Below are 57,671 nucleotides of genomic sequence, written 5' to 3'. Positions count from 1 at the left end.
CTGGTGAATGCCGAGTCGAAACCAAGGGCAACCACACCAACTGGCGGCCCTATCTGGTGCTGCGCGCTGGTAGAACCCGCCGCCGCATGCGCCCGAGCGTCGGTGAGCAGGTGATCCTGTTCAGCCTTGGCGGTGACCTGAGCAACGCCTTTGTCTTGGCTGGCATCTACCAGGACAAGCACCAAGAACCGCTGGCCGCCGATGACAACGGCGATCTAGACCGCATCGAATACCCCGACGGCGCGGTCATCGAATACAACCCGAGCACCGGTGAACTCACCGCAGCAGGCATCAAGAAAGCCATCATCAGCGCCGCAGAATCAGTGAAGGCAAACACTCCTGTGGTCGAGTGCTCAAACCTGCTCAAAGCCAAGCGCGCAATCTTCGAAACAGCCAATGTCGGCGGCATAGAAGTCACCACCCACGGCCACAAAGACGTGCAGCGCGGCAGCGATAAATCAGGGGGCCCCGTATGAACTGGCTGGGCATGAATGCAGCCAATGGCCGCACCATCAGCGAGACCGCCCACATCCTGCAATCGGTGCGGGATATTCTCACCACCCCCATAGGCACCCGCGTCATGCGCCGCGACTACGGAAGCGAGATATTCAGCCTCATCGACCAACCCCAGCACGGCGCCACCCGCCTGCGCCTAATGGCCGCCACCGTTCACGCGCTCACCCTCTGGGAACCGCGCATCCGCATCACCAAAGTCGAGATCGGAGCCCCTGAACTGGGCGGCGGCTGCGCCGTCACCATCACATGGCGCCGCGCCGACAACGGACTGCTCGAATCCGGCACCGTCCAGTTACCGACCGGAGCAACATCATGAACATCATCGACCTCTCCAAACTGCCGGCACCGGATGCCGTCGAACTGCTCGACTACGAGGCAATCCTTGCCGAGCGCAAGACAGCCCTGATCGCTCTCTATCCGGCAGACCAGCAGGCCGCTATCACCGCCACGCTGGCGCTAGAATCGGAACCCATCACCAAGCACCTGCAAGAGAACGCCTACCGCGAGCTGATCCTGCGCGCCCGCATCAACAGCGCGTCAGTGTCCAATATGCTGGCATGGGCAGAAGGGGCAGACCTCGATAATCTGGTGGCAAACTGGAATGTCGAGCGGCTGGTCGTGCAGAAGGGGGACGACACCTCCACCCCGCCGATCCCAACAATCATGGAAAGCGACGAAGCCCTGCGCGAACGCGCACTGATGGCGTGGGATGCCATGAGCACAGCGGGCCCAAGAGGATCATACGAATACTTTGCGCGTTCGGCAGATGGCCGCATCATCGACGCCAAAGCCATAAGCCCAAGCGGTGCTGTGGCCGTGGTATCCATCATCAGCAGCGAGGGAGACGGCACCGCCAGCGCTGAACTGATCGCCAAAGCCGATGCGGAATGCCGAGACGAAGACCGCATACCGGTTGCCGACCGCCTCACCACCCAGAGCGCGGGGATCCTGCACTACACCATCACCGCCAAACTGCACATGGAACTCACCGGCGCAGAAAAAGAGATGGCATTGAAAGCCGCACGCGATGCCTTGGCCGCATGGGTAAACCCGCGCAAACGGATCGGCGTGCGAATCGCTGACTCCGCCATCAAGGCCGTGCTGCATGTGCCGGGCGTGACATGGGTCGAGCTGGTCGGCTGGACTGACATCATCCCGACCGATACCCAAGCTGCCTACTGCACCAAGTACACCGTAGAGGCCGCAACATGACCGATCAACCGCATCGCGATCTGCTGCCACCCAATGCCACCCCAACCGAGCGCAGGCTGGCCACCGTCAACGCCAAAGCCTGCGAACTGCCGGTTGATGTGCTGCGCACCCTCTGGAACCCACACACCTGCCCGGTCTGGCGCCTGCCCAGCCTGGCCGCAGAGCGGTCAGTCGATCGCTGGGATGAAAACTGGACAGAGGCAACCAAGCGCAAAGTCATCGCCAACGCGCCGTTCGTGCATCGCCACAAGGGCACCGTCGGCGCCATCCGTCGCGCCGTCGCCCCGCTCGGCTACCTGATCCGGGTGCTGCACTGGTATCAGCAAACCCCGAACGCAGCACCGGGCACCTTCAAGCTCGATGTTGGCGTGCTCGACACCGGCATCACCGCCGAGATGTACGCCGAGCTGGAGCGGCTCATTGACGACGCTAAACCGCTGACTCGCCACATGACAGGGCTCGCCATCAGTCTGGAAAGTAGAGGCAAAGCCTATCTTGGCGCCGCCTGCTATCTGGGGGAGGAACTGACCGTTTACCCATACCAGCCGGGTCCCATCGTGGTCTCTGGCCATAGCTGGCACGGCGGCATCACCCACACCATAGACACCATCACCATCAACCCACTTACCAACAACACGAGGACAGCATGAGCAACTTTGGAGCCATCCTGACCACTGCCGGAGCGGCCAAACTCGCCAACGCCATTGCGCTGGGGGTACCGCTCAAGCTCACCCAGATGGCGGTGGGCGATGGCAACGGCCAACCGGTAGCACCCGATCCGGCAATGACAGCCATCCCGGGCGAAAAACGCCGCGCCGCCATCAACACCCTGTTCGCCGACCCGCTCGCCGCATCCCAACTGGTTGCAGAGCAGATCATCCCGGAAGACGTGGGCGGATGGTGGATACGCTGCGTCGGCCTGTACGATGACAGCAATACCCTGATCGCCATCGCCAATGTGCCGGATACCTACAAGCCGCTGCTCACCAGTGGCGCGGGCCGCACCCAAATCATCCGCATGGTGCTGATCGTCAGTGACACCAGCGCCGTCGAACTAAAGATTGACCCGTCAGTGGTGCTGGCAACCCGCAAATATGTCGATGATGTGATGAAGGCTCATAAGGAAAGCAGAGACCACCCGGACGCCAGCGAAACAGCAAAAGGCTTCACCCGCTACGCGACCCAGGCAGAAGTGAATGAAAACACTGCTGCCAATCAGAAAGCGGATGCGGTAGTCACGGTCAAAACCTTGTGGGGATGGGTCAAGCAAGCAACTGAGACTGTGATCGGGATGTTGAGAGTGGCGACGCAGTTGCAGACTGATGAAGGTAACGATGACACTGTCGCGGTAACGCCAAAAAAACTGAGATATGGGTTTTCATTCAATATCGGCCAGAATGGTTATCTTGCTCTTCCATCGTGGCTGGGCGGTTTTATTTTTCAGTGGTGCGATGTATCAGCTACTCAGGGATGGATTCAAAGTACGGCCACAGGAGCTTCGACACCTGTATGGCAAGGCCAAGTGTCCGCGACACTACCTATTTCGTTTATCGAAAAAAACATTATTACCATTCCGATAACGACAACGTCAGGTCAGACGCTGACATGGGGAGCGGCGAATGCGTTCGTTCACACTCTGACAAAAACTGGGTTTTCCATGTCAGTCATGTCAATGTTCAACCCATCAGGCTCAATATCATTCAGAATGTTTAGCATAGGTAAATAAAAATGATCTTTTATTGCAAAAAAAGTAACGGATTTTATTTATCTAAGTTGCATCGTGATGCGATACCTGATGGAGCTGTTGAGATAACGGAAAAAGAATATGAAGACCTGAAGAAAGGGCAGGCATCTGGTCAGCTAATAACGTCAAACGATGCAGGGTGGCCAATATTGACCGACCAACCACCGCTGAGCAAAGAGCTGGTAGAGAGTAGCGCTCGTGCCGCTCGTGATGAAGCCATCGCCTCGTCAATGTGGATCGCTGAACGCCATCGCAGTGAAGTGTCTATCGGTGCTGACTCTACGATAACAGAGCAACAATATATCCAGCTGCTGACTTATCACCAATCTCTCAGAGACTGGCCAGCCCAGCCAGGATGGCCTGACATAGATATGCCGCCAGAACCTGACTGGCTGGCAGAACTGAAAAAGTAACCAACACCCCGCCATGTGCGGGGCGTTTTCTTTCTGCCTGCCGTCACTCTGCCGCTGTTGTAAAGCGGCCATTTACAACGGCACCAGCTCGCCCGCCGTGCGCCGCCACTGCATCCTGACCGTGCTCATATTGACCACCTCCGTCCGGACACAGGAGAACAGCCACCATGGCACTCGACAGTTACCACCACGGCGTGCGCGTCGTCGAAGTAAACGAAGGCACCCGCACCATCCGCACCATTGCCACCGCCGTGATCGGCCTGCTGGGCCATGCGGAAGATGCCGACGCCACCGTATTCCCGCTCAACAAGCCGGTAATCATTACCGACGTGCAAAAAGCCGTTGGCAAAGCCGGCACCCAGGGCACCCTGGCCAAAGCACTGCAAGCGATCGCCGACACCGTTAACACCATCACCATCGTCGTGCGCGTTGCCAAAGGCGCCACCGACGAAGAGACCACCTCCAACGTCATCGGAAAGACGCTGCCGGATGGCAGCTTCACCGGCCTCAAGGCACTGCAACGGGCCAGCTCTGCCGTCGGCATCACCCCGCGCATCATCGGCGCGCCGGGGCTCGACACCCTGCCGGTCGCCACTGAACTGGCCGCCGTGGCGGTCAAGCTGCGCGCCTTCACCTACGTCTCAACCCACGGCTGCAACACCCCAACCGAGGCGCTGGCCTATCGCCAGAACTTCGGCCAGCGTGAGGTCATGCTGGTGCATGGCGACTTCACCAAATGGGACACAGCTGCCAACGCAGAGGCGCCGGTATGGGCCACCGCCAAAGCCTTGGCCATGCGCGCCAAGATTGACAAAGAGGTTGGCTGGCACAAAACCATCTCTAACATCGCCGTCACGGGTGTGCAGGGGCTGACCAAGCAAGTGTTCTGGAGCCTGCAAGACCCAGACACCGACGCGGGCCTGCTCAATGCCAACGATGTCACCTGCCTGATCCAGTCCAATGGGTTCCTATTCTGGGGCTCCCGCACCTGCTCGGATGATCCCCTGTTCCAGTTCGAGAACTACACCCGCACCGCCCAGATCCTCGCCGACACCATCGCCGAGGCCCACATGTGGGCGGTTGACAAGCCGATGACCCCCACCCTGGTAAAAGACATCATCGAAGGCATCAAGGCCAAGGGCCGCGAGCTGGTCAGCCTCGGTTACCTCATCGGTTTCAACTGCTGGTACAACGAGGAGGTCAACGACAAAGACACCCTCAAGGCGGGCAAGCTCTACATCGACTACGACTACACCCCCGTGCCGCCGCTTGAAAACCTCATGTTCCAGCAGCGCATCACCGACCGCTATCTGGTCGACTTCGCCGCCCGCGTGGCCGCAGCATAAGGAGCATCAACAATGGCACTACCTCGCAAACTCAAACACCTCAACCAGTTTCTCGACGGCGAAAACTGGATCGGTGTCGCCGAAGAGTACACCCCGGCCAAACTGGCTATGAAGCTCGAAGCCTACCGCGGCGGTGGTATGCCGGGGGCGGCCCATATCAACATGGGCCTCGATGATGGCGCCCTCGATACCGAGTTCACCTTCGGCGGATACGAAGCAGCCCTGTTCAAAAAGCAGCATCAGGCCAAGATTGACGGCGTCATGCTCCGCTTTGCGGGCTCCTTCCAGCGTGACGACACCGCCAAGGTCTCTTCGGTCGAAATCGTCCAGCGTGGCCGCATCAAAGAGCTGGATGGCGGCACCCTCAAAACCGGCGACAACACCCAGCAAAAGGCCAGCATGGCCAACACCTACTACAAGGTGACCGTCGACGGTGAAGAACTGGTCGAGATCGACCTCATCAACATGATCTGGAAAGTCGGCGGCGTCGACATGATGGAAGAGCACCGCAAGGCCATCGGCCTATAACCAACTCAACAACCACCGGGCGGCATGGCCGCCCGTTACTACATAGCGAACAGGAAAGACACCATGAAAAAGCCCCCCGTAACCCTCGACTCCCCCATCCAGCGCGGCGAAACCACCATCACCGAGATCAACGTGCGCAAACCGCAATCCGGCGAACTGCGCGGCCTCAACCTGACCGACATCCTGCAGATGGATGTCAACGCCCTCACCAAGCTGCTGCCGCGCATTACCACCCCGGCACTGACAGAAGCAGAAGCCAGCACCCTCGATCCGGCTGACCTGATGCAGCTGGGACAGGAGGTGGCCGCTTTTTTGGTACCCAAGAAAATGGCCTACCTCACTGCGTAGACGACTTGATGGCCGACTTGGCCATCATCGCCCACTGGCCGCCGTCTGAAATGGCGGCCATGGAGCTCGACGAGCTGATGGGCTGGCACCAACGCCTTGTTGAGCGATACAACCACATCAACGGGGCAGAAGAATCATGAGCACCCTAAAACTACAAATCCTCCTAGAGGCGGTGCAACGGGTCACCGCCCCCCTCAAGGCAGTCAGCGGCCAAAGCCGCATTACCGCAAAAGACCTCGCCGACACCAAAGCCAAAATGCGTGATCTAGAAAAGCAGAGCGGCCAGATTGACGGCTATCGCACCCTCGGCAAACAGATCGGAGCCACCAGGGCAGAACTGGCCAGCGCCCAGCAAACCGCCCAGCGCATGGCCCGCGAACTCAGCGCCACCGCCAACCCGACCAAAGCCATGACCCGGGATCTGGAACGGGCAAAGGCCGCAGTCCGCGACCTGACCAGCAAAGAGCAGGAAATGGTCAGCCGTCATGGCGCCATGAAAACAGCCATGCTGCAGGCGGGCATCAACACCAAGCAACTGAGCCAGCACCAGCGCCAGCTTAAAACCGATCTGGCCGCCACCACCGCCCAACTGGAACAACAGCGCAGCAAGCTGACCCAGGTTGCCAACCAGCAAAAGCGCCTCGCCCAGGTCAAAGCCAACTACCGCCAGACCCAAGAGCTACGCGGCCAAATCGCAGGCCATGGCGCCGCTGCATTGGCCACAGGTACGGCAATGGGCATGACAACCCTCAAGCCGGTGATTGAGTTCGCCAAGGCTGAAACATCCGTTGTTGACCTCAAGGTGTCGATGATGGGCAAAGGGGGGCAACTCAGAAAAGAGTTTCAAGCCATCAGCACCCTTGCCACCCAGCTCGGCAACAAACTGCCGGGCACCACGGCAGACTTTCAGAACATGATGAGCACCCTGATCCAGCAAGGGATGAGTGCCAAAGCCATCTTGGGCGGTCTGGGGCAGGCAACCGCCTATCTCGGGGTACAGCTCAAAATGCCATATGACCAAGCAGCACTGTTCGCCGCCAAGCTGCAAGACGCCACCGGCACCGCAGAAAAGGACATGATGGGACTGATGGACGTGATCCAGCGCTCCTACTATCTGGGCGTCGATAGCGGAAACATGCTCGGGGCATTCAGCAAGCTGACGCCTGCGCTCGGTGTTCTGAAAAAAAGCGGGCTTGATGCAGCAGCAACGCTGGCCCCACTCATCGTCATGGCTGATCAGGCTGCAATGAGTGGCGAAGCAGCAGGTAACGCCTATCGCAAAGTGTTTCAGCTAAGCATGAACACCAAGAAGATCAGCAAAGCGACCAAGGGAACAGGGCTTAATCTCAACTTCACAGACGGGAAAGGAGAGTTTGCCGGGCTTGAGAACATGTACGCCCAGCTGGCCAAGCTGAAAACACTGAATACAGAGCGACGACTACAGGTACTTAAAGACATTTTTGGTGATGATGCAGAAACCCTGCAGGCACTTGAGCTCATGATAAATAAGGGACTCGATGGTTACAGAGAAACCCAGAAAAAGATGGCAGCTCAAGCCGCCCTGCAAGAGCGGGTAAATGCCCAGCTGGGAACGCTTGGTAACCTGTGGGATGCGGCAACCGGTACCTTCACCAACGCCATGGTCAACTTCGGGGAGGCCATCAGCCCGGAGCTTAAATCCATCACCGAATGGATAGCTGACATATCAGAACGCCTCGGTGACTGGTCAAAGCGCAATCCTGAACTGTCAAATACCTTGATGCGGGTTGCCGGTTTAACATCCGTAGCCGCTATAGCCTTCGGTGGTCTGTCGCTGGCCGTTGCCGCAATTTTAGGGCCGATGGCCATCATGAAACTGACCTTCGGGGTGCTGGGGATCCAGGGAACCCTGCTGGGCAAGGTGATTACCGGATTGCTTGCACCGCTCAAGTGGCTCGCCATGGGATTTTTAAGGCTGGGGCTAGCCATCCTCACCACCCCCATCGGCTGGATTATCGCGGGCATTGCCGCCATCGCTGCCGGAGCTTACCTCATCTACAAGAATTGGGATCAGCTCGGGCCGTGGTTCAAATCCACCTGGGAGCAGTGCAAAGCGGCTACCGGTGAATTTTGGGACTACCTGACCACCCTGCCATCCCGGGCGCTCAACACAGGCAAGGCCATCATCGACGGCCTGATCGGCGGCATATCGGCCAAATGGGAAGAACTCAAGGCCAAGGTGAAATCCATCACCGACATCCTGCCGGACTGGATGAAAGGGGATTCATCAACAAAAGTAGCCGTACAGCACTCATCAACAGCACCTACTGTACAGGCTAGAAAAGAGGGTGGGTTTGCCGGTTTTTATGACAAAGGCGGCCTGATCCAGGCTGGTAAATGGGGCATCGCAGGGGAACATGGGCCAGAAGTGGTGAAAGGCCCAGCCAGCATCATCAGCCGTCGTCAAACCGCAGCCATGGCATCAGTGGCCATGCTGGCCAGCATGCCACTGGCAGCCATGCAACCGCATCAGGATACAACCCGCACCATCCGCGAACAGGTCATGCCAGCCGAGCTACGCCAGCCAGCTGACACAATCCGCACCATCCGCGAACAGGTTATGCCAGCCGAGCTACGCCAGCCAGCTGACATAACCCGCGCCATCCGCGAGCAAGTCATGCCTGCCGAGCTACGCCAATCGTCGGGGATAGCAAGGTCTGGGCCTAGCATCGTAGAAACACCAAAGCTGGCACCGGCAAGAGGGGGCGGAATTATTCATATCAACGCCCCGATCCACATTGCGCAACAACCAGGGCAATCCGCCATTGATGTGGCGCAAGAGGTAAGCCGCGAACTGGATCGCCGCCAACGTCAGGCATCAGCGCGCACCCGCGCCAGCCTGCGCGACACCAACTAAGGAGACCAAGCCATGATGATGACTTTGGGCTGGTTCGTGTTCCAGCGCTCCACCTTCGCCCCCCAGTCACAACAGGATGATCGCGCATGGCGCCACCCGGGAAACCCTCGGGTCGGCGCCCGTCCGGCCTACCAGTTCACAGGGCCGGATGATGAAACCACCGTGCTATCTGGCACCCTATACCCTGAACTGACTGGCGGGCCGGTCACCCTTGACCTGCTCCACGAAATGGCCGCCACCGGCCAAGCCTTCCCCCTGATCCAGGGGGACGGCGTGATGCGGGGCTATTTCGTCATCGAGCGCACCAGCGTCACCAGCAGCGAGTTTTTCCAAGATGGCGCCGCCCGCAAGATTGAATTCACCATGAACCTCAAGCGCGTGGACGACGACGAAACCACCTTTGGCAGCAAGCTGCAGGGCCGTGCCATCGGTGGCATCGCCAGCCGACTGGGCATCAGCAACATCGTCGGCACCATCGGCAACAAGATCGGGGGCCTGCTGTGAGCCTGTACGAAAACGTCAAAGAGGAGGTAAGCACTAACCTGACCAGCCAGCTGGGGCAATTCAGCATTGAGGGGGCCGATCACAAGGCCCCGGCTTATCAGCTGCTGATCGACGGCAAGGACGTATCAGACAAGATGCGGCCCCGCCTGATGAGCATCAACATCAACGACAATCGCGGGTTTGAAGCCGACACAATCGACATCGAGCTGGACGACAGCGACGGCAAGCTGGCAATGCCGCGCCGTGGTGCCAGAATGCGTGCCAGCATCGGCTGGCAGGGGCAGCCGCTGGTTGATAAGGGGGAATTCACAATCGACGAGGTAGAGCACACTGGCACCCCGGACAAGCTCACCATCCGGGGCAAATCTGCCGATCTGCGCGGCAACCTAAACAAGCTGCGCCAGACCAGCTATCACCAGCAGACCGTCGGCAGCATTGTCGATGCCATTGCCCAGCGCCATGGCCTCACCCCTGCATGTGCCGAACGCTTCAAGGGCATGCAGATTGACCACATCGACCAGCAGAACGAAAGCGATCCCGCCTTCCTCACCCGCTTGGCCGGTCAATGTGGTGCCATTACCACCATCAAATCGGGTCGGCTGCTCTTTATCGGCCAGGGCAAGGGGCTCACCGCCAGCGGCAAACCGCTACCATCCGTCACCATCACCCGCCAGGACGGCGATCAGCACCGCTTCTCCGTCGCAGACCGCGACGCTTACACAGGCGTCGTGGCCAACTGGCACGACCCGAAGAAGGCCACCACCGAAGGCTCGACCGTCAAGCGCAAACGCAAGAAGAAGCCAAAGCCGGAACAGGAGCTACCGAGTGACACCACCGTCGACAAAGAGGGCCGCGAGCTGCTGATCGGCGACAGCGAGAACGTCAAGGTGCTGCGCCACATCTACGCCAACCAGACCAACGCCATGCGCGCCGCCCGCGCAGAATGGGATCGGCTGCAACGTGGCGTTGCAGAGTTCGAGATCACCTTAGCTACTGGTAGGCCAGAGCTATACCCGGAACAACCGACCACCGTCAGGGGATTCAAACCGCAGATCGACGAGGCCAGCTGGGTACTGACCAAGGTCAGCCACAGCCTGACCAACAGCGGCTACACCAACACCATCAACCTCGAAGTGGCCATCGACGACCTGCCGGATGTAGAGTAGTAACAACAGAAATGCTGAATGAAGGGAAAAGATATGGGGGGATTTGAGCGGATCGTCGGAACTACGTACAGGGTTGGAAATCAAAACGGATTCAATGCAGCCCTCTACGATGCTATCGGGTGCGTGGAGAACGGCACTGACAACAGTTACACCAAGCAGGAGCTGCGGGAGGCAGTTCAAGACTTCCCCAAGAGATACCCTGCCACAGTTCAGTTCGATGACAAGATGCTGGAATGCTACCGAGTCTATGTAGCGATCTCTTACCCTGAGTAGACACTGAAACGAATGGACATCAACGAGAAAACAAAAAGGCGGCAGAGCCAACGCTCTGCCGCCTTTCTCGATCATCAAATCTCTCTGCCGCCATTTTGCCGCCACCACCGCATCACATGAAAATAACGACAATCACAAAATGCTGATAAATAACGACTTTTTAGCCAATAAAAATCAAATACTAAAGAGCATAAAACTTTTTCGGCATATTATCGATCTCGAATAGTTGTACAAAAACAATCACTTAAAATAATGGCATCCGAAAGTATCCCCTCGAATGCCAATAAATGGCGGCTCTTGTCCGGCTGAATTCAGATTGCACTTGTTCTGCCTGAGGGATGACCTCGGCAGCAAATCTGATAGCAGTGGAAGCAAGATGGACATATCCGGCGCTTGGGTCGATAAGAGTGCCAAAACCGCGGACAGGCTGTTGGGCCGATATGATAGCACCCTTTGCAGAGAAAATGCCTGGCAAACGTATGCCAAATTCAGGAAAAATTGGCCTCTTCACCTTCAAATGACCCAGCCAGAGAGTCGAATGGCCAATCTTGTTCCCCTTTCGTCAGCGACAATTGGCGCTCTTCGGCAAACGACAGATAAAAAAATAGCAGGGGGAGGATTTACCTCGCGCACCTGCTGCTTTGTCGTCTGCACCCAATCGGGTGACTTGCCCCTCAGGACAAGCTCGTCTTAGCGACGGCTGACGAAGGGGTTAGGGTAGCTGAAACCCTGGGTATAGAGAGATGGGGCGAACCAATAGGTAGAGTTGCTGCCTGGCATCTTGAATCTCCTGATTGCTTAACAAGTTACGTACCTTTATGCGGGCTCAAATCCTTGAACGAACACTCGGTTCCATGGAGGCGCACTTGCTTTGCTTCGGTTCCCTGGAGGCTTTCATCGTCATCCTGACGGGTGGCGAACCACGGGAGCTAATTTACCAGCCGGCACCGTAAATTCAATCTTTTTTGTGAGGCTCGTCACATAAATTTCATTTCTGCCAAACAGTGTCACCCGAGCCTGACAATTACACTGCCCCGGTGGCCACCGACAGCACAACCGCCCTGCGATTTGCGCTAACCGCTCACATTTTTCTGCGATTGACTGTATTATCGTTATCCACTTTCCAGGCCCACTGACGGGGCCTCTTTCATTCCGTGCTGGTAAGGAGTCCTGACGTGGCACAACTAAGTTCCTTGTCCCCCCAACTGATTTGGCATTTCTTCGAACAGATCTGCTCCATCCCCCACCCTTCCAAGCATGAAGCCAAGCTGAGCGCCTGGATCGTCCAATGGGCGCAAGGGGAAGGTCTGGCGGTCAAACAGGATAACGTCGGCAACATCATCATCAAAAAACCGGCTACCCCGGGGATGGAAAACCGCAAGGGCGTGGTGCTGCAGGCCCACATCGACATGGTGCCGCAGGCCAACGCCGACACTAAACACGACTTCGCGACCGATCCCATCGATGCCTATGTCGATGGCGAATGGGTCACTGCCCGTGGCACCACCCTGGGTGCCGACAACGGCATCGGTATGGCCGGTTGCCTGGCCGTGCTGGCGGACAAGACCATCAAGCACGGCCCGCTGGAAGTGCTGCTGACCACTGACGAAGAGACCGGCATGACCGGCGCCTTTGGTCTGGAAGCGGGCTGGCTGGAAGGCGAGATCCTGCTCAACACCGACTCCGAAGAGGATGGCGAGGTCTATATGGGCTGCGCCGGTGGGGTGGATGCCAATATCCGTTTCCCGCTTGAGCTGGTTGATGCTGCGGAAGGCGAAGCCCTCGAGCTGGCCGTCAAAGGGCTGCGTGGCGGTCACTCCGGTTGCGACATCCATCGCGGTCGTGGCAACGCCAACAAGCTGCTGGTGCGCCTGCTCAAAGCAGCCGAGCCGCTCGGTATCCGTCTGGCCGAGATCCACGGCGGCACCCTGCGCAACGCCATCCCGCGCGAAGCCCGTGCCACCCTGCTGGTACCCGCTGCCAGCGTAAACGAGTTCAAGGCGCTGGTTGACCGCTATACCGGTATCTACCAGACCGAGCTGGCCGCCACCGAGCCGAACCTGACTCTGCTGGTCAACAGCGCCGCCAAACCGGCCAAGCTGATGAGCGTCTCCCTGCAGCAGCGTCTGCTGGATGCCCTGATGGCCTGCCCGAACGGCGTGATGCGCATGAGCGATGCCATGCCCGGCGTAACCGAAACCTCTACCAACCTGGGGGTCATCAAGACTCAGGATGGCGAAGTGTACGTCCAGTGCCTGATCCGCTCCCTGATCGACTCCGGTCGCGAGAGCATCGAGCAGATGACCCGCTCCCTGTTCACCCTGGCGGGTGCCAGCTGCGAATTCACCGGAGCCTATCCGGGTTGGGCGCCGAACGTGGACTCCCCCGTCATGGCGCTGGTGCGCAACAGCTACCAGACCCTGTTCGGCACCATGCCCAACGTGATGGTGATCCACGCCGGTCTCGAGTGCGGCCTGTTCAAGAGCGCCTATCCGGAGTGGGACATGGTCTCCTTCGGCCCGACCATCCGCGGTGCCCACTCCCCTGACGAGAAGGTACACATCCCGGCAGTCGAGCGTTTCTGGCAGCTGCTGGTGCACGTACTGGAAGCCATTCCGGCCAAGTAAGACAGCCCAACGGCAAAACAAAAGCCCCGCACTGCTGCGGGGCTTTTTATTGTCTGTTCCAGCCTGACTTTGGAGCTTAACGGATACCGCGGGCCTCGCGGATCCACTCCCAGGCTTGCTGGATCTCCTGGGTTTTCTCCTTGGCCATCTCCATCATCTCCGGCGGCAACCCCTTGGCGGCCAGCTTGTCCGGGTGATGCTTGCTCATCTCCTTGCGGTAGGCGCGCTTGATATCCTGATCGCTGTCGCTCTCGCTTACCCCCAGCAGCTGGTAGGCATTCTTGAGGCGATCCGCCGAGGGAGGCGCCTGCCGATACTGCTGGCCACCCGCACCGCCCCCCTGATACTGGCCATGGGCCTGATTGAAGAAGTTCATCTGCGCCTCGGCCATCGCCAGAATACGGGCCAGCTCGATGCGGCTGAAGCCCAGCTCGTCAGCAATGGTGTGCAGGATGGCGCGTTCACCATCCTCTAACCGACCATCGGCAAAGGCGGCCTGCAGCTGCACTTCCAGAAAGAAGCGCAGGATATCGCGCTGGCCCTGGCTGGCCCGACGAAACTCGGCCAGGGTCTCGCGCAGCGGGAAACCGGCCTCCTTGCCCTGCCGGAACGAATCCTGCGCGCGGCTGCGCAGCTCGCCGGAGAGACGCATCCGATCCATCAGATTGGAGGCGACCCGGATCTCCTGCTCGGTCACCTGGCCGCTCGATTTGGCGATATGGCCCATCACCGAGAAGGTGGCATGGAAGAAGACAGCCTGTTGCTCCTGAGTCGGGGTACGGCGAAACGCCCCCTGCAGCCCCATGCCGCGATCGAAACGGTGGCCAATCCAGAGGCCAATCAGGGCACCGATGATGTTGCCGAGCAGAAAACCGAAGAAGGCGCCCAGCACCTTACCCCAAATACGCATGGTTCAAGACCTCTTGAAGTTAATGAGCGCGGCGCTGAAGCTGTTCGTCCAGCTCGCGCAGACGGTCGACAGTGCCGATATCGCGCCACTCGCCAACCAGCAGGCTGCCACCTACCAGACCTTGCGCCATCCACTCCCGCAGCAGGGGAGCCAGCTTGCGGGCTCCGGCAGGCAGACCGGCAAAGGCTGTGGGCTGATAGAGGCCGACGCCGCTGAACGTGAAGGCGGGGGTGTCTACGACCTTGCCAGCTTGCAAGGCAAAGTCCCCGGCCGGATGCTGGGGAGGATTGGGCGCCAGCCAGAGGTGGGCCAGATTCTCACCCAGGGGCAGCTCAACCAGAGAGCGATAGTCGAGATCGAGCCAGGTATCGCCGTTGATCACCAGAAATGGCTCATCCCCCAGCAGTGGCAGCGCCTGAATGATGCCGCCGGCCGTCTCCAACGCACTCTCCTCGGCTGACCAGTGGATGGTCACGCCAAGCGCACTGCCATCACCCAGGCTCTCGACCAGCTTGTGGCCGAGCCAGGCGTGGTTGATGACCAGCTCGGTGACTCCGGCTGCTTTGAGCTTTTCGATATGGTGGACAATGAGCGGCTTGCCCCCGGCAGCCAACAACGGCTTGGGCAGCAGGTCAGTCAGCGGGCGCATCCGCTCGCCACGGCCAGCGGCCAGGATCATCGCCTTCATGGTTTCACCCCGGCGTTGGCGATCCCCGGCAACACCACCTGCTCGAGCCACTGGCCAAAACGGCCCAGCACCGGATAAGCGCTACCGTGGCTGCGACAGACATCCACCACGTAGCCGAGAGTACGGGGAATGTCCTTGAGATAGCCGGACTTGCCGTCGCGATGATAGAGGCGGGTGAAAATCCCTGCCGCTTTCAGATGGCGCTGCATGCCGGTCAGGTCGGCATCGCGGCGGAAACTGGCGTAGTCGCGCTCGCCAAGCAGACCCGCCTGCTGCAGAGTGGCAAAGCCATGCTGCATCCCCTGCTCGATCACCGCGTCCGGCCAGCGCACATAGCAATCTTTCAGCAGGGAAACCAGGTCATAGGTGAGCGGCCCGATGACCATATCCTGAAAATCGATGATGGCGAGTTCGCTGGTATCAGGAGTGTCTCCGCCGCACACCATCAGGTTGCGACTGTGAAAGTCACGGTGCATCACCCCTTGCGGCTGAGCCAGATTGCAAGCGGTGAGGCAGGCAAAGGTCTCATCGAGCAATTGCTGCTCTTCGTCGCTCAGAGTCAGTTGCAGATGATGGCCAAGCAGCCACTCGGGGAAAATGCTGTTCTCCCGCGCCATAAAGGCGGCATCGAAGGGCTCAAGCGCCAGATCCACCGACCCCAGAGTTGGCAACAGCTCGATCGCCTTGGTATACCAGGCCAGCACATTTTGCTCGCTCAGGCAGCTGATCAGCTGGGTATCGCCCAGGTCGCTGACCGCCAGCAAACCTTGTTCATAATCAACAACCTTGACCTCTGGCGCCAGGAGCTGACGTGCACGCAAGGCAGCTGCATTACGAACAAACTCATGATTTTTTTCGGTTTTCGGATTGGCATCTACCCATACCAGCCCGGCACCACGGTAGTAGCGGCGGAAACTGGCATCACCGGAAATGAGGGTCAACTGAAGGGTGGCATCGCCTGAAATCTGGCGTGCCCACTGCAATAGCAGGGAATCGCGATCGTGCATAAGTCGGGGACCAAGGTGGAAAGCAGCACTTGGCTGTTAGCCCTGGCCGCAATAATGCTTTATCATTGCCGGCTAACATAAAGCAATGACATGCAATGTCAACTCGATGAAACCTGTCGTAAAATGCATGCCTTGGATCAACCGTATCTATCACGGATTGCACGAGTCTTTCACATGACAAAATGGACACTGGGATACCGTTATCCCATCGCCCTGACTATCAGCCTGGCACCGGCCCTGACATCCATGATGGTTCAGGCTGCCCCTTTTGAGACGCCGCCAGCCACAGGGATCCTCGACAGCCTCTGTTACGACTATGTCCCCAAGGTCGAAAAGCCAGCCTCTGCCGAGGAGGCCAATGCGCTGCCGGTGGAGGTGGATGCTGACCGCCTCGAAGCCAAGCAGGGTGGCACCGCCGTCTATGAAGGGGATGTCAAGGTTCGTCAGGGGGTTCGCAAGTTCGACTCCGACTATGCCCAGCTCGACCAGAAGAGCCGGGATGTCATCGCCATCGGCAACATCTATTACAACGACGGTCAGGTGACCGTCACCAGCGACAAGACCCTCAAATCCAACCTGGATACCAAGAACTCGGAGCTGGAAGAGGGCAAATATCAGGTTCATGGCTCACCGGTGCGCGGCTTTGCCAAGCGGGTCACCATGACCAACAACAACCAGAACATCACCATGGAGGGGGCCCAGTACACCACCTGCCCCCCCGGTCAGGAGGTGTGGACCCTCAAAGCGGGCAGCATCGACATCGACCAGAAAGAGGTGTTCGGCGAGGCGTGGAACGCCAGCCTCTGGCTCTACGACTATCCGGTGTTCTACTTTCCCTATATCAACTTCCCCATCAAGGATGAGCGGAAGACGGGCTTGCTCTACCCCGGCTATACCCAGAGCTCCAGCAACGGCATGGATATCACCCAGCCCTTCTACTGGAACATTGCCCCCAACTACGATGCCACCATCACCTCCCGTTTTATGGACAAACGCGGCCTGATGGAGCAGGTGGAGTTCCGCTATATGCCGGATCCCGCCCACACTGGCACCCTCTACTTTGAAAACCTGGCGGACGACAAGCAGTATGATGCCGGCAACCCCAGCTTCATCAACCCGTCGACCGGCACCCCTTACCTGTCCGATGGCCACCGCTATCTGATGAACGTGCGTCACGGCTCAAGCCTGATGGATGGCTCCCTGCGCTTTGGTGTCGATTACACCCAGGTGCGCGACAAGGATTACAACTACTTCAACGACTTCAGTCCGACGGTGGGCACCCAGGTCGATAGTCAGTTGCAACAATCCTTTACTGCCGGTTACTACCAGCAGAACTGGAACCTCACCTCAGAGGTGCGCCGCTATCAGATCCTGAGCCCTTACGCACAGCTGCCCCACGAGATGCTGCCGCGTATCGACTACAACTACTACCAGCAAGGCAAGTGGTTTGATCTGGCCTGGAACAGCGAACTGACCAAGTTTGGTTATGACAGCGGCAGTGCAAGCGTTCAGCAAGCCGGTGAACGTTACACCACCACCCGTTTGCACCTGGCTCCGACCCTGACCGTGCCTCTCATCGATGCCCCAGGCTACTACCTCACCAGCCAGTACAAGCTGATGTTTACCTCTTATAACCAAGAGGTCCCCAAGAAACTGACCCAAGCGGATATCAATAACTTTGATCCGACAAGGAAACAGGGGGAAAACGGTAGCCAAAAAAATGTAGTGCTCAAAGATGGCACAATTACCCGAACCCTCCCCTCCTTCCGCCTCAAGGGGGGACTCAACTTCGATCGCCCGGTTGACTGGTATGATGGCAAGGGTACCCAGACGCTGGAACCGGAGTTCCAGTATCTCTATGTCCCCTATCGGGATCAGGACGATATCGGGATCTACGACTCCACCACCACCCGTCAGGATTACTACAGCCTGTTCAGCGATCGTCGGTATGCCGGTCTCGACCGCATCAGCGACGCCAACCGGGTCACTGCCGGTCTCACCAGCCGGATCTACGACAACGTAGGTGACGAGCGGCTGCGTTTGGCAGTAGCCCAGGCGTTCGAGATTACGCCACCCAAGGTTCGCCTCTATCCTTCGGATCCCGAGAGCACCAACTCTCGCTCCCTGCTCTCCTTTGAGGGGGATGCCCGGGTCACGGAGCAGTGGTTTGCTCACGCTGGCACTCAATACGATACAGAGAAAAGTCAGTTCAGTGCGGCAAATGGCGCGGTGGAATACCGCAACGAGAAGTTCATCAGCCAGGTCAACTACCGCTTTATCAAGGATGGCAATAAGAGCTACTACAACAGTGCGGTGGCCGAAGACTTGAGCCAGGCAGGTTTGGTGATGATGGCGCCGATCGCCGATCAGTGGCAGATGTATGGTGGCTACTACCGTGACATCCAGCAAAACGTCAATATTGACCGCAAAATAGGCGTCAAATATGACTCCTGCTGCTGGAGCATCAACCTGAGTCTGGAGTGGCACAACCAGCCAGACAACATCACTCTGAAGCCCACCTCCGAGAAATCGATCGGTCTTCAATTCGAGATGAAGGGACTTGGCAGTGTCGGTACCGGTGGCCGCAGCGTCACGCTGGATACCGAGCTGTTGCCCTATGTTCGCCCGTTTAATCTGAAAGACCAGCAATGATGCTGGTCCAGCCTTGAGAGATGGATATGAAAAAGACCCTGATTGCCCTGCTGACCGCGGGTATGTTTGGCGCCATGAGTCAGGCCGCACTGGCGGCCCCCGAGCTGATGGACAAGGTGCTGGCCGTGGTCAACAAGGACGTGGTGCTTGCCAGTCAACAGGATGCACTGGTCAACAAGGTAAAGCTCTCCGCCCAGGAGAGCGGCCAGTCCCTGCCCGATGACGCCACCCTGCGCAAGCAGGCACTGGATCGCCTGATCCAGGAGAGTCTGCAGCTGCAACTGGCTGATCGCCAGGGCCTCAAGATCAGCGATACCCAGCTGGAGCAAGCTATCCAGGGGATCGCCGCCGACAACAAGATGACCATGGATCAGCTGCGTGCCCAGCTCGCCCGTGAAGGGATGAGTTATGCCCAGTATCGGGAAGAGGTGCGCCGCGAGATCCTGATGAACGAGGTACGCCGCAATCAGGTACGCCGTCGCATCAACATCTCCGATCAGGAGGTGAAGCAGGTGGTCGAGATCCTGAAGAAACAGGGTCAGCAACAGAACGAATACCACGTCGGCCATATCCAGATCTCCCTGCCGGATAACCCCACCGCTGCCCAGCTGGATGCCGCCAAGAGCAAGATCGAGCGCATCCTGGCTGCCCTCAAGCAGGGTGCCGACTTCCGCAAACTGGCCATTGCCGAGAGTAACGGCCCCAAGGCGCTGGAAGGTGGTGACTGGGGCTGGATGAGCCCGCAAGAGATGCCGACCCTGATGGCGGAAGCGGTACAGGGCGCCAAGAAGGGCGACATCGTCGGCCCGCTGCGCTCTGGTGCCGGTCTGCACATCATCAAGGTGTTCGACACCAAGGGCCAGCAGCAGGTGATGCTGACCGAGGTGAAGGCTCGCCACATTCTGATCAAACCCTCCATCATCCTGAGCGATGAGAAGGCCAAGGGGATGCTGGATGGCATTCTGCACGACATCAAGAGCGGCAAGGCAAGCTTCGCCAGCATGGCAGAGAAGTACTCCGAAGATCCGGGCTCTGCAGTACAGGGCGGCGAACTGGGCTGGTCTGATCCCAACGTCTATGTGCCCGAGTTCCGCGATATGGTCAACCGCCTGCAGCTGGGCCAAATCAGTGCCCCGTTCCGTACCAGCCATGGCTGGCACATCGTGCAGGTGGAAGATCGCCGTAGCCAGGACGCCACCGACAAAGCACAGGAGCAACGCGCCTACCAGCTCATTTACAACCGTCGCTTCGTGGAAGAGTCCCAGGCGTGGCTGGACGAGCTGCGTGACGAGGCCTACATCCGCATCGAAGGCGCCGGTAGCTGATGAACTGCCGTCGTCTTGCCGTCACCCCGGGCGAACCGGCCGGGATTGGGCCTGATCTGGTGCTGCAGATTGCCCAGCAGGATTGGCCGCACCAGTTGGTGGTCATTGCCGATCCGGTATTGCTGCACGAGCGGGCGGCCCTGCTGGGGCTGCCCATCGAGCTTGAGCCCTATGATGCCAGTCAACCTGCTCAACCGCAGCGAGCCGGCACCCTGACGGTATGTTCTGTCTCTCTTGGTACCTCTGTGGTACCGGGCGAGCTGAACGAAGGCAACGGCGCCTATGTGCTGGCGACCCTGCAGCGCGCCTGCGATGGCAACATGAGCGGCGAATTTGCCGCCGTGGTGACCGGGCCGGTACACAAGGGGATCATCAATCAGGCCGGAGTCTCGTTTAGCGGTCATACCGAGTTCTTCGCCCAGCAGTCAGGCACCGCCGACGTGGTGATGATGCTGGCAACCGAGGGACTGCGGGTTGCGCTGGCGACCACCCATATCCCCCTTGCCTATGTGGCGATGGCTATCACGGAAGATCGCCTCGGCAAGGTGATCCGCATCCTCAATGCGGATCTCGCCTCCAAGTTTGGTATCGCCAAACCCCGAATTTACGTCTGCGGCCTCAATCCCCACGCCGGGGAAGGCGGCCACCTCGGGCGTGAAGAGATTGACGTGATCGAACCCGCTCTGGCCACGCTGCGCCAGCAGGGGATCGATCTGGTCGGCCCGTTGCCGGCCGACACCCTGTTCCAGGAGAAATACCTCAAGGATGCGGATGCGGTACTCGCCATGTACCACGACCAGGGGCTGCCCGTGCTCAAATACAAGGGCTTTGGCAGTTCGGTCAATATCACTCTGGGGCTTCCCTTCATCCGCACTTCGGTGGATCACGGCACCGCGCTGGATCTGGCAGGCAAGGGCCTGGCAGATTCGGGTAGCCTTGTCACCGCGATTAACCACGCCATCAAGATGGTAGAGAAAAAAAGATATGAGCAGTAAGGTGCACATGGGCCACACGGCCCGTAAGCGTTTCGGTCAGAACTTCTTGCACGATCGCTACGTGATCGACCAGATCGTGGCCGCCATCAATCCGCAGCCGGGCCAAAACCTGGTGGAGATCGGCCCGGGTCTGGCCGCGCTGACCGAGCCGGTTGCCGCCCAGATGGACAAGATGACCGTGGTCGAGCTGGACCGGGATCTGGCGGCGCGCCTGCGCGAGCACCCGACCCTGAAGGAGAAGCTCACCGTCATCGAAGCCGATGCCATGCGCTTCGACTTCAGCACCCTGATGGGTGAAGGCAAGGGGCCGCTGCGTATCTTCGGCAACCTGCCCTACAACATCTCCACCCCGCTCATCTTCCACCTGTGCGAGTTCGCCGATCGGGTCGAAGACATGCACTTCATGCTGCAAAAGGAAGTGGCCCTGCGTCTGGCCGCCGGCCCTGGCAGCAAAGCCTATGGCCGTCTGAGCGTGATGACCCAGTACTACTGCCAGGTGATCCCGGTACTGGAAGTAGGCCCGGGCGCCTTCAAGCCGGCGCCGAAGGTGGACTCTGCCGTGGTTCGTCTGGTGCCGCACAAGAACCCGACCATAGTCGCTAAAGACATTCGCTGCCTGAATCGCGTCTGCACCGAGGGCTTCGGCCAGCGTCGCAAGACCATTCGCAACAGCTTCTCCAACTTCATCACCGACGCCCAGCTGACCGAGCTTGGTATCGATGGCAATCTGCGTCCGGAGAATCTCTCTCTCGAGCAGTTTGTCATGATCGCCAACTGGCTGGCGGATCAGCCAAAGGCCTGATCCGGTGGCGCACCCGCACATCGTTGTCCGCCCATACCCCTCGTATGTGGCGGATAGCAAAGACCCCTACCAGTTTCACTATCTGATCGAGATTGAGAATCTGGGGCCCGGCCCGGCGCAACTGCTGCACCGGCGCTGGCTCATCACCGATGCCAATGGCAAGATGCAGGAAGTCTCGGGCCCCGGCGTGGTCGGGGAGCAACCCCTTATTGCCGAGGGAGAGACCTACCGCTACCAGAGCGGCGTGCCGCTGGCGACACCGCTCGGAGTGATGGAGGGGAGTTACACCCTGCAAGATGGCTCTGGCCAGCAGTTTGAGGCGCCCGTCGCCCCCTTCACGCTGGCCATCCCCAACATTATCAACTGAGGTTTCATGGCGAACTGTTTTGTCGGTGACATCCAGGGCTGTTACGACGACTTGCGCCGTCTGCTGGATCTTGCCAAGTTCGATCCCGAAAATGACGTGCTCTGGCTCTGCGGCGATCTGGTCGCCCGCGGCCCGGACTCGCTCAACACTTTGCGATTCGTCAAGGATCTGGGCAACCGTGCCGTTACCGTGCTCGGTAACCACGACCTGCACCTGTTGGCGGTGGCCAACGGCGTTGCACCGCTCAAGAAGAAAGACAAGCTGCAGAGCCTGATGGATGCGCCGGATCGGGACGAACTGCTGGAGTGGCTGCGCCACCGCCCGCTGCTGGCCGAACACCCCGACCTGCCCATCATGATGGTGCATGCCGGTATCTCCCCGGCGTGGGATGCCCGCACCGCCCGCAACTGCGCCCGCGAGGTAGAGAGCCTGCTGCGTGGCGATCAGTACCTGTGGTTGCTGCACAACATGTATGGCGATCAGCCGGATGGCTGGAAAGATGATCTGGTCGGCATCGACCGCTACCGCTACATCATCAACACCTTCACCCGAATGCGCTTCTGCTACTTCGATGGCCGGCTCGACTTCAAATGCAAGAAGGGCCCCAAGGAGTCGACCCCGGGCCTGCGTCCCTGGTTCGAGCAGCGCGAGCATCACGTGGATGACCCCATTCTGGTGTTCGGCCACTGGGCGGCCCTGATGGGCAACACCGGCAAGAGCGATATCAAGGCGCTCGATACCGGCTGTGTCTGGGGCAACAGCCTCACTCTGTGGCGCTATGAGGATGATGCCCTCTTTGCCACCCCCTGCCCCACTCACGCCAGCTAGGGCTGTGGTTGCAAAGACCTGAACCAATAAGAGAGCCCGGCAACTTGCCGGGCTCTCTTTTTCCACAACCGCTCTGGTTACAACTTGCGCCCCAACCGTTTCTCGATCTGGCGTCGCTCCCACTCCGGGCCAAACAGTTTGAAAGGCTCGAATATCCGAATGGCATGGGACGCCAACCCCAATCCCCACCCCAGCGCCGGCCACCAGGCCCAGATATAACCCGGGTTGCTCAGGTAGTTGATAACAAACAACCCGCCAATGACCAGCAGATAGCTGGCGACATGGTGATAGAAGCCCTTGAGCCCCTCCACATACTTCATTGCAGCTCGCTCTTCAGCCGATACCTGCAATCCATCCTGCTCCATCGTGTCACTCCCTCTCATCTCATGCTCCTGTTGCCGTGTGCCGTCGAGTTGCGCCACATCGAGCTCAAAGACGGCGGCCAGGGCCTTGAGGGATTCCAGTCCGGGTTGCTGACCCTGCTCGATCCGCTGAATGGTGCGAACGCTCAGGCCGGTAAAGGCGGCCAACTGCTCCTGTGACCAGCCCCGCTGCAATCTCAACTTCCTGACGATCATCTCGAACTCCTTGTGGTTGCTTGACGGAGCCAGCATAGGGGCCGGAGGGTGGCACGCGACACGACAGCAGCCTGACACCAACCTGACTTTCCTTTTAATTCAGTGCATTAGATAAAGGCTTGATATCCGGGATCGAGTTTCCCAACCGCCCCGTTGCGAGAACCTGACAGCAGGGCGACACCAGACTCTCTCTGCAAGATAGCGTCTTTATATGCGGGGAGGCGAGCTTATAGATCCCGCATCAACCCGGCTGCGATCTCGAAAGAGCGCAAGCGAGCCTGATGATCGACGATGGGGCCGTTGAACATCAGCTCATCGGCCCGGGTTTCCGCCAGCAGCGCCTTGAGGCCATGGCGGATCTGCTCCGGATCGCCCACCAGAGAGCGGGCAAGGGTCTGCTCCATCGCCATCAGCTCGCGTGGCGACCATTGCTCGCCCAACTCGGCAACCGGTGCTGGCAGCTTGCCCGCATCACCACGATGGAGGCGCAGGAACTGCTGCTGCAATGTAGTGAACTGGAAGCGCGCCTCCCGCTCGCTGTCGGCAGCGATCATGTTGATGCAGACCACCGCATGGGGCTTGGGCCAGCGAGCAGAGGGACGGTACTGGCTACGGTAGATCTCCAGCGCCTGCAGCAACATGGCTGGCGCGAAATGGGAGGCAAAACCGAACGGCAAGCCCATCGCCGCAGCCAGTTGGGCACTGTAGAGGCTGGAGCCCAGCAGCCAGACTGGCAGATGCAGCCCCTGCCCGGGCACCGCCTGCACCGCGCCAATCTCGTCGCCAAAGTAGCTCATCAGCTCGCGGACATCGGCCGGGAACTCATCCACCTCACCACTGCGTTGGCGTCTGAGGGCCCGCATGGTGCGCTGATCGGTACCGGGGGCGCGACCAAGGCCGAGATCGATGCGGTCGGGATAGAGAGAAGCCAGGGTGCCAAACTGCTCGGCAATGGCCAACGGCGAGTGATTCGGCAGCATGATGCCACCCGCCCCGATCCGCAGGGTGCTGGTTGCCCCGGCAAGATGGCCGATCAACACAGATGTCGCGGCACTGGCAATACCCGGCATGTTGTGGTGTTCAGCCAGCCAGTAGCGGCGGTAGCCCCAACGCTCGGCATGTTGCGCTAGATCGCGCGAATGGCGGAATGATTCGGCAGGATGGGAACCCTCGGCAACCGGCACCAGATCGAGCAGGGAATAGGGGATGGCAGACATAAAAACACTCCGTTGCATCACAATTTGCTAACAGAGGGGCACTCTACCATGAGATGTTCGAACGGAACACTTTCTGCCGTGGCAAACGCCAGATAGCAAAAAGCCACTCCATAGGGAGTGGCCTTAAGCCTATGGCAGTCTGTATCAGAACAGCAGATGGGCCATACCGGCAATTACCGGCAGCGTCACCAGGGTACGCATCAGGAAGATAATAAAGAGCTCCCACAACTTGACCGGGATCTTGCTGCCCAGCAGCAGCGCGCCCACTTCAGACATATAGATAAGCTGGGTCACCGACATGGCCGCGATGACGAAGCGGGTCATCTCACTCTCGATGCCAGACGCCAGCACAGCCGGGATAAACATGTCGGCAAACCCGACCATGATGGTCTTGGCAGCCGCTTCTGCCTCCGGCAGTTGCAGCAGTTCGAGCAAGGGGACGAATGGCGCCCCCAGCCAGTTGAAGACGGGAGTATGTTCAGCCAGCATCAGGGCACAAGTACCGATCGCCATCACCACCGGCAGCACGCCAAACACCATGTCCAGCGCGTTCTTCACCCCTTCCCGCACCACTGCGCCGAGATCGGTCATCTTCTCCGCCTTGGTCAGGGCACGCTCGAGACCATAGCTCAGCACGCTGTGCTGATGCGGTACCGACTCCTGCTTGCGGCACAAGGGGGTGCCATCGATATAGACATCCTTCTTCCAGCAGAGCGGTGGCAAACGTGGCACCACGATAGCCGCAACCACACCGGCCAAACAGACGGTCAGGTAGAAGGGAACAAACATGTGCTCCAGCTTCACCTGAGAGATCACCACCAGACAAAAGGTGATGGAGACGGCAGAGAAGGTGGTACCAATGACGGCAGCTTCCCGCTGGGTATAAAACTTCCCTTCGTACTGCTTGCTGGTGAGCAGAATGCCGACGCTACCATCCCCCAGCCAGGAGGCAAAACAGTCCACGGCGGAGCGACCCGGCAACCGGAACACCGGGCGCATGATGCGGGTCATCATGGTGCCGACAAACTCCAGCAGCCCGAAATCGAGCAACAACGGCAGCAGCAGGCCGGCAAAAATGAAGACCGAGAAAAGCACTGGTAGCAGATCGTTGAGCACCAGCCCTCCGGTTGCGCCGGAGTACAGTACTTCAGGCCCGGTCTGGAAGAAGGTCAGCAGTACGAAGATCCCGCCCAGCACCCGCACACAGGCCCAGAAGGGGGAGACGTTGAACAGGCTGTTGAGGAATGGACGGCGTACCAGGATCGCCGGTTTGAACAACCAGGCGACGACGGTCATCAGCATGGTAGTGGTAATCACAGCGCTGACCATGGCGACCAGATAGTCGGCAAACACCCGCTGAACCAGCTTGGCCAGCACGGCTACCGGAATGGTGACATTCCCGTCATAGAGTACCGGAGTCATGAACAACAGGATCCCGATCAGCGAGGGGATCAAGAACATCAACAGATTGCGGCGGGTATTGACCGCAGGTGCTTCCAGACTCTTTTCCAACATAATCTACTGCCCTGACATAGCTAAAACTTATGCCGGGTAATGCGCATATTCATGCACACCCAGCCAAACGGGGCGCAAGAATATCCCAATAGAATGGATTAAAAAAGCAATTTTAGATTAATTAACGAATAAATACCCAAATAAAACCGGCGTGAACGGGTAAACAGGCATTTAGCGGAATATTAATTCACTAAACACTCTGCCCGCCCCAAGCTAATCAGGTACAGAGACCAGGCGCCAGCCATAAAAAAACCGGAGCCTCTGCAGGCTCCGGTTTTTGGCAAAGAACAACGAAATCAATCGCGGACGTAGATCACTTCCACGCCATCATCATCTTCGTCATCCCAGTCATCATCATCGAGGCTCTCGTCGAAAGCCATGGAGGCGGCCAGCGCTTCCGCTTCGGCCTTGGCCAGCTGGTTCTTGTGGTAGTCATCCCACTTGAACTCCACTTTCTCGATCGCCTCTTTGGCATCCTGCTCCAGTTGACGGGGCATGGTATCCAGCAGATCCAGAATGTCGTAACAGACCTTCTTGGTACCTTCCTTGCTGATGGCAGTGATGGCGTAGACCGGCCCTTCGTGGTTGAGGGCGGCTTTCACGCGATCCATCACTTCCTGAGCCTCTTCTTCCAGGATCAGGTCCATCTTGTTGAACACCAGCCAGCGCGGCTTGCCAGCCAGCTCGGGGCTGTACTTCTCCAGCTCGCGCACGATGGTCACGGCATTTTCGGCCGGATCGGAACCATCAACCGGGCAGATATCCACCAGATGGATCAATACGCGGCAGCGCTCGAGGTGTTTCAGGAAGCGGATCCCGAGGCCCGCACCTTCGGCGGCACCCTCGATCAGACCCGGGATATCGGCGATCACGAAGGAGCGTGAGTTCTCGCCACGTACTACGCCCAGATTCGGCACCAGGGTAGTAAAGGGATAGTCAGCCACTTTCGGACGAGCGGCTGATACGGCGCGGATGAAGGTGGACTTGCCGGCATTCGGCAGACCCAGCATACCGACATCGGCCAGCAGCAGCAGCTCCAGCTTCAGGGTACGCACTTCACCCGGAGTACCGTTGCTCTTCTGGCGCGGCGCCCGGTTGACCGAGCTCTTGAAGCGGGTGTTGCCAAGACCGTGGAAGCCGCCCTTGGCGACCAGCAGCTTCTGCTCGTGGTGAGTCAGGTCACCCAGCAGCTCGCCGGTATCTTCGTCGGTCGCACGGGTACCGACCGGCACGCGCAGGATTTTGTCCTTGCCACGGCGACCGGTACAGTTGGCGCTCTGGCCATTCTCGCCACGTTCGGCGGCATGGAAGCGCTCAAAACGGTAGTCGATCAGGGTGTTGAGGTTCTCGTCAGCAACCAGATACACGTCACCACCGTCACCACCGTCACCACCATCCGGACCACCGTTGGGAATATATTTTTCACGGCGAAAGCTTACACAACCGTTACCACCGTCACCGGCATCGACTCGAATCTGGACTTCATCAACAAACTTCATAGGTAACCGTCACCTTAATTCGAAAAACCGATACGCAATTATAGTGGTACAGACCCCTGCGGGCGATACGCATCTTGCCTCACCGAGCCATCTCTGCGCCCGGGTCATCTGCGTTCCGTTTTTTCGTCATCATTTCGGAAAAACAAAAGCCCCGCCTGTTGGCGGGGCTTCGGATCCTTGCGGTCCGTAATTACTCAGCAACGATGCTAACGTACTTACGGTTCAGCGAACCTTTAACTTCGAACTGCACCTTACCGTTCGCGGTAGCGAACAGGGTGTGGTCCTTGCCCAGACCAACGTTCTCACCAGCGTGGAACTTGGTGCCGCGCTGACGAACGATGATGCTGCCAGCCAGAACTGTTTCGCCGCCGAAGCGCTTCACGCCCAGGCGTTTGGCTTCAGAATCGCGACCGTTGCGGGATGAACCGCCAGCTTTTTTGTGTGCCATCTATCGGACTCCTCTAATTAAGCGCTGATGCCAGTGATTTTGACTTCAGTGAACCACTGACGGTGGCCCGCTTGCTTACGGTGGTGCTTACGACGACGGAACTTGACGATAGTCACTTTCTCGCCACGGCCGTGAGCCACAACTTCAGCTACAACCTTGCCACCTTCAACGAAAGGAGCACCTACTTTAAAAGTGTCGCCTGCAGCAACCATCAGAACTTCGTTGAAGTCGATGGTAGCGCCAGTCTCAACGTTCAGCTTTTCCAGACGAACGATTTGACCTTCGGCCACACGGTGTTGTTTTCCGCCGCTTTGGAATACCGCGTACATTTGATTAACTCCGTAAAGGCATGTCTTTTGCTCAAGGCAGACATGCACAAAAACCTATAACAATGGGCGGGCATTCTACGCAAATCGATCTGCTCAGGCAAGGCCATTTTCGCAAAAAGTTTATTTTGTGCGCATATCTGCCGCCGTGGATAAACGCTTAACTGTAACCCATTGTGAAATCGTGTAGAATCCCCAGCATTACTAAAAATCGCAGTTATTGCTGCTGTCACGTTACGAGACTTATGGACCAACAGACTATCCGTGCGCTCTGTGCCGCCGACATGACGGCGGTCAATGAACTGATCCTGGCCCGACTCCAGTCCGACGTTAGTCTGATCAATCAGCTGGGTTTCTATATTGTCAGTGCTGGCGGCAAGCGGATGCGCCCCATGCTGACTGTGATGGCCGCTCGCGCCTTGGGCTACGAAGGTGAGGATCACCTGAAACTGGCCGCCATTATTGAATTTATCCACACCTCTACCCTGCTGCATGACGACGTGGTCGATGAATCCGACCTGCGCCGTGGCCGCGAAACGGCCAACGCCCTGTTCGGCAATGCCGCCAGCGTTCTGGTGGGTGACTACCTCTACAGCCGCTCCTTCCAGATGATGGCCGAGCTCTCCAACCTGCGGGTGATGGAGATCCTCTCCGATGCCACCAACACCATCGCCGAAGGGGAAGTGCTGCAGCTGATGAACTGCAACGACCCGGATACCACCGAACAGAGCTACATGACGGTTATCTACTGCAAGACCGCCAAGCTGTTTGAAGCCGCGACTCGCCTCGCAGCGGTGCTGACTCATCAGCCCGAGCCCGTCGAGCAGGCGATGACCGATTACGGCAAGTATCTGGGCACCGCCTTCCAGATCATCGACGACGTGATGGACTACTGTTCCCAAAGCGAAGAGATGGGCAAGAACGTCGGCGACGATCTGGCCGAAGGCAAACCGACCCTGCCGCTGCTGCGTGCCATGGAAGTGGGTTCGCCCGAGGAGCGTCAGCTGGTGCGCGATGCCATTGAGCACCGCAACGGCATGGAACACCTCGACCAGATCCTGGCCATTCTCGATCGTACCGGTGCGCTGGAATACTCCCGCATGCGTGCTCGGGAAGAGGCTGACAAGGCCATTGCCGCCCTCGCCATTCTGCCTGACTCCCAGCACAAGCAGGCTCTGGAAACACTGGCTCACATGGCCGTGCAGCGCAGCGCCTGATCCCGTCACTGTTTTCATAAACAACAAGAGGCCCCATGGGCCTCTTGTTGTTTATGACGTTTGCTACCAGCGGCTCACCATCCAGAGGATCACTCCGCCCGCCACCACCAGCGAACCGCCGATACGGCGCAGCTGCTCCGCCGGCTGATCGCTCAACAACCGCAACATCTGCTGCCACCCTCTTGGCATCAGCAATGGCCCGAGCCCTTCAAACAGCAATAACAGGCCAATCCCTGTCAGTATGGATGTCATCATTGTGCCCTTCTCCCGTCAAAAACCACCTTCTCCGGTGGTTTGGCAGACAAATAAAAGGGCCTGACAATGCAGGCCCTTGGCAAGATAACTCCGGCGATTACTGCTTGGTGCCGTGAGGAGACTTGAGATAGCGGAAGAACTCGCTGTCCGGCTTGAGCACCATCAGCTCGTTGCCGCCGGTGAAGCTCTTGCGATAGGCCTCCATGCTGCGCACGAAGCTGAAAAACTCGGGGTCTTTCTTGTAGCTTTCGGCGTAGATCTTGGCCGCTTCTGCATCACCTTCACCGCGCAACTGACGGGCGTTACTCTCGGCATCCGCCAGCATGACGGTTACCTTGCGGTCGATATCGGCACGCAGGATCTCGGCCTTCTCGCGACCCTGTGAACGATGCTCACGGGCCACCGCAGTACGCTCGGCACGCATCCGCTGATAGATGGAGTTGGAGACTTCCACCGGCAGGTTGATCTGCTTGATCCGCACATCCACCACCTTGATGCCGAGCTCGGAGGAGCGCGCCATCTTCTTCAGGGCATCTTCCATCACGGTACTGCGCTCACCAGAGACGATGTCCTTGATGGTGCGGTTACCGATCTCGGAGCGCAGACCGTTGTTGATCTTGCGCTTGAGCAGATCTTCTGCCTGCAGTTTGTTGCCACCACCGGTTGCCAGGTAGTACTTGGAGAAGTCCTCGATCTTCCACTTCACGTAGGAGTCGATGATCAGGTCTTTCTTCTCGGAGGTGACGAAACGGTCGGCCTGGCTGTCGATGGTCTGGATACGGGCATCCATCTTGCGAACCTGATCGATGAGCGGCACCTTGAAGTGCAGACCCGGCTCATAGAGACGGGGCTCACCGGAATCAACCCGCTTCACCTTGCCAAACTGCACCACGATCCCCTTCTGACCTTCATCAACGATAAAGACAGAGGAGAAGCAGACCATGGCAGCCACAGCGATTGCACCAATAGCTAGCTTTTTCATCTATCAGTTTCTCCCTGAGCTGAAGCGGTCACCGCTACGCAGCGGCATCGGAGTGGAGTTGGCACCCTCGTTGGAAACAGGCGCAGGCTCTGCTACCGGCACAGTCGCAGGACGAGTCTGCTGAGCAGCTGCCGGCTTGCCAGTCAGCTTGTCGAGCGGCAGATAGATCATGCTGTTGTTGCCAGCCGGCATATCAACAATGACCTTGTTGGCCTGCTGATAGAGCTCTTCCATGGTTTCCAGGTAGATACGGTTGCGAGTCAGCTCGGGCGCAGCCTGATACTGTGGCAGCAACTCGTTGAAACGGGCCACTTCACCCTGTGCTTTCAGCACGATCTGGGACTTGTACGCTTCGGCTTCCTGCTCCAGACGCTTCACCTGACCACGGGCCTTGGGCTCGACTTCACGGGCATAGGCTTCCGCTTCGCGGATGAAACGCTGCTCATCTTCCTGAGCTGAGATGGCGTCATCGAACGCATCCTTCACCTCTTCCGGCGGACGCGCCGGCAGGAAGTTGACGTCGACAATCTGCAGACCCATCTGGTAAGGCTCGATGATGCCATCGATCACCTGCCAGGTCTCCTGACGCACTTTTTCACGACCGGTGGTCAGCACATCATCCATCTTGGTGTGGCCAACCACGTAACGCAGGGCGCTATCAGTGGCCTGACTCAGACTCTCGTCGGCATTGGTCACGCTGAACAGGTACTGCTCCGGATTGACGACACGATACTGCACGTCCATCTCAACCCGTACCACGTTCTCGTCCTGAGTCAGCATAAAGCCGGACGCAGGCAGGGAGCGCACGGACTCAACGTCCACCGGGATCACCTGATCGATGAAAGTCGGCTTCCAGCGCAGGCCCGGCTCGACGATATGGGAAAACTTGCCAAAGCGCAGCACTGCACCACGCTCGGCTTCACGAATGGTATAGAAGCCGCTAACGACCCATACCACCACGGCGACAACCAGCGCGATGGAGATACCAAAGCGGCCTACATCGCCGCCAGATTTGCCACTGCCAAACAGGCCGCCAAAGCGACGACTCATCTTGCGCAGCATCTCGTCCAGATCAGGGGGCCCCTGATTCTTGCCGTTATTCCCCCAGGGGTCACGGTCTTTGCCGTTGTTACCAGGCTCATTCCAAGCCATCAGCGTCTCCATTAATACATGCAGATGGATATCATCTCTATCGGGTCAATGCTCGTTGACGAAGCCGCTAAACGGTTATCCTCATCAACGGTTCAATGCCTGATAAAGCGTTGTAAATTCTCACCTTCCTGTTTCACGAGGCGGTTCCAGTCAGCCAGTTGCAGGCGGACTTCCAGCACAAAATCCCCCTCCTCGCTAAAGCCTTCCTGCTCGATCCCTTTCAACTGATAGAGCGCACTGCGCAATCTCGCAGCAGAAGGCGGCAGTTGCAGGGTGTGGTGCACCATGGAGCCAGCCAGCAATTCGGTCAGCGCCGCAAACAGATACTCACACCCCTCGCCAGTCTGGGCAGACAGCCAGACCCGCAGCGGACGACCTTCATCATCCCGCTCCAGACCCGCCGGGCGATCGGCCAGCTTGTCGATCTTGTTGCAGATCATCAGCTGGGGCCTGTCATCCGCCTCGATTTCAGCCAGCACCTGTTGCACGGAGTCGATATTCTCCTGCATCTGCTCATCGGCACAGTCCACCACATGGAGCAGCAGGTCCGCTTCGCGGGTCTCCTGCAGGGTCGCTTTGAACGCAGCGACCAGATCATGGGGCAAGTGTCGAATAAATCCAACCGTGTCGGCCAAAATCACATCACCCACATCCCTGATCACCAGTTTGCGCAGCGTCGGATCAAGGGTTGCGAACAACTGGTCGGCAGCATACACGCTGGCAGCTGTAAGTTGGTTGAACAAAGTGGACTTTCCGGCGTTTGTGTAACCAACCAAAGAAACTGTCGGTACTTCATTGCGGTTGCGGGCTCGTCGCCCCTGCTCCCGCTGTTTTGCCACCTTGTCGAGCCTGCGCAAAATCGCCTTGATGCGCTCGCGCAACAGGCGTCGGTCGGTTTCAAGCTGGGTTTCACCCGGGCCACGCAAGCCGATCCCGCCTTTTTGACGTTCAAGGTGGGTCCAGCCTCGTACCAGACGGGTAGAAAGATGACGCAACTGGGCCAGTTCGACCTGCAGTTTACCTTCATGGGTACGGGCGCGCTGGGCGAAGATATCGAGGATCAGACCGGTGCGATCCACTACCCGGCACTGGAACAGACGCTCCAGGTTACGCTCCTGGGCAGGGGTCAGGGCATGGTTGAAGATGACGACGTCGGCATCCAGCATCTGGACCTGATACGCAATCTCTTCAGCCTTGCCACTGCCGACAAAATACTTGGCGCTGGGCGCACTGCGGCTGGTCGTGATGACTCCCAGTGCATTGACGCCAGCCGAGCTCACCAGCATCTTGAGCTCTTCCAGATCCTCCCGCTCACCCTCATCACTGAAGTTGACGTGCACCAGAACGGCCTGTTCGCCAGCTTCATAACGGTCAAACAAGCGCTTGCTCCTTAACAGGTTTCATGATGAATCTGAGTTGGCGAGTTGACTCGCCCCGGGATATCACGCCTCGGCATCACCCTGTTCATCACCGGCGCCACCGGCAGCCTGCTGATGATGGTTGACGGCTCGGGCCGGAACCACGGTAGAGATGGCGTGCTTGTAGACCATCTGGCTCACGGTGTTCTTCAGCAGAATGACAAACTGGTCGAAGGATTCGATTTGACCTTGCAGTTTGATGCCGTTCACCAAATAGATAGAAACAGGAATCCGCTCACGGCGCAGCGCATTCAAAAACGGGTCTTGGAGAGATTGCCCCTTAGCCATTTTTCTTTTCCTTATAGTTTGTTGTTTTTAAACACCGGATATTCAATATAACAACCTGATTATACAGGGAGTGTCAAGCCGCACCAGCGCGAGCAAGCACGCGGGCGAGGTTGTCAGACTCACCGGATTCCAGCCAGGTCACATCGGCCCAACCGCGCAACCAGGTCATCTGCCGTTTTGCCAACTGGCGAGTGGCAACAATGCCACGATAACGCATCTCATCATACTCTATCTCGCCGTTCAGGTAGTCCCACATTTGGCGATAACCTACACAGCGAATGGAGGGGAGATCCGGAGTCAGATCGCCACGAGCCATCAAAGCCCGCACCTCCTGCTCGAAATCCGCCTGCAGCATCTTGTCGAAACGCTGTTCGATCCGCTGATGCAGCACGGCGCGATCGCTCGGGGCGATGGCAAACTGCTGCACCCGATAGGGCAACCCCTCCCCCTGCACCTGGGTCAGCTCGGTGAGCGTCTTGCCGCTGATGCGGTAAACCTCGAGCGCCCGGCTGAGCCGCTGCGGGTCATTGGGATGAATACGCGCCCCGGCGACCGGATCGATACGCACCAGCTCATCGTGCAGCGCCTGCCAGCCAAGACGGGCAGCCTCCTCTTCTATTCCGGCCCGAATGACGGGGTCGGCAGAAGGGAGCGGAGAGAGTCCTTCCCGCAACGCTTTGAAGTAGAGCATGGTACCGCCCACCAGCAGCGGAATGCGGCCGCGGTCGGCGATCTCCTTCATCTCCCGCAGGGCATCCTTGCAAAAATCGGCTGCCGAATAGCTCATCGCGGGATCGAGAATATCGATCAGCCGGTGCGGGGCTCGTGCCAGTTCATCGGCGGTCGGCTTGGCCGTGCCGATATCCATGCCGCGATAGATCAGCGCCGAATCGACGCTGATGATGTCGCAGGGCAACACCTGACACAGTTCAATGGCGAGATCCGTCTTGCCGGAGGCCGTCGGCCCCATCAAAAAAATTGCGGTCGGCAAGTCACTCGCCATGTTCAAACTCCTCAAGCACAGCCGCCAGCGAGAGCGGGCGGGCCATGCGAATATCTGCCAGTTGGTCACTGAAATCGGCCACAAGTTCCGTCAGCAGACGACTGGCAGTTGAAAAATCGTATATTTTTTCGCGGCTTATCCCCTGCTCAACCAGCCATTGGCATAATACTTCAGCCTGCTGGCCAGCATCACTGTCAGATCCGCCCTCGATAATTTGCAGCAATTCGGGTAACAGACGCACCAGATCGGTCTGACGCAGTAGCGCAGGCACCCGCGTCAGGATCATGGTGTCGCGCCCCCCACTTTTCAACTCCAGCCCCATCCGTTTCAGCAGCCGCTCCTGCTCTTCTACCAGCGAACTCAGGTTCTTCGGCAGCTTGAAGGAGACTGGCATGAGCAGCGGCTGGGCTGCCAGTCCCTGGCCCCAGGTCTCCAGCAGCCAGTGGCGCAGCAGCAGACGCTCGGCGCGTACCAGCGAGAGCAGCGTCAGTTGGCCATCCCGCTCGAACAGCAGATAAGCCTGCTCCACCAGAGTCAGTGCCCGGCACCCGCCCTGTTTTGAAACCGTCTGAGTGGCAACACCCGGCTCGGGAGCTGAAGCGGTTGTGGCAACGGGCAGCGTGGTAAGCAAGGCCCCCATGCCACGCATCGCCTCCCGGCTCGGCGGCTCGGGTGGTTGATAGTTGCTGGCCCGGCCTGCACCACCGCTCCCTTCCCGCACCTGCGCCGGCGCCCGATAGCTGTGTTCGGCGCCATACCACTCGGTACGTGGTGTCTGACCGGGATATTCGATCTGCGGGCTGACCGGCAGCTCGACCAGCGTCTCGGCCAGCGGCTGCTCTTGCTCGTTAACGACGCGGCCTTCGCGGCGCAAGGCGGTAAAGAGTGCCTGAAAGATAAAGTCGTGGATCAGCCGCGCCTGATGAAAGCGCACCTCGTGCTTGGCAGGGTGAACGTTGACATCCACCTGACGGGGATCCAGCTCGATATAGAGCACATAGGCTGCAAAGCGGTCGGCGGGCAGCAGCTCGTCATAGGCCTGACGAATGGCATGATTGATGAGCTTGTCGCGCATCATCCGGCCATTGACATAGGTGTATTGCAGATCGTTCTGCGGTCTGGCGCCCTCGGGGGTCGCCAACCAGCCCCACAACCGTACGTCGCTGTGTTCGCTCTCGACAGCCAGCGCATGGTGCATGAAGGGGGTACCGCAGACGGCAGCAAGACGCCGCTCCTGCTCCGGCACCGTATTGGCAGCCTTGTACTGGCGCACCACCTTACCGTTGTGGCGCAGGATCAGGGTGACATCGAAGCGGGAGAGCGCGATGCGGCGCACCAGCTCGTCGATATGGGCAAACTCGGTCTTTTCGCTGCGCATGAACTTGCGCCGCGCCGGGGTATTGAAGAAGAGATCGACCACCTCCACCGTGGTACCCACCGGATGGGCCGCCGGCTTGACGGTGACGCTCATCTCGCGCCCTTCGGCCTGGGCCTGCCAGGCTTCAGCCTGCTCGGCGGTGCGGGAGGTGAAAGTGAGGCGGGAGACCGAGCTGATGGAGGCGAGCGCCTCGCCACGAAAGCCCAGGCTGTTGATCCCCTCCAGATCATCGAGGGTCGCCACCTTGGAGGTAGCGTGGCGCGACAACGCCAGCACCAGCTCATCTTTGGCAACGCCGCAGCCGTTGTCACGGATGCGGATCAGCTTGGCGCCCCCCTTGTCGATATCGATTTCGACCCGGTCGGCGCCCGCATCCAGACTGTTTTCCACCAACTCCTTGACCACGGAGGAGGGCCGCTCCACCACCTCTCCGGCGGCAATCTGGTTGGCCAGAATAGGTGGCAAAATACGGATCGGCATCGCTAGCTCCCGCTCAGTTATTGCTTGGGAATATAGAGCACCTGCCCTATCTGGATTTCCCGTGACTTGAGTTTGTTGATCTCCGCCAGTCTCGCCTGACTCACGCCGTACTTCTCGGCCAGGCGCGAGAGGCTCTGACCGCGCGTGACCACGTGGCGGATCATCTGCGACTTCTCGTTTTCCTGCACGCTGGTGACCGGGGCGCCAGTCTCTTTGGCCGCCTCGGAATAAGGCTTGATCACCCCGGCACCGGAGGAGCTGCCAGAAGTGCTTGTGCTATCGCGCACCGTCGCCGGCATCCGGTTGGTCACTACCGGCTGGGACTGAACTGCTGCCGGCTTGCTCGCAACCTGCCTGGCTGGCGCAGGTTTGCTGACAGCAACCTGTTTATGGGGCGCGGCTGGGGCGCTGGCGACCCCCTTGCCGGTGAGCATGGCCCCCTTGGTCGGGTGAGCACGGTAGTAGTTGCGGATACCTTCGAAAATGGCGTGAGCCAGCTGATCCTGATAGCTGGCGGTAGCCAGCAGCTGCTCTTCCGCATGGTTGGAGATAAAGCCGGTCTCAACCAGCACAGAGGGAATGTCAGGGGCCTTCAGCACCGCCAGACTGGCGTGCTCCGGCGCTCTCTTGTGCAGCCGTGCCACCTTGCCCAGCGAGCGTAGGATCTGGCGACTGACGTCATAACCCTCGGCACGGGACTTGTCCATCGAGAGGTCGAGGAAGGTCTGCGCCAGATAGGGGTTGGGATCGGATTCGGCCAACACCTTGCCGACACCACCCAGCAGCTCACCCTGCTTCTCCTGCTTCTCCAGCCAGCTGCCCATCTCGCGGTTGGCGCGGTTGGTCGAGAGTACCCAGACCGAGGCGCCACGCGGGGTGGAGTTGTGGAAGCTGTCCGCGTGCACCGATACCAGCAGGTCGGCCTTGGCCTTGCGCGCAATCTCGGAACGCTTGTTGAGATCGACGAAGTAGTCGCTGCGGCGGGTCAGCACGGCGCGCATGCCCGGCTCGCGGTCGATCAGTGCCGCCAGTTTCTGGGAGACCGCCAGGGTCACCCGCTTCTCATAGGTGCGGCGCGGGCCGATGGAGCCCGGGTCTTCACCGCCGTGGCCCGGGTCGATGGCAATCACCACCCCCTTGCCCTTGCCACCAACCGGCGTGGACTGCACAGCGGCGGCCGAGCGCTTCTCTTCATAGGGAAGGTCGATCACCAGACGGTGACCATAGGGGCCGGCAGGCGCCAGCGGAAAGACCACCGGCTTGATGGCGGAGCTGAGGTCGAGCACCAGACGCAGCCCTCCCTTCTCCAGCGGCGAACTTTCACGAATTTTACGTACCAGTTCGCTGCTGTTCTCGACCCGCGCCAGATTGGTGGCGTTGCTCGCCCCTTTCATGTCGATCACCAGCCGATCGGGGCCAGTCAGGGTGAAATAGTTGAAATCGGGGGCGCTGCTCATGTCGAGCACCACCCGGGTGTTATCAGGTGATGGCCAAATCCGCACGCTCTTGAGCTGATTAGCCCAGGAGGGTAACGCCATCAGGGAGAGAGCAATAACAAGGATCAAACGCACGTGGATGACAACCGTTCCAGAATAGCTTCGCCAGTAGCAGAACGAGCTTCAATCAGAGCTTCGCGCTGCTCGCCTACATAAGTGAGGGTGATCTCGAGATCAGGCGCCGGTAACCAGCCTTCCCCCTTCTCCGACCACTCCACCAGACAGAGGGTATTGGCGGCAAAATAGTCGCGAATTCCCATGAATTCCAGCTCTTCCGGATCGGCCAGACGATAGAGATCGAAGTGGTAAACCTGCCACCCCTCCAGCTCGTAGGGTTCAACCAGGGTATAAGTCGGACTTTTCACCTTGCCCTGATGGCCAAGTCCCTGCACCCAGCCACGGGTCAGGGTTGTTTTGCCAGCCCCGAGCGTCCCGTGCAAAAACACGGTCGTCGCCTGCTGGCAAGCCTTTGCCAGACGGCCTCCCAGAGCCACTGTTGCTGCCTCGTCCGGCAGTGTCATCATCAACTGTTTTGCCATGTTCTTCTTTTTTAACTTGTTATGGTGTCGGGATTAACCAGCTTGTGGATAAAGGGCAGCAGATCTGATGCCAGCATGCCACGCTCTCCGTCAGCAGCAGCCAGATCGGCTGCCTCGCCGTGGATCACGGCCCCCAGCCAGGTTGCCAAGGTGGCAGACCAACCCTGAGCCAAAAGGGCGGCGATTATACCAGATAACAGATCGCCCATGCCGCCACTTGCCATGCCGGGATTGCCTTCATTGCACAAGGCAAGCCGCTCGCCATCATGGATGAGAGTCCCCGCCCCCTTGAGCAGCACCACTCCGCCGTAACGCTGTTGCAGCGCCCGCACGGCAGCAAACCGGTCTGCTTCAATCTCGGCAATGGAACACCCCAGCAGCCGCGCCGCTTCGCCAGGGTGCGGAGTGAGCACCCAATTATCCTGATGGCGGGGAGATTGCGCCAGCCAATTCAACCCGTCGGCGTCCAAAACCAGCGGCAATTGTTCGGTAAGATGGCGGGCAAACTGCTGTCTGCCCCACTCCCCCTGACCCAGCCCGGGGCCAATGACCCGAACCGAGGCCCAACCGTCATCATCGTCTTCCTGCAGGCTCATCAATTCAGGCTGATAGAGGCTGACCGGCGGCAACGCCGGGTGCTGGCTGACTCGCACCAGACCGGCGCCTGCCCGCAGACAGGCCCGGCCGGCGAGCACAATGGCCCCCTGCATGCCGCACTCCCCGCCCACCAACAACACCTTGCCGTGGGAACCCTTGTGCGAGGAGCGCTGACGCGGGGTCAGCAAGGATTGCAGCACCGGATAATCGAGCCGCCATGCTGCGGGGTGAATCTCCTCATCAGGCATGACACCAAGCGGGTCACAATCGAGCTGACCGGTCACATCGACTCCGTCTGCGGTGAGCAGCCCCTGCTTGATACCGATAAAAGTAAGAGTTCGGGTCGCCCGCACGGCGGCCCCCATGATCCGGCCGGTATCGCCATTGAGGCCAGAAGGAAGATCGACCGCCAGCACAGGTGCAGCCAACTCATTGATTGTTGCGACGATCTTTGTCAGTAACGGTGCAAGGGGTGTACTGACACCGGTGCCAAGCAGGGCATCGACCACCAGATCGGGAGGAGGAAATAGTGCCTGATCGAACTGCTCTGCCAGCCAGACCTCACCACCTGCCGCCAGCCAGCTATCGGCGGCAATCCTGGCATCCCCTTTCAGCAGGTCGGGAGAGCGAGCGGCGATCACCACCGGCTCAAGGCCACGTTCACGGGCAAGGCGGGCCAGCACATAGCCATCGCCGCCATTGTTGCCGGGGCCGACAAAAATCCACCAGCAGTTGCTCGCGGGCCAGTGGCTGCAGGCATAGGTACACAGCGCCAGCCCTGCCCGCTCCATCAGCGCATAGAGGGGTTGCCCCTCACGCTCGGCCCAGCGCCGCTCTCGCGAGCGGATCTGTTCAGTCGACCACAGCCCCTGTGATAGACTGCTTCCCACTTTTTTGCACCAAGCGTCCCCGATGACCTCTACCATGATGGCTCCCGATCTGCTCTCTTTCGCTCCAAGTGCTCAAGTGCCGGGATGCCATGCAGCATGACAACACCTGATTTCAACCAGCTGGCTCAAGATATCAAGCTCTGGGCGAGCGAGCTAGGATTTGACCAGGTTGGCATCACCGACACGGACCTGCGGGCCGAAGAGCCGAAATTGCAGGCCTGGCTGGACGCCGGTTATCACGGCAGCATGGATTACATGGCGCGCCACGGCATGATGCGCGCCCGCCCCCATGAGCTGCTGCCGGGCACCTTGCGGGTCATCTCGGTACGGATGAACTACCTCCCCTTCGAGGCGGGCTTTGCCGCCACCCTGCGCGACCCGACTCTCGGCTATATCAGCCGCTATGCCCTCGGCCGCGACTACCATAAGGTGCTGCGCAATCGCCTCAAACAGCTGGGTGACCGAATCGAAGCGCGATGCGCCGAGTTGTTTCAAGGCACGTCTGACACCCTTGGTGAGTGGCGCCCCTTTGTCGACTCCGCTCCCGTGCTGGAGCGGCCGTTGGCCGCCAAAGCGGGCCTCGGCTGGGTTGGCAAACACTCACTGCTGCTCAATGAGTCAGCCGGTTCCTTCTTCTTTTTGGGGGAGCTGCTGATAAGCCTGCCACTCCCCATCGATGCGCCGGTGGAAAAAGAGCAGTGCGGCAAGTGTGTCGCCTGCATCAACATCTGCCCCACCGGCGCTATTGTCGCTCCCTATGTGGTGGATGGTCGCCGCTGCATCTCCTATCTCACCATCGAGAACGACGGCCCTATTCCGGAAGAGTTCAGACCCCTGATGGGCAACCGCATCTACGGCTGCGACGACTGCCAGCTCATCTGCCCGTGGAACCGCTACGCAGATGCCAGCCCGGAGCCCGATTTCAGCCCGCGCCCCAGCCTGCATCGCCCGCCCCTACTGGCGCTGTGGCGCTGGAGCGAGGCCGAGTTCCTCAAACATACCGAGGGGAGCCCGATCCGCCGCATCGGCTATCAACGCTGGCGCCGCAATCTGGCGGTAGCCCTTGGCAACGGCCCGGCCAACCAGGAAGTGATGGCAGCCCTGCAGCAAGCACTGCCGGAAGCAGAGCCCATGGTAGCCGAACATATTGAATGGGCGCTGGTAACGCTGGCCAGACGCCAGGATGAAACGAACAAGAAAACCCGCCTGCTGATCCGTTGCATCGAAAAAGGTCTGCCGGATCACGCCTGAGTGATCTGCCCCTTGCCGGATTGCAGCAGTTTTTTCATGCTCTGCCGACCCACAAAGATCAGCACGCCATGGTTGAGCAACAATGGTCGGCACACAAAAAGGACATCACAGATGCAAATGTTGGGAGTGGATATTGGAGGCTCGGGGATCAAGGGCTGTCTGGTCGATACCGAAACCGGTGAGCTGATTGGCGAGCGCCATCGCATTGCCACACCACAGCCGGCCACCCCGGCCGCCATTGCCCATACCCTCAAGGCGCTGGTGGAACACTTCGACTGGAAAGGGCCGGTGGGTTGCGGCTTCCCGGCCACCATCCACAACGGCATTGCCAAGAGCGCGGCCAACATCGACAAGAGCTGGATTGAGACCGATGCCGAGCACCTGTTTGCAGATGTCACCGGCAAGCCCTGCTATGTGCTCAACGATGCCGACGCCGCCGGTCTGGCTGAGATGCGCTTTGGTGCCGGCAAGGATCGCAAGGGGGTTATCATCCTCATCACGGTCGGCACCGGCATCGGCACCGCAGTCTTCGTCAACGGTCACCTGCTGCCCAACACCGAGCTGGGCCATTTGATGCTGGAAGGGATGATCGCCGAGCACTACTGCTCCGATGCAGTGCGCAAACGTGAGGATCTCTCCTGGGGGCGCTGGGGCAAGCGCTTCAACAAATATCTGGCTCGCCTTGAGTTTCTCTTCTCCCCCGACCTCTTCATTCTGGGCGGCGGCAGCGCAGCCAAACTGGATAAATTCGTCGATCGCATCGAGACCCGGGCACCACTCATTCCCGCAGCCAGCCTCAACCAGGCCGGTATTATCGGCGCAGCGCTCTACGCCGCCGAACGACATCAGGGCTGATTGCACATCGGTGCCATGAACTTCCGATACGAAGAGGGCCCGACAGCAATGCCGGGCCCTCTCTCTATCTGGTGATCGACCTTCTGTCCTTGCTACAAGTCATCGAGCTGGTGGGCACCGTGCACCAATCGGGTCAGGCGGGTCTGCTCCAGTCGGGCCAAATTATCCAGCAATTCAGCCGTGCTCCGAGTCGGGCACTCCTGGGCCAGATGACCCAGTTCACCAATCAACTGCTCCTCCCAGCGGCAAACCAGGGCTACGATATCTTCGGTTCTGGCTGAAGCCGGCAGCTCGCAGCGCATAATCGCTGGCAACATGTCCTCGCTAAAGCTCTGATCCAGCCAGGTCTCCCGCACCGGGCCGCCCAGCTGGCTGGCATACTCCTGCAGATGGACACTGGCGGCATCCTCCCGCCCTTGCAGATAGACCAGCAACATCCGGCAGCGTTCGCTATCCACCTGATTGGCCAGACGCCGGTAACAGAGACCGAGCTGGTGATGCACCTGCTCGAGGTAGTGCAGCAACTCTTTGATCTGTTGGAATCTCATCGCTCTGCCCTCCATGGGAAATCCGCAACCTCAGTATAAAAAACGGCCAGCCAGGCCCCAATCACGATCCGGCATCTTCTTGCGCTGCATCAAAATTGGCCGAGGTATATATAAGTGGGCAGACAGGGGGTTCAACTTTATGCAATTCTGGGGCTTGAGAGAGGTAGGCTCCACAGCCGGATAGTAGCGACAGGGATACCTAATAGAACAGAGCATCACACGCCATTAGACAACTTTAATTCGGCGCTTTGGCTTAAAAGCGAAATTCAATATGGAATAACGCCAAACCCTGCTATTCCTTATCTGCCAACTGAAAATCCTTATCACTTTTTTAGACGTCTAGACGTAAAAACATGCGTTGACACAGCCATCCGGACATCTTAGCATCATCCCCCATGATGGCAGTGCAACCTAGTGAAACCTCTGCCCAATTTTCTCGCCTGTAGCGCCCTGTGCTGTAAGGCTGTTAGCACGGAAGAATCCATGATTAAGTTGATCGGTCTCAACAAAGTCTACGGTACAGGCAGTGACGCCGTGCACGCCCTGCGTGACGTGAGTCTGCATGTACCCCAAGGCAAAATCTTCGGGGTGATCGGTGCCTCCGGTGCCGGCAAGAGTACCCTTATCCGCTGTGTCAACCTGCTGGAGCGCCCGACAGAGGGCCAGGTGATTGTCGACGGCCAGGATCTGGTCGCCCTGAGCGAACGGGATCTGACCCAGGCCCGTCGCCAGATCGGGATGATCTTCCAGCACTTCAACCTGCTCGCCTCCCGTACCGTGTTTGCCAACATCGCCTTTCCGCTGGAGCTGGCGGGCTGGAACAAGGATCAGATCAAGAGCCGGGTCGAAGAGCTGCTGGCACTGGTCGGGCTGGAAGCCCGTGCCCACGCCTATCCATCCGAACTCTCCGGCGGCCAGAAACAGCGGGTCGCCATCGCCCGGGCGCTGGCCCCGGCCCCCAAAGTGCTGCTGTGTGACGAGGCCACTTCGGCACTCGATCCGCAGACCACCCGCTCGATCCTGACCCTGCTCAAGGAGATCAACGTCAAGCTGGGGCTCACCATCCTGCTCATCACCCACGAAATGGATGTGGTGAAGGGGATCTGTGACGAAGTGGCCATCATCAGCGACGGCAGCCTGATCGAACAGGGCGAAGTGGCGTGGTTCTTCAGCAATGCCAAGACCCAGCTGGCCCGCGATTTCATTCGCTCCACCATCCATCTCGAGGTACCGCAGGAGTATCAGGATCGGATGAGCAACGAGCGAGTGCCCGGCAGCTACCCGCTGCTGAAGCTTGGCTTTACCGGCAGCACGGTCGATACGCCGCTCATCTCCGAGGCGAGCCGCCGTTTCAATATCGATATCAGCATTCTGAGCGCCGACATCGAGTACGCCGGTGGCGTCAAATTCGGTTTCCTGCTGGCCGAGCTGTTTGGGGATGAAGCCCAGTGCGAGGCGACCCAGCAGTTCTTCATCGACAATCACATTCAGCTGGAGGTAATGGGTTATGTCCGAAGCCATGATTAATCTGCTCATCACGGCCCTGGGCGACACCCTTATCATGGTGTTTGCCTCCGCCCTGTTTGGCTGCCTGCTCGGCCTGCCGCTCGGCGTGGCGCTGCATGTGACCAAAGCCGGCCAAATCCTGGCCAACCCGCTGCTCAACCGTACCCTGGGCATGGTGGTCAACGTGGGTCGTTCGGTGCCCTTTATCATCCTGCTGGTCGCGATTATTCCGCTGACCCGGCTGATTGTCGGCACCAGTATCGGCACCATCGCCGCCATCGTGCCGCTGACCGTCGGTTGCATCCCTTTCATCGCCCGTCTGGTGGAAGGTGCCCTGATGGAAGTCCCCGACGGCCTGCTGGAAGCGGCCAAGGCGATGGGCGCCAAGCCATTGCAAATCATCACCAAGGTGCTGCTGCCCGAGGCCCTGCCCGGCATCCTCAACAGCGTCACCATTACCCTCGTCACGCTGGTGAACTACTCCGCCATGGCTGGTGCCATCGGTGGTGGTGGTCTCGGTGATGTGGGCATCCGTTACGGCTATCAGCGCTTCGATCCGACCGTCATGCTGGTCACCGTCGTGATACTGGTCGTGCTGGTTCAACTTATCCAGAGCGCGGGTGAGCGCCTGGTCCACAAATGTGATCATCGTTAATCGTCGATTTCTGACAGGAGGTTTTATGAAATTTGGCATCAAATCCGTTGCGGCAGCTCTGCTGGCTGGTCTGGTACTGGCCGGTTGCGGTCAAAAGGAAGAGAACAAGACCCTGAAAGTAGGCGCCATTGCCGGCCCTGAGACCGAGCTGGTCGAAGTAGCCGCCAAGGTGGCAAAAGAGAAATATGGTCTGAACGTCGAGATCGTCAACTTCTCCGACTATGTCACCCCGAACGTGGCGCTGAACGATGGCAGCATCGACATCAACGCCTTCCAGCACAAACCCTATCTGGATGCACAGGTACGTGATCGTGGCTTCAAACTGGTACCGGTCGGCAACACCTTCGTCTACCCGATCGCCGGTTACTCCAAGAAGCTGAAGTCGCTGAGCGAGCTGAAAGATGGCGCCCAGATCGCGGTACCGAACGATCCGACCAACCTGGGCCGCTCGCTGATCCTGCTGGCCAAGCAGGGCCTGATCACCCTGAAAGATGGTGCTGGTCTGGAGGCAACCGTACTCGATATCGCCAGCAACCCGCGCAACTTCAAGATCGTTGAACTGGAAGCAGCTCAGCTGCCCCGCTCACTGGAAGACGTGGATCTCGCCATCATCAACAACACCTTTGCCGGCCAGATTGGTCTGACCCCGACCGAAAATGGCCTGTTTGTTGAAGACAAAGAGTCCCCCTACGTCAACCTGATCGTCGCCCGCGACAACAACAAGGATGACGAGAAGGTCAAACAGTTCGTACAGGCTTTCCAGACCGATGATGTCTACAAGAAAGGGCTGGAGCTGTTCAAAGGCGGCCTGGTAAAAGGTTGGTAATTGCTCACTCGACAAAAAAGGCCACGCAATGCGTGGCCTTTTTTATTGCCGCCGCTATCATATCGGCGAGCACGGCAACACGAATATAACATCACATGAAAAAATGGTATCTGGCCTACTGCAAGCCAAAGGAAGAGGCCCGCGCCCGCGCCCACCTCGATGCCCAGGGCATTGAGTCCTACTACCCCATGGTGGAAATCGAGAAACTGCGTCGGGGCAAGCGAGTCCCGGTAAAGGAACCCATGTTTCCCAACTACCTCTTCATCTACGTCGATCTGGAAGAGGTCACTCCGGTCACCCTGAAATCGACCCGTGGCATCAGCCGGATCATCCACTTCGGCAGTGAATGGACGCCCATCAGCAACAAGCTGGTCTATCAGCTGATGAGCCGCGATGACAGCGACGAGGCACGAGCCAGCTACGCCAAGCTGCCAAATGCGGGCGATAAGGTATTGATTGAAGAGGGGCCATTGGCAGGGTTTGAAGCCATCTATATGGAGCCGGATGGGGAGAAACGGGCCATTCTGCTGGTCAGTCTGCTCAATAAAGAGACCACCAGCAGCTTCGAAAACCACGCCTTCAGACGAATCGACTAAGAGGTGGGCAGGATATCCTGCCTACCCCCGTCACTCCAGCTCGAAACGGGCAATCACCGCCGTCAGCTTGCCGGTATCACCCGCCAGACGGGCGACGATGCCCTCACCCTGCTGGCTCTGCTGACAGGATTGACGGCTCAGAGCGGCAATATCCTCTACCGTTCCAGCCACTTCGGCGGCGACCTTGGATTGTTGCTCGGTCGCCGTTGCGATGGCCTCCAGCTGGCCAGATAGCGCCTGCACCAGCTGGTTCATCGCATTCAACGTCTCGGTTACCAACCCGACTGCATCACGCCCCTGCTCGACCAGCTGGGTGCCACCACTCACCGTGGTGACGGTCTGGCGGGTTTGCTGGGAAATGGCGCTAATGGTCTGGCTGATTTCGGCGGTTGACTGGTGGGTGCGGGTTGCCAGCTGACGTACCTCATCGGCGACCACGGCAAAACCGCGCCCCTGATCACCGGCCCGCGCCGCTTCTATTGCCGCATTAAGGGCAAGCAAGTTGGTCTGTTCGGCTATGGTGGCGATCACTTCGGTGATCTGCCCGACCTGTTCGCTCTGCTTCTCAAGCAATCCCATCGCGTGATTGGCTTGCCCAATCATGGCGGCGATCTGCTGCATCGCATCTGTCATCCGTGCCAATGCATTCTGTCCCTGCCGGGTTTGTTGCTGCACCTGATGGGCACTATCGGCTGCATTGGCAATATTGCCCGCAACCTCTTTCGTACTGACCGACATCTGCTCGATAGCGCTGGCGACCGCTTTTACCCGGATATCCTGCGCGGTCAAATCGGTCACTATCGCCTGAGTTGTGCTGCCAACATCCTGACAGGCGGCGTCTACCTGTCCCACCGCCCCCTGCAGCTCGCTCACCAGATTGCGTAGCTGGGCCGACATCCGGTTGATGGAGCCGGTCAAACCGCCCAGTTCATCCTGACTCAGGACGGGCAAGGGGTTGGCAGCAAGCTTGCCGTCGGCAACCTCACCTGCCCGCACAACCAGACTGGCGATATCACGAGTCAAACGACGACTGAAGAGCCACGCCACCAACATGCCAAGCACGATGGAACTCCCCGTTGCCAGCAACAGAGTACGAGTGATGGAGTGGCCAGCCTGGGTCATCTCTCCTGAGATTGCAGTCACTTTGCTGCGGGTTTCCCCTACCTGTTTGGCCAGCCGCTCGTAGAGGATCTCCTGCATCGGCTCAATCTCTTTTGCCATCAGATAGTTGGCCTGATCCCAATCCGGTGCTTGCCGCTTGCTGATGACCTGGCCCACCAGCTCCGAAAAGGGGGTTCCCATCTCCTCAAACAACTGCCAGAGGCTGCGCTCGGTTTCGGAAAAGAGACTGGACTGCAGCTTGAGTTCTGCCACCCGTTGCTGATGGAACTTGTAATAGTCCTCATACTTGCTGCGATATTCCGGGTCGCCGGAAATAAGAAAATCTCGCAGGGCGGAGAGCGCATTTGACAAGCTGTTGTAGGCATCTCCCACCTGCTTGAGCAACATACGGCGATCTCCCGATAGCTGATCCTGAGGAGTCGCCACCTCTTCATTGGCGAAAGATTGCAGCTGATCGAGCGCAGCTTCGGCAAGCGGCCCGGCCTCCTGCAGCATCAGGGTATGTGCTGGCAGATTCTCCTCTGTATGGGCAATCGCCCATACCTTTTCCTGGCTGCTCTTGAAACTCTTGAGTGACTGTACCAACGCCACATCAAACTGCTGGCTGGTAATAACCTGCCAGGCCCCCTCCCACTCCTGCTTCAATCTGGCTGCTTGGGCGGGATCCTTGCCGAGGATGAGATAACCACGCAATGCCGAGACAGTCGCGACCAGCGCTTTCTGGCTGGCCTCATCCCGCTGCAGAGCCGGCAGCGCCTGCGCCAGCAGCATCTGCTGGGATTGATTGATCTGGTTTAGCCGGTAGTAGACCAGCGCAGAGGAGAGGGCGATCAGAAGATTGATAAATCCAAAGCTGATCAGAAGCTTGTGTGAGATTTTCATGAACATCCTTGTTCAGATGAGGCCCGCAGGCCAAAAGAATCAGATCGATATAAGTGTAGGCAATCTCTCCTGCCAGGAGCGGTGCCACTCCTGCAATTCACTGCGCGGCATCGGTCTGGCAGAGAAAAAGCCCTGACACACGTCACATCCAAGTTTTGCCAACTGTTGCCAGGTCAACTCATCCTCGACCCCTTCCGCCACCGATTTAAGCCCCAGCTTGCGGGCAAGCTCGATACTGGACTCGATAATGGCCAGACGGGATGGATCTGCATAGCAGCGATCGACGAAGGATCGATCCAGCTTCAACTCGGTAAAAGGCAACAGGGCCAACTGCTGCATCGACGAGTAGCCGGTGCCGAAATCATCGATAGAGAGACCGAATCCATGCATCCGCAGTCGGGTCAGCACTTCCAGCGACTTGCCCACATCCTGCACGAAGGAGCTCTCGGTCACCTCCAGTGTGATGAGTTCTGGATTGATGCTCCAGCGCTGACATTGCGCAATCAGGGAGTTACAGAGATCCCCCTCAATCAGCGAGGTGGTGGAAAGGTTCATCGACAGATTGAGGGAGAGACCGGTCTCCTCCCAGAGATGACCATCGCGCAGCGACTTGTTGATGATGATCTCGGTCAGTTGATCGATGAGCCCGTTGTTTTCCGCCAGCGGAATGAAGCGACCCGGCGAAACCAGGCCATATTCCGGGTGCTGCCAGCGCGCCAGAGCCTCCATCCCGACCCATTCACCAGTGGCAAAGCTGACTTTCGGTTGATACCAGGGGACGATTTGGTCGTCATCCAGTGCGCGTCGCAGCTCATCCAGCCCAAGCCGATGCCCATCCTCTTTTTGGGCCTGCTCCTGACGGGGAGACCACGACTCGATCAACACCTTTAACTGTTGCTTGGTCGATGGTTTTTCGATTCGTCCCAGCACCTGCAAACCATAGGCGGCACTCATCCGCAGCACAGCTTCAACGACGTCATCCTCCAATGCGCTGGAGAGAATGATGCCTCCGCTGAATCCCCCCAGGGAGAGGCGGCGCAACAGAGCCATTCCATCCATGCCGGGCATGCGCAGGTCACAAAACAGGATATCAACCGAGTGACGCTGGCACAGCTCAAGTGCCTCCTGCCCATCACGAGCCTCCAGCAACTGTTGATAACCCAGGTCACGGATCTGGTGCATCAGGGCCTTGCGTTGAAACGCATGCGTCCTCGACAACCATGATGACCAATTCATCGTGTACGTTTTGTACGTTATTCATCGAGCCATAATCCAATTTCGTGGGAGATTGCGTTCATCAATACCTGTACCCCGCAAACCAACTCTTCCAGCTCCTCCGTCTGCTTCAATCGTGCGGCCGATTCGAGTCTGGCGGCCTGTGCTGCCAGCTCTTGCAGCCCCACCATGCGTGCGGCCCCCTTGATACGGTGGGCAGTTTCTACCAGCGCCTGAGTATCGTGGCAAGTCAGTGCCACCATCATATCCTTGCCATCCTGACGGTTGGAATCGAGATATTCTTTTGCCATCGCCCGGGCAGCCTCCTCATCACCAAAGAGCCCTTGCCAGCGTTCCGCCTGCTCGGCGATTTGCTGCTGTTCTGCGGGTTCTTCTGTTGAGACTGTAGCCACATCAGTCAGCCAATGTGCCAATAGTTGACGCAGGGTCTCGAGGGGATAAGGCTTGAACAGCATGTCGCTCATGCCAGCCTCAGTCATGCGGGCACTCGCCTCTTCCGAAGTATCAGCCGTTACCCCGATTATGGGCGCAGTCACTCCTTGGGCTCGCAACGCTCTGGCCAGACTATAGCCATCCATCACCGGCATATGACAATCAGTCAGCAGCAGAGAGAAATCCTGCCCCTGCCATGCCCGCAACGCCTTCTCGCCATCCTCAACCACCTGTGCCTCTATCCCGAGAATGGCCAGCTGTCTGGCCAGCAGAGCCCGGTTGACCGGATGATCGTCGGCCACCAGCACCCTCCCTCCCAGCTTCTCCCCGAGTGCAGTGAGCATGGGGGTAACCTGCTCATTGAGCAATTCGTTGCAACTCTCCAGCAGCAGATCCGGATAGAGAGGTGAGAGCCCCAGTCGCCACCAGTGAGCAGCACCGAGACGCCCGCGGAGCGCCTCGCGGGGAGACACAATGATCCCTTTGAGAGCCCTTTGTTGAAGCCAGCTTTGCCACTCGGGCCCCAGCGTCTGCTCCAGCCAAAGTTCGTCTGCCAGCAGCAATCCCTGCAAATCATCGCTGAAATTCGACGCTTCAATGGGGTTGAGCTTGGCGCCAAGACGTCTCATGGCCATCTCCAGCACCGGATCGTTGCTGAAATACCACCACTCGCTCCCAGCCAAAGCTGGCAGGTCCCATTGTGGTTTCTGCAACGGTACGGTGAAGGTACAACTCGACCCCTCACCCGGCTTGCTGACCAGATGCAGGTTGCCCCCCATTTTGCGCACCAGCTGATCGCAGATGGCCAGTCCCAGCCCTGTACCACCGAAGCGGCGATTGATGTCTGACTCCACCTGCTCAAAAGGAGTGAAGAGCAGCGCCTGCTTCTCTTCGGCAATCCCGATACCGGTATCGGCGACCATAATGCTCAACAACCCGTCGAGGTAGTTAACAGCAAGAGTGATTCTCCCCTGCTCGGTGAACTTGACTGCATTGTTGAGCAGATTGGAGATAACCTGCCCTACCCTGACACCATCCATCTCGGCCTGATCGGGCACGGATTGACCCCACTCCAGCACCACCTGCAACCCTTTGCTATGCGCGAGCGTCGCATGGCCACGGATCGCATCACAAATAACGGATTGCACGCGACAGACCTGATAGTGCAATCGCAACTGGCCGGCCTCTATCTTGGAAAAGTCGAGGATGTCATTCACCAGATAGAGCAGGTTGTTGGTTGAAGTGACGACATTGCGCACCATGTAGCGCTGATCGTCATTCAGCTCACTCATCTGCAACAGCTCCAGCATGCCGTGCATACCGGAGATGGGGGTCCTCAACTCGTGGCTCATGGTGGCGAGAAAGCGGCTACGCGCCTGCATGGCCTGCTCGGCATAGGCTTGCGCCTCGCGCAACTGGTGTTCCTGCAGCTTGAGCGCCGTAATGTCCTGGATCACCCCGTTGAGGATCAGCTCATGCTGCTCCTGGCGCACGAAACTGCCGCGTACCTGCAGATAGCGATCCCCCTCCGGCCGCTCGACCTTGACCTCCAGATCAAGCGGGGCCAGGGTCTCGGCATGATTGGCCACCTTGCTGACAAAGTCCTGCAACGCCTCTTCAGTAAACCCGAAGATCTCTCCTCCCGACTCGGCAGCAAAAAGCTCCTGATGACTGACCCCGAGGATCTCGCGAGCCCCCTGGGAGGCATAGAGAAAACGTCCCTTGCCCGGCCCCTGCCACAGATACTGGTAGACAATGCCCGGCATACTGTCGGTAATCTGGGTCAGGCGGGTTTCCGCCTTGCGCGCCCGTTCCTCCGCATCCTTGATCTGGCTGACATCGGTGAGCACGGTCAATACCCCAAGCATCTTGCCTGCCGGGTCGCGATAGGGGAGTTTGGCGTACATCACATGAAACGGTGAACCATCGGCCCGCACACTGTTGCCCGCCCCCTCCAGCTGGCGACCACTCTGCCAGACGGCTCGCTCCTCCTGCACCATCTGGCGACGAACCGGCTCGGGCATATGCGCGAGATCGTCTCGCTGCTGCCCATCATGCTCAATGAAAAAGGTCTCTCGATAGGCTTGATTGCAAAGGGTAATACGCTGTTCGTTGTCACGCAGCGCCACCATGGTCGGCAAGGAGTTGAGCAGTGTCTGCACAAAAGAGAGCTGCTCATTCAACTTGCTTTCCGCAACCTTGCGCTGGGCAATCTGACGACGCAGGCTGCGCGCCCACAGCAACACCAGCAGACCCGCGGTACCAAGAGCCGCTATGGCAAAGGCCAGCCATTTGTATAGAGGGCTATTGTCCACCGCCATATTGACCGAGATGTTGAGCCAGCGGCGATCGAACAGCTGCCACTCTTCATCGGTAATGGTCTGCAGCAACTTGTCCATAATTCTGGTCAGCTCGGGCTGTGCAATATCGACCGCCATACTGATCGGCACCGAAAATTCAGGGCTCCCCAGCACAACCTGGTACTTCTCGTTGAATCCTTTCATCGCCTGCTGGCCAAGGTTGGTCATGGTCAGCAGTACGTAATCAACCTTGCCCGAGTCGAGCAACTTCAGAAGATCTGCATCGCGGCCAACCTCAACAATCTTCCCGCCAAAGTTGCGAATCAACGATGCCTCGTAGGAACCGGTCACCCCCCCGATCTGACGCCCCTTTAAATCAGCCAGAGATTTCAAGCTGCGAGCACCGATCCTGGCAACGATGTAGCTGTCAAACTTGAGGTAAGAGGAGGTAAAGGAGGCGAACTCCCGCCGATCCTTCAGGGGAGTCATCAGAGGGATCAAATCAATCTTGTGCGCTTGCAGTAGTTCGATGGACTCTTGCCAGGTGCGGGTCGGAACCAGCTCAAACCGGACACCGGAACGCAGGCTGATAAGCTTCATCAGGTCAGCGGCATACCCGTGCAATCTCCCCTCTTCATCGATCTCGCTGATACCGGAAAAAGAGGGAGCTACGGCAAACCGGATCACTTTTTTCTGTTTTAACCATGCCATCTCGGCAGGCTCCAGCAGCAGATCGACCTTGAAGCGGCTATCCCCCTCCGCCAGGCGCAGGCGGGAATCGGTCACCGGGATCCTCTGATATGCCTGCCAGATCCGCTTTGTCAGCTCACTATTATTTGCGCTGGTCGCAATCGTCAGGGCGCTGCTGCTCAACCAGCGAGGCGTCGCAATCCCCATGGTGTCCGGGAGGCGCTGCAGCTCCCGCACCAGAATAGCACCCAGCGCCAGATAACCATCGGCCAGACCCAGCTTGACCATATAGGTTGCCTCATCACGGCTCTCGACCTGGGTCACGTTGGGCATTCCCAGCGATGCCAGCTCACGGCAGCTGCCAAACCCGCGGATACAAACCCAGCGCATTTTTTTTGCCTGCTCGATCGTTAACCGCTGGTTGGGATGTTGCATCAGGATAGCGCGGCCATAAGAGCCGAGGTGACCGATATGGTTCACCCCCTCCACCGGCAAGGCATCAAGCTCCACCCCTACCAGAGCATCAACCTTCCCCTTCTTCAGCGCTTCCTGAGCTTCGATATAAGAGTTAAAGGATACGCAACGCAGCGTTAATCCCATCTCGGCAGCAATCCGCAGGGCCAGCTCCTTGAGCGAACCGGCGTACTGTTTCGATGGCACCTCGTAGATAAAGGGGGGATAGCCCCCACGGGGGACGCCCACCACCAGCTCCTGAGAGAAGCCCTGCTCATCAACCGCTCTTTGTTCCTCTTCGGGCGATGACTCTGCAGCAACGTGCCAACTCAGCAGAAGCAGTGAGCAAAAAATCAGTAGGAGATGACAAGCGCGAGACATGAGCTATTTGTCCTGATGAGTGAGGCCAATACGATTCATCCTCAACCCTCTAGATAATGGCTCTAGCCGGTGAGAAAACAAACAGTTCCGCTATAAACGGGGCCGAGAGAATAGAGGGATATTGGCTGAATGTGAATAAACAATCCTTTTTAAAGCAAAAAACGTGACAGATTTTGGTCTGTCACGTCATTTTTTCGCAACGTTAAAGAGATTGGGGGGGACAACGCCCCCACCACATCAGGTTATTCGATTCCCAAGCCGGAAGCCTGTTTGATACTCGCGCTCACGGATATGGGAGATCTGCCCCTCATACCCTTCCAGACCGATATCTTTCAGCAGGGCAGGCGAGAGATTGATCACGGCGAGACGACGCTCGACCTTGGCGATCCGCTTTTGTACCAAAGACTCGACGCTACGCAGTAAAACCAGTTCGATAGACATGACATTCTCCAGTTGAACATGCGGTTCTCCCGGAGAAAGTGGATATCACCCTGCGGGACGAACCGCGGGTGATAAAAAGACAGGGGTTACCTGTTTACGCCACGCGGTAAAAGAGCACGAGATTTCACGCCGCACGCAGTGCCGCGAGAGAATGCAAGATTTAGCATCTGATGGTGCATTTTCGTCTCCTTACCGGATAAAAGTTGAACAGGTTGCAGCAGTCTAAAAAAACTCCGAATTTAACACAAGCCTCTTGCGGCTCCTTTTTAAACGTTTTTACGGCATTTTATGCTGCCCGAAAGGGAGTCCGAGTCATCAGATCCCCGAGAGCAGGCGGTACTCTTCCAGCACATAGGTATCCGTCATGCCGCTGACATAGTCGAGCAGCAGGCGTACCCGGTAGTACCACTCCTGCTCCTGCTCGCAGACAAAACGCTCGTCCCGCACGGCCACTGCCAATCGATAGGCCTTGATATGGCGCGCCGAGAGCCGGTGATAGAGGCGGCGAGCAAAGAAGAGTTCACTCCCCCCCTCACCCGCCAGCAGACGGGAAAATTGCCCGGACGGCATGGCCAGCAGGCAGGAGTAGGTGGCGAGCACACCACGCAGGGCGGCGTAGCCTTCCAGTTCGAGCGCCTCTACCTCGGGGCGCATGAAAACCTGCGCCCGCGCAACCTGTTTGAGGATATCGAGCACCCGCGCCGCGGGAGCCTGACCGTGGAGCAGGGCCTGTGGATAGCTCCCCTGCAGGATCGCCTCATGCTCGCTGATATAGGTGCTGGCCGCCAGCGCCACCAGATCTCTGGTCAACCGGTGACGAAAATGGGGGAAGAAACCCCAGCTGGAGCGCTGTGCATCACCAAGCAGGGTCGTCATGTACTCGCTGCCATCAGCGCTGCAGAGGGCAGCCAGCAGCTCATTCAGGGTGAGAATGCGCCTGTCTACCGCATCCTCCAGATCAGCGATGCAGTAGGAGATGTCATCCGCCGCCTCCATGATGTAGGCAAGCGGATGGCGGCAGCCTGGGGCCAGCCCCAGACTCTGGCCGAGGGCGCGATAGAGGGGCTGTTCACTGAAGAAGATGCCGCGCTTGCTGCTCCAGCCATGATGCTGGCCGTAACTCACACCGGGTTGCGGCTGCTGCGGGTATTTGCACAGCGCCCCCAGCTGGCCGAGGGTCAGGTTGAGCTCGTGCAGGCTGTGTACCAACCGCAAGCTCTGGGCATTGCCGTCAAACAACAGCAGATCCTGACGCAGCTCCGCCCACTGGACCGAGGGGGGCTGTGCCAGTGCCTGCTGATAGAGGGGATCGAGCATTTCACCGAGCCACTGGCTCATCACCTGCTCGCCGAAGTGGCCGAACGGCGGGTTGCCCACGTCGTGCAAAAGACAGGACATCTCCACCAGATTGATAAAGGCCCCCTCGCACACCACACCGGCCGGCAATTCCGCCAGAATGCGGCGACTGATCTGACGGCCGGTCTCCTGCACCTCCAGCGAATGGGTGAGACGGCTGCGCACCGAGGCTTTCACATCGAGCGGAAAAACCTGGGTCTTCTGCTGCAACCGGCGCACCGGCGCCGCCTGCACTATGCGGGCGCGATCCAGCTCGGTCGCCTCCAACAGATCCTCATTTCCCCAGGGGTGAACACGCTCGGGGGTGATCAAACGGCTATACATCCTGTGGCTCCTTGCCCGCGGCTCCCATTAGATTCAAGACAACAACCAGCGGCGCAGACGGGCGATATCGCCCGGATATTCACGGCGCAGCGTCTCAATCCAGTCTTCCACATTCTCCCACCAGGCGGGATGATCCGGGCTCTGGATCAGTTGCGCCGTCTGCTGCAGGCGACGCAGGCCGATGGAACCTGCCGCCCCCTTGATCTTGTGCGCCTCCTCCACCACGCCAGCCTGATCCCGCGCGATCATGTTGGAGTCGAGCACCGCCATATAGTCCGGCATCATCTTCTCGAACAGCTCGACGCTGGAGAGCAGTACCGGCTTGCCCACGGTATCGGCATAGTCGGTGAGAAAAGGCAGATCCAGCAACGCATCCTGAGCTACCGCATCAGCCTGCTCGTCCGCCTCGTCGTCGGCCAGATCGGCAAACAGGTGACCAATCACCTCACGCACCGCCTTCGAGCCGAGCGGCTTGTTGATTACATCCCGCATGCCGCGATCCAGATAGTACTGGCGATCGCCGGTTACATTGGCCGTCAGGGCAACCATGGGCGGCAAACTTTCGCCGTAGCGCTCGAGCAGGGTTGCCGCCACATCGAACCCGGTCATGTCAGGCAGCTGGATATCGAGCAGGATAAGGTCGAAATCATCCGGGTTGGCCATCGCCAGCGCCTGGGCGCCATCGCGTGCCACCTTGACCTGATGGCCGAGCTTATTCAGCAGGGCGCAGGCAACCGTCACATTGAGCTCGACATCCTCCACCAGCAGGATGTCGAGGGAAGGCATCTCCTCTTCCAGTTCAGGCAACACCTGTTCGACACAGGCGACCTCCAGCTCGGCGGTAAAGCAGGAGCCTTCACCCGGCTCGCTATCCACGTAGAGCTGGCCGCCCATGGCCTGTACCAGCTGACGGGAGACCGCGAGGCCGATACCGGTACCGGTGGCGTGTTTCTTGCCCTGCACCTGATAGTACATGGCGAAGATCTTCTCCTGCTGGGCGCGGGGAATGCCGACGCCGGTATCTTCCACCTCGAAGTGGAGCGCCAGCTTGCCCGGCTCGTCGGCAGGATGGGAGAGGCAGCGCACGGTGACGCCGCCCTCATCGGTAAACTTGACTGCATTGCCCACCAGATTCCACAACACCTGACGCAGTCGGGTACCATCCGCCATCACGAACTGCGGCATGTCGCCATCGCGATCAAAGTGCAGATAGAGCCCCTTCTGCTCCGCCTGAATGCGCGACAGCGTCTCCAGCTCGTCGAGGAAGGCAGGCAGGTCGATCCGGGTTGGCGCGATCTCAAGCCGGCGCCGATCGAGTTTGTCGAGATCGATGATGTCGTTGAAGATGTTACCGAGTGTAACCGCACTCAGATGGATGGTCTTGAGCTGCTG

General features: G+C 58.7%; 52 protein-coding genes and 1 pseudogene (2 of these 53 running past the window's edge). 27 read left to right on the top strand and 26 right to left on the bottom strand.

Annotated features, from left to right (window positions below):
• The 14 genes from WE862_RS08215 to WE862_RS08145 form a co-directional block, all read left to right on the top strand.
• Positions 1-476, top strand: the 3' portion of a protein-coding gene (locus WE862_RS08215; protein WP_042031742.1) for a phage baseplate assembly protein V. 70 nt of this gene lie to the left of the window's left edge; only the last 476 of its 546 coding nucleotides appear in the window; the start codon falls outside the window, past its left edge; it ends in the stop codon at positions 474-476.
• A complete protein-coding gene (locus WE862_RS08210; RefSeq protein ID WP_042031744.1) occupies positions 473-832 on the top strand; it encodes a GPW/gp25 family protein in 360 nt (119 codons plus the stop codon). Before WE862_RS08215 ends, WE862_RS08210 begins: the two co-directional genes overlap by 4 nt.
• Complete coding sequence (locus tag WE862_RS08205) at positions 829-1,728, top strand: baseplate J/gp47 family protein (RefSeq protein ID WP_198493526.1); 900 nt, start codon at positions 829-831, stop codon at positions 1,726-1,728. Before WE862_RS08210 ends, WE862_RS08205 begins: the two co-directional genes overlap by 4 nt.
• Positions 1,725-2,378 carry a phage tail protein I gene (locus WE862_RS08200; RefSeq protein WP_042031748.1) on the top strand — a complete coding sequence of 218 codons (654 nt, stop codon included), beginning with the start codon at positions 1,725-1,727 and terminating at the stop codon, positions 2,376-2,378. The genes WE862_RS08205 and WE862_RS08200 overlap by 4 nt, the downstream gene beginning before the upstream one ends.
• The gene (locus WE862_RS08195) at positions 2,375-3,454 is read left to right on the top strand and encodes a phage tail protein (protein ID WP_198493527.1); all 1,080 of its coding nucleotides are present in this window, start codon (positions 2,375-2,377) and stop codon (positions 3,452-3,454) included. Before WE862_RS08200 ends, WE862_RS08195 begins: the two co-directional genes overlap by 4 nt.
• 2 nt (positions 3,455-3,456) lie before the next feature.
• Positions 3,457-3,885: a tail fiber assembly protein gene (locus tag WE862_RS08190; RefSeq protein WP_042031750.1), complete on the top strand. Its 429-nt coding sequence runs from the start codon at positions 3,457-3,459 to the stop codon at positions 3,883-3,885.
• 167 nt (positions 3,886-4,052) lie between these two features.
• Positions 4,053-5,231, top strand: a complete 1,179-nt coding sequence (locus WE862_RS08185) for a phage tail sheath protein (RefSeq protein WP_198493528.1) — start codon at positions 4,053-4,055, stop codon at positions 5,229-5,231.
• Positions 5,232-5,243: 12 nt separating this feature from the next.
• Positions 5,244-5,759 (top strand): phage major tail tube protein, encoded by a 516-nt coding sequence (locus tag WE862_RS08180; RefSeq protein WP_198493529.1) that lies wholly within the window; start codon positions 5,244-5,246, stop codon positions 5,757-5,759.
• A 63-nt stretch (positions 5,760-5,822) separates the two neighbouring features.
• Entirely contained in the window at positions 5,823-6,107 is a 285-nt protein-coding gene (locus tag WE862_RS08175) for a phage tail assembly protein (RefSeq protein ID WP_042031755.1), read from the top strand.
• An 8-nt stretch (positions 6,108-6,115) separates the two neighbouring features.
• Complete coding sequence (locus WE862_RS08170; RefSeq protein ID WP_198493530.1) at positions 6,116-6,247, top strand: GpE family phage tail protein; 132 nt, start codon at positions 6,116-6,118, stop codon at positions 6,245-6,247.
• Complete coding sequence (locus WE862_RS08160; protein WP_198493531.1) at positions 6,244-9,003, top strand: phage tail tape measure protein; 2,760 nt, start codon at positions 6,244-6,246, stop codon at positions 9,001-9,003. Before WE862_RS08170 ends, WE862_RS08160 begins: the two co-directional genes overlap by 4 nt.
• Before the next feature lie 12 nt (positions 9,004-9,015).
• A complete protein-coding gene (locus WE862_RS08155) occupies positions 9,016-9,507 on the top strand; it encodes a phage tail protein (RefSeq protein WP_042031758.1) in 492 nt (163 codons plus the stop codon).
• On the top strand, positions 9,504-10,673 hold the full coding sequence (locus tag WE862_RS08150; RefSeq protein ID WP_082035482.1) for a phage late control D family protein: 1,170 nt from the start codon (positions 9,504-9,506) through the stop codon (positions 10,671-10,673). Before WE862_RS08155 ends, WE862_RS08150 begins: the two co-directional genes overlap by 4 nt.
• 1,448 nt (positions 10,674-12,121) lie before the next feature.
• A complete protein-coding gene (locus WE862_RS08145) occupies positions 12,122-13,573 on the top strand; it encodes an aminoacyl-histidine dipeptidase (RefSeq protein ID WP_042031760.1) in 1,452 nt (483 codons plus the stop codon).
• A 76-nt stretch (positions 13,574-13,649) separates the two neighbouring features.
• On the opposite strand, the gene djlA is transcribed toward WE862_RS08145, so the two are convergent.
• The 3 genes from djlA to WE862_RS08130 are packed head-to-tail and all read right to left on the bottom strand — an operon-like array spanning position 13,650 to position 16,178.
• Positions 13,650-14,483, bottom strand: a complete 834-nt coding sequence (gene djlA / locus WE862_RS08140; protein WP_042031761.1) for a co-chaperone DjlA — start codon at positions 14,481-14,483, stop codon at positions 13,650-13,652.
• A gap of 19 nt (positions 14,484-14,502) precedes the next feature.
• On the bottom strand, positions 14,503-15,171 hold the full coding sequence (gene murU / locus WE862_RS08135; protein WP_042031762.1) for an N-acetylmuramate alpha-1-phosphate uridylyltransferase MurU: 669 nt from the start codon (positions 15,169-15,171) through the stop codon (positions 14,503-14,505).
• Positions 15,168-16,178 (bottom strand): aminoglycoside phosphotransferase family protein, encoded by a 1,011-nt coding sequence (locus WE862_RS08130; protein WP_042031763.1) that lies wholly within the window; start codon positions 16,176-16,178, stop codon positions 15,168-15,170. Before WE862_RS08130 ends, murU begins: the two co-directional genes overlap by 4 nt.
• A gap of 174 nt (positions 16,179-16,352) precedes the next feature.
• Here WE862_RS08130 and lptD point away from each other — a divergent pair, with 174 nt between their 5' ends.
• From lptD to WE862_RS08100, 6 genes are read left to right on the top strand one after another with little or no spacing between them, the layout of a single operon-like run.
• Positions 16,353-18,830, top strand: coding sequence for an LPS assembly protein LptD (lptD, locus tag WE862_RS08125; RefSeq protein WP_042031764.1), 2,478 nt, complete (start codon positions 16,353-16,355; stop codon positions 18,828-18,830).
• Positions 18,831-18,856: 26 nt separating this feature from the next.
• Complete coding sequence (surA, locus tag WE862_RS08120) at positions 18,857-20,155, top strand: peptidylprolyl isomerase SurA (protein ID WP_042031850.1); 1,299 nt, start codon at positions 18,857-18,859, stop codon at positions 20,153-20,155.
• A complete protein-coding gene (gene pdxA, locus WE862_RS08115; protein ID WP_042031765.1) occupies positions 20,155-21,150 on the top strand; it encodes a 4-hydroxythreonine-4-phosphate dehydrogenase PdxA in 996 nt (331 codons plus the stop codon). The genes surA and pdxA overlap by 1 nt, the downstream gene beginning before the upstream one ends.
• Positions 21,140-21,952 (top strand): 16S rRNA (adenine(1518)-N(6)/adenine(1519)-N(6))-dimethyltransferase RsmA, encoded by an 813-nt coding sequence (gene rsmA / locus WE862_RS08110; RefSeq protein WP_339058725.1) that lies wholly within the window; start codon positions 21,140-21,142, stop codon positions 21,950-21,952. Before pdxA ends, rsmA begins: the two co-directional genes overlap by 11 nt.
• 4 nt (positions 21,953-21,956) lie before the next feature.
• Entirely contained in the window at positions 21,957-22,319 is a 363-nt protein-coding gene (gene apaG / locus WE862_RS08105; protein ID WP_042031766.1) for a Co2+/Mg2+ efflux protein ApaG, read from the top strand.
• A 6-nt stretch (positions 22,320-22,325) separates the two neighbouring features.
• Entirely contained in the window at positions 22,326-23,147 is an 822-nt protein-coding gene (locus tag WE862_RS08100) for a symmetrical bis(5'-nucleosyl)-tetraphosphatase (RefSeq protein WP_042031768.1), read from the top strand.
• Positions 23,148-23,224: 77 nt separating this feature from the next.
• Here the strand turns inward: WE862_RS08100 and WE862_RS08095 are convergent, their stop codons facing one another.
• From WE862_RS08095 to rplU, 6 genes are all read right to left on the bottom strand, one after another.
• Positions 23,225-23,725: a 2TM domain-containing protein gene (locus WE862_RS08095; RefSeq protein ID WP_041210433.1), complete on the bottom strand. Its 501-nt coding sequence runs from the start codon at positions 23,723-23,725 to the stop codon at positions 23,225-23,227.
• A gap of 227 nt (positions 23,726-23,952) precedes the next feature.
• Positions 23,953-24,942 carry a luciferase-like monooxygenase gene (locus WE862_RS08090; protein WP_042031769.1) on the bottom strand — a complete coding sequence of 330 codons (990 nt, stop codon included), beginning with the start codon at positions 24,940-24,942 and terminating at the stop codon, positions 23,953-23,955.
• Between the two features lie 144 nt (positions 24,943-25,086).
• Complete coding sequence (locus tag WE862_RS08085) at positions 25,087-26,457, bottom strand: YjiH family protein (protein ID WP_042031771.1); 1,371 nt, start codon at positions 26,455-26,457, stop codon at positions 25,087-25,089.
• A gap of 296 nt (positions 26,458-26,753) precedes the next feature.
• Positions 26,754-27,956, bottom strand: a complete 1,203-nt coding sequence (gene cgtA / locus WE862_RS08080) for an Obg family GTPase CgtA (protein WP_041210430.1) — start codon at positions 27,954-27,956, stop codon at positions 26,754-26,756.
• Positions 27,957-28,146: 190 nt separating this feature from the next.
• Positions 28,147-28,404, bottom strand: a complete 258-nt coding sequence (gene rpmA, locus WE862_RS08075) for a 50S ribosomal protein L27 (protein ID WP_339058724.1) — start codon at positions 28,402-28,404, stop codon at positions 28,147-28,149.
• Positions 28,405-28,421: 17 nt separating this feature from the next.
• Entirely contained in the window at positions 28,422-28,733 is a 312-nt protein-coding gene (gene rplU / locus WE862_RS08070) for a 50S ribosomal protein L21 (RefSeq protein WP_005304210.1), read from the bottom strand.
• Between the two features lie 242 nt (positions 28,734-28,975).
• Here rplU and ispB point away from each other — a divergent pair, with 242 nt between their 5' ends.
• On the top strand, positions 28,976-29,947 hold the full coding sequence (ispB, locus tag WE862_RS08065; RefSeq protein ID WP_033114889.1) for an octaprenyl diphosphate synthase: 972 nt from the start codon (positions 28,976-28,978) through the stop codon (positions 29,945-29,947).
• 63 nt (positions 29,948-30,010) lie between these two features.
• Here the strand turns inward: ispB and WE862_RS08060 are convergent, their stop codons facing one another.
• The 10 genes from WE862_RS08060 to WE862_RS08015 form a co-directional block, all read right to left on the bottom strand.
• Positions 30,011-30,202 (bottom strand): DUF2065 domain-containing protein, encoded by a 192-nt coding sequence (locus WE862_RS08060; protein ID WP_041210429.1) that lies wholly within the window; start codon positions 30,200-30,202, stop codon positions 30,011-30,013.
• Between the two features lie 97 nt (positions 30,203-30,299).
• Positions 30,300-31,184: a protease modulator HflC gene (gene hflC / locus WE862_RS08055; RefSeq protein ID WP_041210428.1), complete on the bottom strand. Its 885-nt coding sequence runs from the start codon at positions 31,182-31,184 to the stop codon at positions 30,300-30,302.
• A 3-nt stretch (positions 31,185-31,187) separates the two neighbouring features.
• Positions 31,188-32,336 (bottom strand): FtsH protease activity modulator HflK, encoded by a 1,149-nt coding sequence (gene hflK, locus WE862_RS08050; RefSeq protein WP_033114892.1) that lies wholly within the window; start codon positions 32,334-32,336, stop codon positions 31,188-31,190.
• 92 nt (positions 32,337-32,428) lie between these two features.
• Positions 32,429-33,715, bottom strand: coding sequence for a ribosome rescue GTPase HflX (gene hflX / locus WE862_RS08045; RefSeq protein ID WP_042031773.1), 1,287 nt, complete (start codon positions 33,713-33,715; stop codon positions 32,429-32,431).
• Between the two features lie 63 nt (positions 33,716-33,778).
• Entirely contained in the window at positions 33,779-34,042 is a 264-nt protein-coding gene (gene hfq, locus WE862_RS08040) for an RNA chaperone Hfq (RefSeq protein WP_033114894.1), read from the bottom strand.
• Positions 34,043-34,115: 73 nt separating this feature from the next.
• A complete protein-coding gene (gene miaA, locus WE862_RS08035; RefSeq protein ID WP_082035483.1) occupies positions 34,116-35,045 on the bottom strand; it encodes a tRNA (adenosine(37)-N6)-dimethylallyltransferase MiaA in 930 nt (309 codons plus the stop codon).
• Entirely contained in the window at positions 35,035-36,903 is a 1,869-nt protein-coding gene (gene mutL / locus WE862_RS08030; RefSeq protein ID WP_042031775.1) for a DNA mismatch repair endonuclease MutL, read from the bottom strand. The genes miaA and mutL overlap by 11 nt, the downstream gene beginning before the upstream one ends.
• A 17-nt stretch (positions 36,904-36,920) precedes the next feature.
• Complete coding sequence (locus WE862_RS08025) at positions 36,921-38,474, bottom strand: N-acetylmuramoyl-L-alanine amidase (protein ID WP_042031776.1); 1,554 nt, start codon at positions 38,472-38,474, stop codon at positions 36,921-36,923.
• On the bottom strand, positions 38,465-38,938 hold the full coding sequence (gene tsaE, locus WE862_RS08020; RefSeq protein ID WP_041210423.1) for a tRNA (adenosine(37)-N6)-threonylcarbamoyltransferase complex ATPase subunit type 1 TsaE: 474 nt from the start codon (positions 38,936-38,938) through the stop codon (positions 38,465-38,467). Before tsaE ends, WE862_RS08025 begins: the two co-directional genes overlap by 10 nt.
• Before the next feature lie 11 nt (positions 38,939-38,949).
• Positions 38,950-40,461 carry a bifunctional ADP-dependent NAD(P)H-hydrate dehydratase/NAD(P)H-hydrate epimerase gene (locus WE862_RS08015; protein WP_042031778.1) on the bottom strand — a complete coding sequence of 504 codons (1,512 nt, stop codon included), beginning with the start codon at positions 40,459-40,461 and terminating at the stop codon, positions 38,950-38,952.
• 60 nt (positions 40,462-40,521) lie between these two features.
• Here WE862_RS08015 and queG point away from each other — a divergent pair, with 60 nt between their 5' ends.
• Together queG and ppgK are read left to right on the top strand one after the other, a co-directional pair.
• The gene (gene queG, locus WE862_RS08010; protein ID WP_042031780.1) at positions 40,522-41,676 is read left to right on the top strand and encodes a tRNA epoxyqueuosine(34) reductase QueG; all 1,155 of its coding nucleotides are present in this window, start codon (positions 40,522-40,524) and stop codon (positions 41,674-41,676) included.
• 111 nt (positions 41,677-41,787) lie between these two features.
• A complete protein-coding gene (ppgK, locus tag WE862_RS08005) occupies positions 41,788-42,531 on the top strand; it encodes a polyphosphate--glucose phosphotransferase (RefSeq protein ID WP_042031782.1) in 744 nt (247 codons plus the stop codon).
• Positions 42,532-42,623: 92 nt separating this feature from the next.
• Here ppgK and WE862_RS08000 read toward each other — a convergent pair whose 3' ends face one another.
• A complete protein-coding gene (locus WE862_RS08000; protein WP_042031783.1) occupies positions 42,624-43,079 on the bottom strand; it encodes a hypothetical protein in 456 nt (151 codons plus the stop codon).
• Positions 43,080-43,562: 483 nt separating this feature from the next.
• Here WE862_RS08000 and metN point away from each other — a divergent pair, with 483 nt between their 5' ends.
• From metN to rfaH, 4 genes are all read left to right on the top strand, one after another.
• A complete protein-coding gene (gene metN / locus WE862_RS07995) occupies positions 43,563-44,606 on the top strand; it encodes a methionine ABC transporter ATP-binding protein MetN (protein WP_042031784.1) in 1,044 nt (347 codons plus the stop codon).
• Entirely contained in the window at positions 44,587-45,240 is a 654-nt protein-coding gene (locus tag WE862_RS07990; RefSeq protein WP_042031786.1) for a methionine ABC transporter permease, read from the top strand. The genes metN and WE862_RS07990 overlap by 20 nt, the downstream gene beginning before the upstream one ends.
• Positions 45,241-45,265: 25 nt before the next feature.
• The gene (gene metQ, locus WE862_RS07985) at positions 45,266-46,066 is read left to right on the top strand and encodes a methionine ABC transporter substrate-binding lipoprotein MetQ (protein WP_041210417.1); all 801 of its coding nucleotides are present in this window, start codon (positions 45,266-45,268) and stop codon (positions 46,064-46,066) included.
• A gap of 95 nt (positions 46,067-46,161) precedes the next feature.
• Positions 46,162-46,662 carry a transcription/translation regulatory transformer protein RfaH gene (rfaH, locus tag WE862_RS07980; protein WP_041210416.1) on the top strand — a complete coding sequence of 167 codons (501 nt, stop codon included), beginning with the start codon at positions 46,162-46,164 and terminating at the stop codon, positions 46,660-46,662.
• 30 nt (positions 46,663-46,692) lie between these two features.
• On the opposite strand, the gene WE862_RS07975 is transcribed toward rfaH, so the two are convergent.
• The 6 genes and pseudogenes from WE862_RS07975 to arcB form a co-directional block, all read right to left on the bottom strand.
• On the bottom strand, positions 46,693-48,666 hold the full coding sequence (locus WE862_RS07975; protein ID WP_042031787.1) for a methyl-accepting chemotaxis protein: 1,974 nt from the start codon (positions 48,664-48,666) through the stop codon (positions 46,693-46,695).
• A gap of 39 nt (positions 48,667-48,705) precedes the next feature.
• Positions 48,706-49,888 (bottom strand): annotated as a pseudogene (locus WE862_RS07970) (EAL domain-containing response regulator).
• 31 nt (positions 49,889-49,919) lie between these two features.
• Positions 49,920-54,158 carry an ATP-binding protein gene (locus tag WE862_RS07965; RefSeq protein WP_339058723.1) on the bottom strand — a complete coding sequence of 1,413 codons (4,239 nt, stop codon included), beginning with the start codon at positions 54,156-54,158 and terminating at the stop codon, positions 49,920-49,922.
• Between the two features lie 237 nt (positions 54,159-54,395).
• A complete protein-coding gene (locus WE862_RS07960) occupies positions 54,396-54,599 on the bottom strand; it encodes a hypothetical protein (RefSeq protein WP_033114907.1) in 204 nt (67 codons plus the stop codon).
• 315 nt (positions 54,600-54,914) lie between these two features.
• Positions 54,915-56,279: a dGTPase gene (dgt, locus tag WE862_RS07955; protein ID WP_042031790.1), complete on the bottom strand. Its 1,365-nt coding sequence runs from the start codon at positions 56,277-56,279 to the stop codon at positions 54,915-54,917.
• A 33-nt stretch (positions 56,280-56,312) separates the two neighbouring features.
• Positions 56,313-57,671 carry the 3' portion of an aerobic respiration two-component sensor histidine kinase ArcB gene (gene arcB / locus WE862_RS07950; protein ID WP_042031791.1) on the bottom strand. The gene runs 954 nt beyond the window's last position, so only the last 1,359 of its 2,313 coding nucleotides appear in the window; its start codon lies off the right edge, out of view; the stop codon is at positions 56,313-56,315.

Origin of the sequence: Aeromonas jandaei (assembly GCF_037890695.1) — a bacterium.
GTDB lineage: Bacteria > Pseudomonadota > Gammaproteobacteria > Enterobacterales > Aeromonadaceae > Aeromonas > Aeromonas jandaei.
The sequence above is the reverse complement of the archived record's forward strand: the minus strand, read 5'-3'. Positions and strand labels throughout refer to the sequence as shown.

Coding starts and splice junctions, on each gene's coding strand:
- WE862_RS08210 (WP_042031744.1), top strand. CDS start 473: ATGAACTGGCTGGGCATGAATGCAGCCAATGGCCGCACCATCAGCGAG.
- WE862_RS08205 (WP_198493526.1), top strand. CDS start 829: ATGAACATCATCGACCTCTCCAAACTGCCGGCACCGGATGCCGTCGAA.
- WE862_RS08200 (WP_042031748.1), top strand. CDS start 1,725: ATGACCGATCAACCGCATCGCGATCTGCTGCCACCCAATGCCACCCCA.
- WE862_RS08195 (WP_198493527.1), top strand. CDS start 2,375: ATGAGCAACTTTGGAGCCATCCTGACCACTGCCGGAGCGGCCAAACTC.
- WE862_RS08190 (WP_042031750.1), top strand. CDS start 3,457: ATGATCTTTTATTGCAAAAAAAGTAACGGATTTTATTTATCTAAGTTG.
- WE862_RS08185 (WP_198493528.1), top strand. CDS start 4,053: ATGGCACTCGACAGTTACCACCACGGCGTGCGCGTCGTCGAAGTAAAC.
- WE862_RS08180 (WP_198493529.1), top strand. CDS start 5,244: ATGGCACTACCTCGCAAACTCAAACACCTCAACCAGTTTCTCGACGGC.
- WE862_RS08175 (WP_042031755.1), top strand. CDS start 5,823: ATGAAAAAGCCCCCCGTAACCCTCGACTCCCCCATCCAGCGCGGCGAA.
- WE862_RS08170 (WP_198493530.1), top strand. CDS start 6,116: ATGGCCGACTTGGCCATCATCGCCCACTGGCCGCCGTCTGAAATGGCG.
- WE862_RS08160 (WP_198493531.1), top strand. CDS start 6,244: ATGAGCACCCTAAAACTACAAATCCTCCTAGAGGCGGTGCAACGGGTC.
- WE862_RS08155 (WP_042031758.1), top strand. CDS start 9,016: ATGATGATGACTTTGGGCTGGTTCGTGTTCCAGCGCTCCACCTTCGCC.
- djlA (WP_042031761.1), bottom strand. CDS start 14,483: ATGCGTATTTGGGGTAAGGTGCTGGGCGCCTTCTTCGGTTTTCTGCTC.
- murU (WP_042031762.1), bottom strand. CDS start 15,171: ATGAAGGCGATGATCCTGGCCGCTGGCCGTGGCGAGCGGATGCGCCCG.
- WE862_RS08130 (WP_042031763.1), bottom strand. CDS start 16,178: ATGCACGATCGCGATTCCCTGCTATTGCAGTGGGCACGCCAGATTTCA.
- lptD (WP_042031764.1), top strand. CDS start 16,353: ATGACAAAATGGACACTGGGATACCGTTATCCCATCGCCCTGACTATC.
- surA (WP_042031850.1), top strand. CDS start 18,857: ATGAAAAAGACCCTGATTGCCCTGCTGACCGCGGGTATGTTTGGCGCC.
- pdxA (WP_042031765.1), top strand. CDS start 20,155: ATGAACTGCCGTCGTCTTGCCGTCACCCCGGGCGAACCGGCCGGGATT.
- rsmA (WP_339058725.1), top strand. CDS start 21,140: ATGAGCAGTAAGGTGCACATGGGCCACACGGCCCGTAAGCGTTTCGGT.
- WE862_RS08100 (WP_042031768.1), top strand. CDS start 22,326: ATGGCGAACTGTTTTGTCGGTGACATCCAGGGCTGTTACGACGACTTG.
- WE862_RS08095 (WP_041210433.1), bottom strand. CDS start 23,725: ATGATCGTCAGGAAGTTGAGATTGCAGCGGGGCTGGTCACAGGAGCAG.
- WE862_RS08090 (WP_042031769.1), bottom strand. CDS start 24,942: ATGTCTGCCATCCCCTATTCCCTGCTCGATCTGGTGCCGGTTGCCGAG.
- WE862_RS08085 (WP_042031771.1), bottom strand. CDS start 26,457: ATGTTGGAAAAGAGTCTGGAAGCACCTGCGGTCAATACCCGCCGCAAT.
- cgtA (WP_041210430.1), bottom strand. CDS start 27,956: ATGAAGTTTGTTGATGAAGTCCAGATTCGAGTCGATGCCGGTGACGGT.
- rpmA (WP_339058724.1), bottom strand. CDS start 28,404: ATGGCACACAAAAAAGCTGGCGGTTCATCCCGCAACGGTCGCGATTCT.
- rplU (WP_005304210.1), bottom strand. CDS start 28,733: ATGTACGCGGTATTCCAAAGCGGCGGAAAACAACACCGTGTGGCCGAA.
- ispB (WP_033114889.1), top strand. CDS start 28,976: ATGGACCAACAGACTATCCGTGCGCTCTGTGCCGCCGACATGACGGCG.
- WE862_RS08060 (WP_041210429.1), bottom strand. CDS start 30,202: ATGATGACATCCATACTGACAGGGATTGGCCTGTTATTGCTGTTTGAA.
- hflC (WP_041210428.1), bottom strand. CDS start 31,184: ATGAAAAAGCTAGCTATTGGTGCAATCGCTGTGGCTGCCATGGTCTGC.
- hflK (WP_033114892.1), bottom strand. CDS start 32,336: ATGGCTTGGAATGAGCCTGGTAACAACGGCAAAGACCGTGACCCCTGG.
- hfq (WP_033114894.1), bottom strand. CDS start 34,042: ATGGCTAAGGGGCAATCTCTCCAAGACCCGTTTTTGAATGCGCTGCGC.
- miaA (WP_082035483.1), bottom strand. CDS start 35,045: ATGGCGAGTGACTTGCCGACCGCAATTTTTTTGATGGGGCCGACGGCC.
- mutL (WP_042031775.1), bottom strand. CDS start 36,903: ATGCCGATCCGTATTTTGCCACCTATTCTGGCCAACCAGATTGCCGCC.
- tsaE (WP_041210423.1), bottom strand. CDS start 38,938: ATGGCAAAACAGTTGATGATGACACTGCCGGACGAGGCAGCAACAGTG.
- WE862_RS08015 (WP_042031778.1), bottom strand. CDS start 40,461: ATGGTAGAGGTCATCGGGGACGCTTGGTGCAAAAAAGTGGGAAGCAGT.
- queG (WP_042031780.1), top strand. CDS start 40,522: ATGACAACACCTGATTTCAACCAGCTGGCTCAAGATATCAAGCTCTGG.
- ppgK (WP_042031782.1), top strand. CDS start 41,788: ATGCAAATGTTGGGAGTGGATATTGGAGGCTCGGGGATCAAGGGCTGT.
- WE862_RS08000 (WP_042031783.1), bottom strand. CDS start 43,079: ATGAGATTCCAACAGATCAAAGAGTTGCTGCACTACCTCGAGCAGGTG.
- metN (WP_042031784.1), top strand. CDS start 43,563: ATGATTAAGTTGATCGGTCTCAACAAAGTCTACGGTACAGGCAGTGAC.
- WE862_RS07990 (WP_042031786.1), top strand. CDS start 44,587: ATGTCCGAAGCCATGATTAATCTGCTCATCACGGCCCTGGGCGACACC.
- metQ (WP_041210417.1), top strand. CDS start 45,266: ATGAAATTTGGCATCAAATCCGTTGCGGCAGCTCTGCTGGCTGGTCTG.
- rfaH (WP_041210416.1), top strand. CDS start 46,162: ATGAAAAAATGGTATCTGGCCTACTGCAAGCCAAAGGAAGAGGCCCGC.
- WE862_RS07975 (WP_042031787.1), bottom strand. CDS start 48,666: ATGAAAATCTCACACAAGCTTCTGATCAGCTTTGGATTTATCAATCTT.
- WE862_RS07965 (WP_339058723.1), bottom strand. CDS start 54,158: ATGTCTCGCGCTTGTCATCTCCTACTGATTTTTTGCTCACTGCTTCTG.
- WE862_RS07960 (WP_033114907.1), bottom strand. CDS start 54,599: ATGTCTATCGAACTGGTTTTACTGCGTAGCGTCGAGTCTTTGGTACAA.
- dgt (WP_042031790.1), bottom strand. CDS start 56,279: ATGTATAGCCGTTTGATCACCCCCGAGCGTGTTCACCCCTGGGGAAAT.